53 protein-coding genes and 1 pseudogene (1 of these 54 running past the window's edge) are annotated in these 57671 nt (G+C 53.5%); 39 read left to right on the top strand and 15 right to left on the bottom strand.

Translation table 11 applies throughout. The annotated features are described in order from the left end of the window. From bamB to N7387_RS01155, 3 genes are all read left to right on the top strand, one after another. Nucleotides 1-654: the 3' portion of an outer membrane protein assembly factor BamB gene (gene bamB, locus N7387_RS01165; RefSeq protein ID WP_279796185.1), read on the top strand. Its footprint begins 519 nt before the window's first position; 654 of the gene's 1173 nt are visible here — the last part of the coding sequence; its start codon lies beyond the left edge, outside the window; the stop codon is at nt 652-654. A gap of 148 nt (nt 655-802) precedes the next feature. After that, nucleotides 803-2308, top strand: a complete 1506-nt coding sequence (gene der / locus N7387_RS01160) for a ribosome biogenesis GTPase Der (RefSeq protein ID WP_262861837.1) — start codon at nt 803-805, stop codon at nt 2306-2308. A gap of 120 nt (nt 2309-2428) precedes the next feature. Beyond that, the gene (locus N7387_RS01155) at nt 2429-3217 is read left to right on the top strand and encodes a hypothetical protein (RefSeq protein WP_279796184.1); all 789 of its coding nucleotides are present in this window, start codon (nt 2429-2431) and stop codon (nt 3215-3217) included. Between the two features lie 154 nt (nt 3218-3371). On the opposite strand, the gene N7387_RS01150 is transcribed toward N7387_RS01155, so the two are convergent. Both N7387_RS01150 and hemF read right to left on the bottom strand, forming a co-directional pair. Beyond that, nucleotides 3372-4472, bottom strand: a complete 1101-nt coding sequence (locus N7387_RS01150) for a M4 family metallopeptidase (protein ID WP_279796183.1) — start codon at nt 4470-4472, stop codon at nt 3372-3374. A gap of 101 nt (nt 4473-4573) precedes the next feature. Further along, entirely contained in the window at nt 4574-5479 is a 906-nt protein-coding gene (gene hemF, locus N7387_RS01145) for an oxygen-dependent coproporphyrinogen oxidase (protein ID WP_279796182.1), read from the bottom strand. 113 nt (nt 5480-5592) lie between these two features. Between hemF and N7387_RS01140 the strand changes: the two genes are divergently transcribed. Next, nucleotides 5593-6024 carry a GNAT family acetyltransferase gene (locus tag N7387_RS01140; protein ID WP_262858812.1) on the top strand — a complete coding sequence of 144 codons (432 nt, stop codon included), beginning with the start codon at nt 5593-5595 and terminating at the stop codon, nt 6022-6024. Here the strand turns inward: N7387_RS01140 and N7387_RS01135 are convergent. Continuing rightward, nucleotides 6021-6434 (bottom strand): NirD/YgiW/YdeI family stress tolerance protein, encoded by a 414-nt coding sequence (locus N7387_RS01135; protein WP_262864120.1) that lies wholly within the window; start codon nt 6432-6434, stop codon nt 6021-6023. The genes N7387_RS01140 and N7387_RS01135 overlap by 4 nt on opposite strands. A gap of 182 nt (nt 6435-6616) precedes the next feature. On the opposite strand from N7387_RS01135, the gene N7387_RS01130 reads away from it, so the two are divergent. From N7387_RS01130 to cysM, 7 genes are all read left to right on the top strand, one after another. Further along, nucleotides 6617-7210: an RpoE-regulated lipoprotein gene (locus N7387_RS01130; RefSeq protein WP_279796181.1), complete on the top strand. Its 594-nt coding sequence runs from the start codon at nt 6617-6619 to the stop codon at nt 7208-7210. Between the two features lie 102 nt (nt 7211-7312). Further along, nucleotides 7313-8209 carry a Dyp-type peroxidase gene (locus N7387_RS01125; protein WP_279796180.1) on the top strand — a complete coding sequence of 299 codons (897 nt, stop codon included), beginning with the start codon at nt 7313-7315 and terminating at the stop codon, nt 8207-8209. A gap of 384 nt (nt 8210-8593) precedes the next feature. Beyond that, nucleotides 8594-9625, top strand: coding sequence for a thiosulfate ABC transporter substrate-binding protein CysP (cysP, locus tag N7387_RS01120; protein WP_279796178.1), 1032 nt, complete (start codon nt 8594-8596; stop codon nt 9623-9625). A 1-nt stretch (nt 9626) separates the two neighbouring features. Then, nucleotides 9627-10454: a sulfate/thiosulfate ABC transporter permease CysT gene (cysT, locus tag N7387_RS01115; protein WP_279796177.1), complete on the top strand. Its 828-nt coding sequence runs from the start codon at nt 9627-9629 to the stop codon at nt 10452-10454. Beyond that, nucleotides 10447-11289: a sulfate/thiosulfate ABC transporter permease CysW gene (gene cysW / locus N7387_RS01110; RefSeq protein WP_279796175.1), complete on the top strand. Its 843-nt coding sequence runs from the start codon at nt 10447-10449 to the stop codon at nt 11287-11289. The genes cysT and cysW overlap by 8 nt, the downstream gene beginning before the upstream one ends. Next, nucleotides 11279-12361, top strand: a complete 1083-nt coding sequence (locus N7387_RS01105) for an ATP-binding cassette domain-containing protein (protein WP_279796174.1) — start codon at nt 11279-11281, stop codon at nt 12359-12361. The genes cysW and N7387_RS01105 overlap by 11 nt, the downstream gene beginning before the upstream one ends. Before the next feature lie 78 nt (nt 12362-12439). Beyond that, nucleotides 12440-13321, top strand: a complete 882-nt coding sequence (cysM, locus tag N7387_RS01100; RefSeq protein WP_262882069.1) for a cysteine synthase CysM — start codon at nt 12440-12442, stop codon at nt 13319-13321. Between the two features lie 4 nt (nt 13322-13325). Here the strand turns inward: cysM and N7387_RS01095 are convergent, their stop codons facing one another. The 4 genes from N7387_RS01095 to N7387_RS01080 all read right to left on the bottom strand — a co-directional run bounded on the left by N7387_RS01095 (nt 13326) and on the right by N7387_RS01080 (nt 15476). Further along, complete coding sequence (locus N7387_RS01095) at nt 13326-13778, bottom strand: acetyltransferase (protein ID WP_262882068.1); 453 nt, start codon at nt 13776-13778, stop codon at nt 13326-13328. A gap of 70 nt (nt 13779-13848) precedes the next feature. Then, nucleotides 13849-14424, bottom strand: a complete 576-nt coding sequence (locus N7387_RS01090) for an rRNA adenine N-6-methyltransferase family protein (RefSeq protein WP_262858803.1) — start codon at nt 14422-14424, stop codon at nt 13849-13851. A gap of 400 nt (nt 14425-14824) precedes the next feature. After that, entirely contained in the window at nt 14825-15007 is a 183-nt protein-coding gene (locus N7387_RS01085; RefSeq protein ID WP_262858802.1) for a YdcY family protein, read from the bottom strand. Between the two features lie 82 nt (nt 15008-15089). Beyond that, complete coding sequence (locus N7387_RS01080; protein ID WP_262882067.1) at nt 15090-15476, bottom strand: YkgJ family cysteine cluster protein; 387 nt, start codon at nt 15474-15476, stop codon at nt 15090-15092. Between the two features lie 387 nt (nt 15477-15863). Between N7387_RS01080 and N7387_RS01075 the strand changes: the two genes are divergently transcribed. The 20 genes from N7387_RS01075 (at nt 15864) to N7387_RS00980 (ending at nt 37942) form a co-directional block, all read left to right on the top strand. Continuing rightward, complete coding sequence (locus N7387_RS01075; protein WP_279796172.1) at nt 15864-17036, top strand: type VI secretion system ImpA family N-terminal domain-containing protein; 1173 nt, start codon at nt 15864-15866, stop codon at nt 17034-17036. Nucleotides 17037-17064: 28 nt separating this feature from the next. Then, nucleotides 17065-17583, top strand: coding sequence for a type VI secretion system tube protein Hcp (locus N7387_RS01070; RefSeq protein ID WP_025152132.1), 519 nt, complete (start codon nt 17065-17067; stop codon nt 17581-17583). 57 nt (nt 17584-17640) lie between these two features. Beyond that, on the top strand, nt 17641-18144 hold the full coding sequence (tssB, locus tag N7387_RS01065; protein ID WP_262858799.1) for a type VI secretion system contractile sheath small subunit: 504 nt from the start codon (nt 17641-17643) through the stop codon (nt 18142-18144). After that, nucleotides 18144-19625: a type VI secretion system contractile sheath large subunit gene (tssC, locus tag N7387_RS01060; protein ID WP_279796171.1), complete on the top strand. Its 1482-nt coding sequence runs from the start codon at nt 18144-18146 to the stop codon at nt 19623-19625. Before tssB ends, tssC begins: the two co-directional genes overlap by 1 nt. Before the next feature lie 15 nt (nt 19626-19640). Continuing rightward, nucleotides 19641-20978 (top strand): type VI secretion system contractile sheath large subunit, encoded by a 1338-nt coding sequence (locus N7387_RS01055; protein WP_279796170.1) that lies wholly within the window; start codon nt 19641-19643, stop codon nt 20976-20978. Beyond that, entirely contained in the window at nt 20975-21379 is a 405-nt protein-coding gene (locus N7387_RS01050; RefSeq protein ID WP_279796169.1) for a GPW/gp25 family protein, read from the top strand. Before N7387_RS01055 ends, N7387_RS01050 begins: the two co-directional genes overlap by 4 nt. After that, complete coding sequence (locus tag N7387_RS01045; protein ID WP_279796168.1) at nt 21372-23096, top strand: type VI secretion system baseplate subunit TssF; 1725 nt, start codon at nt 21372-21374, stop codon at nt 23094-23096. The genes N7387_RS01050 and N7387_RS01045 overlap by 8 nt, the downstream gene beginning before the upstream one ends. Continuing rightward, nucleotides 23083-23733: a type VI secretion system baseplate subunit TssG gene (locus N7387_RS01040; RefSeq protein WP_279796167.1), complete on the top strand. Its 651-nt coding sequence runs from the start codon at nt 23083-23085 to the stop codon at nt 23731-23733. Before N7387_RS01045 ends, N7387_RS01040 begins: the two co-directional genes overlap by 14 nt. 12 nt (nt 23734-23745) lie before the next feature. Then, nucleotides 23746-26001 carry an AAA family ATPase gene (locus tag N7387_RS01035; protein ID WP_279796166.1) on the top strand — a complete coding sequence of 752 codons (2256 nt, stop codon included), beginning with the start codon at nt 23746-23748 and terminating at the stop codon, nt 25999-26001. A gap of 16 nt (nt 26002-26017) precedes the next feature. Next, entirely contained in the window at nt 26018-26884 is an 867-nt protein-coding gene (locus N7387_RS01030; RefSeq protein WP_279796165.1) for an FHA domain-containing protein, read from the top strand. After that, nucleotides 26881-27363: a type VI secretion system lipoprotein TssJ gene (gene tssJ / locus N7387_RS01025; RefSeq protein ID WP_279796163.1), complete on the top strand. Its 483-nt coding sequence runs from the start codon at nt 26881-26883 to the stop codon at nt 27361-27363. Before N7387_RS01030 ends, tssJ begins: the two co-directional genes overlap by 4 nt. Then, the gene (tssK, locus tag N7387_RS01020; RefSeq protein ID WP_279796162.1) at nt 27353-28609 is read left to right on the top strand and encodes a type VI secretion system baseplate subunit TssK; all 1257 of its coding nucleotides are present in this window, start codon (nt 27353-27355) and stop codon (nt 28607-28609) included. The genes tssJ and tssK overlap by 11 nt, the downstream gene beginning before the upstream one ends. A gap of 6 nt (nt 28610-28615) precedes the next feature. Further along, entirely contained in the window at nt 28616-29281 is a 666-nt protein-coding gene (gene icmH / locus N7387_RS01015) for a type IVB secretion system protein IcmH/DotU (RefSeq protein WP_279796161.1), read from the top strand. 16 nt (nt 29282-29297) lie between these two features. Beyond that, nucleotides 29298-32489, top strand: coding sequence for an ImcF-related family protein (locus N7387_RS01010; RefSeq protein WP_279796160.1), 3192 nt, complete (start codon nt 29298-29300; stop codon nt 32487-32489). A 66-nt stretch (nt 32490-32555) separates the two neighbouring features. Next, the gene (tssI, locus tag N7387_RS01005; protein WP_279796159.1) at nt 32556-34442 is read left to right on the top strand and encodes a type VI secretion system tip protein TssI/VgrG; all 1887 of its coding nucleotides are present in this window, start codon (nt 32556-32558) and stop codon (nt 34440-34442) included. A 9-nt stretch (nt 34443-34451) separates the two neighbouring features. Further along, complete coding sequence (locus N7387_RS01000) at nt 34452-35006, top strand: hypothetical protein (protein ID WP_279796158.1); 555 nt, start codon at nt 34452-34454, stop codon at nt 35004-35006. Next, nucleotides 35003-35296, top strand: coding sequence for a PAAR domain-containing protein (locus N7387_RS00995; protein ID WP_279796157.1), 294 nt, complete (start codon nt 35003-35005; stop codon nt 35294-35296). The genes N7387_RS01000 and N7387_RS00995 overlap by 4 nt, the downstream gene beginning before the upstream one ends. A gap of 29 nt (nt 35297-35325) precedes the next feature. After that, nucleotides 35326-36252, top strand: coding sequence for a hypothetical protein (locus tag N7387_RS00990; RefSeq protein WP_262858784.1), 927 nt, complete (start codon nt 35326-35328; stop codon nt 36250-36252). Nucleotides 36253-36342: 90 nt separating this feature from the next. Then, a complete protein-coding gene (locus tag N7387_RS00985; RefSeq protein WP_279796155.1) occupies nt 36343-37230 on the top strand; it encodes an AraC family transcriptional regulator in 888 nt (295 codons plus the stop codon). A gap of 127 nt (nt 37231-37357) precedes the next feature. Beyond that, a complete protein-coding gene (locus N7387_RS00980; protein ID WP_279796154.1) occupies nt 37358-37942 on the top strand; it encodes an NAD(P)H-dependent oxidoreductase in 585 nt (194 codons plus the stop codon). A gap of 4 nt (nt 37943-37946) precedes the next feature. Here N7387_RS00980 and N7387_RS00975 read toward each other — a convergent pair whose 3' ends face one another. Next, a complete protein-coding gene (locus N7387_RS00975; protein WP_262882048.1) occupies nt 37947-38594 on the bottom strand; it encodes a LysE family translocator in 648 nt (215 codons plus the stop codon). A gap of 615 nt (nt 38595-39209) precedes the next feature. Here N7387_RS00975 and N7387_RS00970 point away from each other — a divergent pair. From N7387_RS00970 to N7387_RS00960, 3 genes are all read left to right on the top strand, one after another. Beyond that, nucleotides 39210-39947, top strand: coding sequence for a FecR domain-containing protein (locus N7387_RS00970; RefSeq protein WP_279796153.1), 738 nt, complete (start codon nt 39210-39212; stop codon nt 39945-39947). 116 nt (nt 39948-40063) lie between these two features. Further along, nucleotides 40064-40405, top strand: coding sequence for a tRNA-binding protein (locus N7387_RS00965; protein ID WP_262858779.1), 342 nt, complete (start codon nt 40064-40066; stop codon nt 40403-40405). A 41-nt stretch (nt 40406-40446) separates the two neighbouring features. Further along, a complete protein-coding gene (locus tag N7387_RS00960) occupies nt 40447-41157 on the top strand; it encodes an AraC family transcriptional regulator (RefSeq protein WP_279796151.1) in 711 nt (236 codons plus the stop codon). A gap of 39 nt (nt 41158-41196) precedes the next feature. Here N7387_RS00960 and N7387_RS00955 read toward each other — a convergent pair whose 3' ends face one another. The 5 genes from N7387_RS00955 to ttrS all read right to left on the bottom strand — a co-directional run bounded on the left by N7387_RS00955 (nt 41197) and on the right by ttrS (nt 47761). Continuing rightward, on the bottom strand, nt 41197-42720 hold the full coding sequence (locus N7387_RS00955) for a peptide MFS transporter (RefSeq protein WP_262858777.1): 1524 nt from the start codon (nt 42718-42720) through the stop codon (nt 41197-41199). Between the two features lie 394 nt (nt 42721-43114). Then, nucleotides 43115-44347 carry a multidrug efflux MFS transporter MdtG gene (gene mdtG, locus N7387_RS00950; protein ID WP_274369124.1) on the bottom strand — a complete coding sequence of 411 codons (1233 nt, stop codon included), beginning with the start codon at nt 44345-44347 and terminating at the stop codon, nt 43115-43117. Between the two features lie 24 nt (nt 44348-44371). Beyond that, complete coding sequence (locus N7387_RS00945; protein WP_279796150.1) at nt 44372-45313, bottom strand: LpxL/LpxP family Kdo(2)-lipid IV(A) lauroyl/palmitoleoyl acyltransferasee; 942 nt, start codon at nt 45311-45313, stop codon at nt 44372-44374. Between the two features lie 91 nt (nt 45314-45404). After that, nucleotides 45405-46016, bottom strand: a complete 612-nt coding sequence (ttrR, locus tag N7387_RS00940) for a tetrathionate respiration response regulator TtrR (protein WP_279796148.1) — start codon at nt 46014-46016, stop codon at nt 45405-45407. Further along, entirely contained in the window at nt 46007-47761 is a 1755-nt protein-coding gene (gene ttrS, locus N7387_RS00935; RefSeq protein WP_279796147.1) for a tetrathionate respiration histidine kinase TtrS, read from the bottom strand. The genes ttrR and ttrS overlap by 10 nt, the downstream gene beginning before the upstream one ends. 221 nt (nt 47762-47982) lie before the next feature. On the opposite strand from ttrS, the gene ttrB reads away from it, so the two are divergent. From ttrB to N7387_RS00910, 5 genes and pseudogenes are all read left to right on the top strand, one after another. Continuing rightward, on the top strand, nt 47983-48720 hold the full coding sequence (gene ttrB / locus N7387_RS00930) for a tetrathionate reductase subunit TtrB (protein ID WP_046892453.1): 738 nt from the start codon (nt 47983-47985) through the stop codon (nt 48718-48720). Beyond that, nucleotides 48720-49784 (top strand): tetrathionate reductase subunit TtrC, encoded by a 1065-nt coding sequence (ttrC, locus tag N7387_RS00925; RefSeq protein ID WP_279796146.1) that lies wholly within the window; start codon nt 48720-48722, stop codon nt 49782-49784. The genes ttrB and ttrC overlap by 1 nt, the downstream gene beginning before the upstream one ends. Continuing rightward, the gene (gene ttrA, locus N7387_RS00920; protein ID WP_279796145.1) at nt 49777-52857 is read left to right on the top strand and encodes a tetrathionate reductase subunit TtrA; all 3081 of its coding nucleotides are present in this window, start codon (nt 49777-49779) and stop codon (nt 52855-52857) included. The genes ttrC and ttrA overlap by 8 nt, the downstream gene beginning before the upstream one ends. 175 nt (nt 52858-53032) lie before the next feature. Continuing rightward, a pseudogene (locus N7387_RS00915) lies at nt 53033-53170 on the top strand (IS6 family transposase); the annotation flags it as partial. A 495-nt stretch (nt 53171-53665) separates the two neighbouring features. Then, nucleotides 53666-54016 (top strand): hypothetical protein, encoded by a 351-nt coding sequence (locus N7387_RS00910; protein ID WP_279796144.1) that lies wholly within the window; start codon nt 53666-53668, stop codon nt 54014-54016. 401 nt (nt 54017-54417) lie between these two features. On the opposite strand, the gene N7387_RS00905 is transcribed toward N7387_RS00910, so the two are convergent. Together N7387_RS00905 and N7387_RS00900 are read right to left on the bottom strand one after the other, a co-directional pair. Continuing rightward, a complete protein-coding gene (locus tag N7387_RS00905; protein ID WP_279796143.1) occupies nt 54418-54759 on the bottom strand; it encodes a hypothetical protein in 342 nt (113 codons plus the stop codon). Between the two features lie 251 nt (nt 54760-55010). Continuing rightward, a partial coding sequence (locus tag N7387_RS00900; protein ID WP_279796142.1) for a hypothetical protein occupies nt 55011-57671 on the bottom strand: 2661 nt, incomplete at its 5' end.

Raw genomic sequence — 57671 nt, 5'->3', positions numbered from 1 at the left:
ACCGCGTCCGGCGAACAGCGCTGGAGCCTGAACCTGGATACCCCGAGCCTGTCTGTCCGTGGTGAATCTGCCCCGGCAGTGGCTATGGGCGCGGCATTTGTCGGCGGTGATAATGGCCGTGTCAGTGCGGTTATGCTCGGCCAGGGTCAGATTATCTGGCAGCAGCGTATTTCGCAGACAACCGGTACCACCGAAATCAGCCGACTGAATGACGTGGATATGACCCCGGTTGTTGCTGATGGCCGTGTTTACGCTATCGCTTATACCGGCAATCTGGTGGCGATGGATATGCGCAGCGGACAAATCCTGTGGAAACGCGATTTCGGCTCAGTCAACGAACTGGTGCTGGATGGTGAATCCCTCTATGTTGTTGATCAGAATGATAACATCTATGGTCTGCGTGCTGCGGATGGCGTTACCATGTGGTCACAGGATAAATTGCTGCACCGCAATCTGTCCGCACCGGAACTCTTTAACGGTTATCTGGTGGTCGGTGACGGCGAAGGTTATCTCCACTGGCTGGATACGTCCAACGGGCAGTTTGTGGCACAGAATAAGCTCAACAGTTCCGGCATTCTCAGTCGTCCGTCAATTGCCGGTGATAAACTGATGGTGCAGGCCCGTGACGGACGCCTGTATCTGCTCCGCCGCTGACAGTAAACCGCTGTTTCCGGCATCACTCCGGCAGGGCAGCTGACTGCGGAGTGGTTTCATTGACGGCTCCTGAATGACAGGGGCCGTTTCGTCTTTAATCTCCTGTATGGTGCAGGGGATTTTTTCAGTGTTATGAGGCAGTAAAAGCATGATACCTGTCGTTGCTCTGGTCGGGCGTCCCAATGTCGGGAAGTCCACATTATTCAACCGCTTAACGCGTACGCGCGATGCGTTGGTTGCTGATTTCCCCGGCCTGACGCGGGATCGTAAGTACGGTCGTGCAGAGGTTGAGGGACAGGAATTTATTATTATCGATACCGGCGGTATTGACGGCACGGAAGAGGGTGTTGAAACCCACATGGCCGCACAATCACTGCTGGCGATTGAAGAAGCCGATATCGTGCTGTTTATGGTGGATGCCCGCGCCGGTCTGATGCCGGCGGACAGCGGTATCGCCAAACATCTGCGCAGCCGCGATAACAAAACCACCTTTGTGGTGGCGAACAAAATCGACGGTATTGATCAGGATCTGGCGCTGGGTGAATTCTACAGCCTGGGTCTGGGTGAAGTGGTGCCTATCGCTGCCTCGCACGGACGTGGCGTCAGTCAGCTGATCACCCGCGCTCTGGTGCCGTTCTATGGTGAGCCGGAAAGTGAGGATGATGATCGCGAGTTAACCGAAGAAGAGGCTAACGCCGCGTACTGGGCAGAGCAGGAAGCCCTGGCACAGGCAGCAGAAACGGAAGACAGCGAAGAGGAAGATGATTTCAATCCGATTGATCAGCCGATTAAAATGGCGATTGTCGGGCGTCCGAATGTCGGGAAATCCACACTGACCAACCGTATCCTCGGTGAAGAGCGTGTGGTGGTTTACGATATGCCGGGCACCACCCGTGACAGTATTTATATCCCGATGGAACGCGACGGGCGCGAATATATCATCATTGATACCGCCGGTGTGCGTAAACGCGGGAAAGTCACTGAAACGGTTGAAAAGTTCTCCGTTATCAAAACACTGCAGGCGATTGAAGATGCGAACGTGGTACTGCTGGTGATTGATGCCCGTGAAGGGATTTCAGACCAGGATCTGTCACTGCTGGGCTTTATCCTCAATGCCGGTCGTTCTCTGGTTATCGCCGTCAACAAATGGGACGGTATGACCGCAGAAGATCGCGATCATGTCAAAGATATGCTGGAACTGCGTCTCGGTTTCGTCGATTTCGCCCGTATCCACTTTATCTCTGCGCTGCATGGCAGCGGTGTCGGTAATCTGTTTGACTCGGTACAGGAAGCGTATGACTGCGCAACCCGTCGTGTCAGTACCGCACTGGTCACCCGCATTATGAAAATGGCAGCGGATGACCACCAGCCGCCGCTGGTTCGCGGTCGTCGCGTCAAACTGAAATATGCGCACGCAGGGGGTTATAACCCGCCGATTATTGTTATCCACGGTAACCAGGTGTCAGATTTACCGGATGGCTATAAACGCTACCTGATGAACTATTTCCGTCAGTCACTGAAAGTGATGGGAACCCCTATCCGCATCCAGTTTAAAGAGGGTGAAAACCCGTTTGCGGATAAGAAAAACGTACTGACAGCGACCCAGCTGCGCAAACGTAAACGTCTGATGTCCCATATTAAGAAAGGGCGTTAACAAAAAATAAAACCGGCATTGTGAAGTGACCCCGATAGTTGGACAACCGATTACCGGGGTTTTTTGTTTTGTCTGCCAGTTAAAAATAAATAGCTTTAACTTAAATAATTGGGTGTTAATATGAAAAAAACAAAGATAATTTTTATTATATTATTTTCTCTTAATATGGTATGCATGAGAAATGCTTTTTCATCAGAAAAACAGGAATTATTCACACTGGATGAAATATGCAAAGCTGGCTTATCTACTGTCTATGGTCGTAATATTGATATAATGGAATCACAATCAATATCAGATAAAGTAGTCAGAATAAAATATATAAGAAGTCAAGACGGAGCACATTTATCGTACCTCTGCAGAAAAGAATCAACGTCCCGTCTTAGTACTTTAGATGAGCGCTTAAATGGTGCTCGTTGGTATGGTTCTGATTTGGCGGATTCTCAGATATTTTTTTCAACTGTTAATGATGTTTTAACAATTAGAGATGTTAATAATGGAAAGGTATTAGCATCAAGTATATATACTAAGAAAGATTTTATTTCAACGGAGACATCTGAGGAAAATGACAGTACGATCGAATGGTTAGAACAATACGCTAATAAAAAAACAGGAAAATCAAAAGAATGGCGTGTTAAATATATTGATTCAATACATACATCCACCACGCCTGTAAATGTATATATGATTCGCTTTAGTACATCTGATAAAAATCTATTTACTTTACCTGATGCAGCAAACGACTCCGTTGCATACGATAAAAATATATCAAGAATTACAAAGTGGACAGACCATTTTTGTACTAAAGAATTATCCGATTTTATGAAGAGAAATGGAATTAATATGGTTCCATCAGAAATATCAAGCAATGGAAAAGTACAATTTATTGGCACCTGTTTTCCTAACCAATAAATACCATTAATGTATTGAAAAAGTTGTTTTTTATAAAATTATTAACAGAATATCCTGCTATATGTGTAATTAAAACGGCTCTCAGTCATGAAAGCCGTTGTTATTCCGGGAAGGATAGTCCGGGAATGAATACAGTAGCCTTCCTCCGGTGCGGTCACGGTTCCAGCCCGACGGCTTTCCAGGCGTTCAGCAGCACGGCTGCAACCTCCTCATCATAATTTTCATCCGCAACGAGCAGGGTTTCGCGGGCGAAGGTAAGGAAATCACATTCCGGCGGCAGGTTGCCTCTGCGCAGCGTGTCGAACCAGATTTGCCCCGCCACTTCCCAGCTGTATCCGCCGAGGGCGGAAGCGAAATGGTAAAATGCATGATTCGGGATACCGGAGTAGCAATGCACGCCGCCGTTATCATTCTCCGGATCATCCGGCAGCGCAATATAATCCCGCATATGTGCCACCTGTTTATCTTTGCCGATCACCGGATGGTTATAGGCATTTCCCGGTGATGAAAGGGAACGCAGTGCTTTAATTCCGCTTTGTTTATTAAACAGTGTTCTGCCGATATGCCAGTCCCCCTGATGGCTGGCGTGACGGCTGCGGTAATGACCCAGCATAACGGTAAACACATCACAGACAGATTCATTCAGGGCTCCGGACTGGTGGCTGTAAGTCAGCGGGGAAAGGTGATCAATCACCGCATGGGAAAACTCGTGCGTGGCGATATCGAGCTGAGCAAAGCTCATAAACAGCGGAGAAACACTCATCCCCGCATCCCCGGCACCAAACACCAGGTGTGCGCCGTTCCAGAACGCATTGCAGTAGCCGCGTCCGTAATGTGTCATGGCAGAGATAGTGGCATTGCTGTCATTAAAGGATTTGTAATCAAAGACATCATCAAAAAAGCCGTAAATGATATCAAGATATTCAAACATATTGTCGGTATCGGTATCCTGCCGGACAGCTATATGCAGCTGAGGGTTTTCCGCTTTCCGATCCTCACGGTAATACAGATCCGGAACAGTGGTCAGGTTTTTCAGATGCATCACCCGGCGGTGCGCCGGAGAATGGCATCCGGCATCCGGCAGGGCGGCATAACTGAGAGGCATTGTCTCTGTTTCCGGCAGACGGCGGTAACCCAGCAAGCGCTGCATATGCTGATAACATAACTGAGTCTCCTCGTGATCCCCCTCATGAAGCAGGCGTTTTTTCAGGATCCAGGGCGGTAAAAATGAATAGCGCGGGGCATGTGCTGACATAGACGGTTCTCCTGTTGTTGGAGCGACCATCTTTGCGGAGAAAAATACTCACCGCAGCAGACTATCAGCCTGCTTTTCAGTCAGCACACTGTGAATTGATATCAGACCCAGTCCCGCGGGATCAGGAAATCGTCCAGCGCGGCTTCCGGGGAACCGGCCTGCGGCTGGTAATCATATTCCCAGCGTACCAGCGGCGGCATTGACATCAGGATGGATTCAGTCCGCCCGCCGCTCTGTAAACCGAAAAGTGTGCCGCGATCCCACACCAGATTGAACTCCACGTAACGGCCGCGCCGGTAGAGCTGAAACTGCCGTTCGCGCTCACCATAGGGAATAGAACGGCGTTTTTCCGCGATCGGCAGATAAGCCGGGGTAAAACCGTTGCCGACAGCCTGTGTGAAGGCAAAGCATTCCTCAAAACCGGGTTTATTCAGATCATCAAAGAACAGGCCGCCGATGCCGCGCGCTTCGTTGCGGTGCTTCAGATAAAAATAGTCGTCACACCACTTTTTATAACGCGGCCAGGCATCTTCGCCCAGCGGGGTGCAGATGTCCCGGGCGACACTGTGCCAGTGTACGGCATCTTCAGTGAAAGGATAGAAAGGGGTCAGATCAAAACCGCCGCCGAACCACCAGACCGGATCACAGCCGGTTTTTTCGGCAATAAAAAAGCGCACATTAGCGTGTGCGGCCGGGACGTACGGATTATGCGGATGAAGCACCAGGGAAACCCCCATGGCCTGATAGTGACGCCCGGCCAGTTCCGGGCGATGTGCTGTGGCTGACGGCGGCAGGCTGTCCCCGCTGATATGTGAAAAATTAACACCGGCCTGTTCAAACAGTGCGCCGGATTTCAGTACCCGGCTGCGCCCGCCGCCGCCGGACTCCCGCTGCCACTTATCTTCGCTGAACTCAGCACCGCCGTCACAGGCGGCGAGTTGTCCGCACAGGGAATCCTGTAACCGGAGAAAAAAATCTTTAACACTGTCACTATCAGGGATATTCATTACATCACGACCATTGAGCTGCGGATAAACTTTAGTATATCATTTTGTTTTTATAAGATATCACACCCGTTCCGTCACGGACACGGGCAGACAACCGGCAGACAGGTAACGGTATGGACATTCGCACATTTCAGCAAGGCGATTTTGAAGAGGTTGTTGCACTCTGGGAGCGTTGTGATCTGGTCACCCCTCCGGATGACCCGGAAACCGTGATTGAGCGGAAAATGGCACACGACCCGGCACTGTTTCTGGTGGCGGAAGTCAACGGCGAGGTGGTGGGCACACTGCTGGGCGGTTATGACGGATACCGGGGCTATGCCTATTATCTGGCGGTACATCCGGAATTTCAGGGCCGGGGAATTGCCAATGCGATGGTGGCGAGACTCGAGAAAAAGCTGCTGGCGCGGGGATGTCCGCAGTTACTGCTGTCGATTCCGGATGAGAATACCGCCACACTGAGCATGTTTGACAAGCTGGCTTACGACGAGTGTCAGCAGGACAGCCTGACCTACAGCAAACGGTTGATCACCGACCCGGAATATTAACTGCCGGCGTTTACCACACTGAGCGAATCTGCGGTTACGACAATCTCATGGCGGTCTTTTTCCATTCCGCCTTCAATACGGATGGTATCATTAGGGGTGATAATCTTTTTCCCCCATAAATCCGCCGGAATTTTTATTTCGACGATACCGCTGTAATCCCCCAGCAGATAGTGCTCCGCTGAAATCTGAGACTGAATATTGCCTTCCAGAATCACCCGGCTGTTATCCTGCAGATAGGGCAGCTGCTTGATGACAAAACGCTGTGCTGTTTCACATTTTACTGTGCTTTGATGATACTCATAGGCAGAAAAGGACGGCAGGGCAGCAGCAGACTGAAACCAGAATGTACCTGCCAGCACAACCGCTGAAAACAGGTAAAAAGACGATGATGTGAATGTCATTTTAGCCATAGCTTATGTCGCCGGTAAATGAGAATGTCGGTGATATGCTGGGAGATATCTTATCGGAAATGTTACGTTACTGAATTCGTAAATATACGTATTTTGTTAACGTTATTTGATGTAATAATTCAGAATGAATGTTTTGTCAATTCCGGAGTCTGATATCTGAACCGAATGCAAAGGAGCAATGAATGAAGTGTTATCAGGCAATAAAGCTGGCTGCTGTGGCTGGTGCCGTACTGATGCTGAACGGGTGCAGTTCGTTTTCATGGTCATCATTATCGCCGGTAAGCTGGTTCAGCAGCAGTGCGCTGACGGTAACGGCACAGGGTGTCGGCGGTGTGAATAACCAGACAGCCATGACCGAAACGGCGATCAGTCAGGGACTGGACGATAAATACACACTGCGCGGTGGCATGCAGACCGAGCAGGGGCAGATCGTTAAAATTTTTGAAGGCCGGAAAGATAATAAAACGGTTATCCGTCTGTCCGGGCCGGAAAAGGGCACCGTGCAGCGCATTGTCGCCAATGATGCGGATATCCGCACAGAATGGGATACCAAAACCGGAACCCTCTTTTCTGATATCTATCCGCAGGCCGTTGCCGGTGCCTGCACCCTGACCACTGAATTTGATGACAGTGCTCAGGTTATCTGCCGCTCACCGCAAACCCCGCGTGTTTCCTATGTTTTCCGCGGAACCTGGAACGGCCCTGAAACTCTGATGCCGTCCGATGATATTCTGAAGAACTGGCGCGTCAGTTATATCGTCTGGGCCAATAAATAACCCGGAATAATAAATGAACTTGAGGAATAACAACGTAATTCCGCGTCAGTGATTTATGATAAGGCCATTTCCTGATCAGACTGACGATGCAAAGGGAGCAATATGTCACAAGCACAAAGCGGTATTCTGCCGGAACACTGCCGTTTCGGTATTTTTATTGAAGCAAACACCAAAGGTGATTTACCGGCGATCCGGCGTGGTTGTCAGGTTTTTCTGGCAGCACTGAAAACGTTACAGACTCAGTTTCCGGCTGATCAGCTGAGTGCTACGGTAGCATTCGGTCACGACCTGTGGCGTCAGCTGGGCAGTCGGAGCAGTGCGCCGGAACTGAAAAACTTCCGTGAACTGGGGCGCGGCCTGGCGCCGGCAACACAGTATGATTTACTGATCCATATCCATTCTCAGCGTCACGATATTAACTTTTCACTGGCACAGGCAGCGGTGGCGGCATTTGCGGGTGCAGTTGAGATTCAGGGCGAAATTCATGGCTTCCGCTGGACGGAAGAGCGCGACCTGAGCGGTTTTATCGACGGCACAGAAAACCCGGAAGGGGATGATCGTCCGGACGTGGCACTGATCGCGGATGGGGAAGATGCGGGCGGCAGTTATATCCTGACTCAGCGCTGGGCACACAGCCTGAATAAATGGACTCGTTTTTCCGAAGAGCAGCAGGAAAAGATGATTGGCCGCACCAAGGCAGACAGCACTGAGCTGGATGAAAATGTGCGCAATGTAACGTCTCATGTGTCGCGTGTGGTGATTGAGGAGGAGGGTGAAGAGCTTTCCATTCTGCGCCAGAGCCTGCCGTACGGTACTGCCGGTGGTGAGCACGGTCTGTTCTTTATCGCGTACTGCGCTCGTCTGCACAATATTGAGCAGCAATTGCTGAGTATGTTTGGCGAAACTGACGGTAAATTTGATGATCTGCTGCGGTTCAGCAAACCGAAAACCGGGGCTTATTATTATGCGCCGTCGCTGGTACAGCTGAGTGCGCTGTAGGAGGGGGTCACTTTAAGCCCGGAACCGGCTGATAACGGGCAAAAACGAAAAGTCGCTGTGAATACATCCCTGTAAGCTCAGGCGCGCCATCCGTGGCGCGCATGCTTTTCGTTTCTTTTACCCGTTATCACCGTCATACTTTTCCCGCAGTGATGCACATTTTTGTGTCTGTTTTTATCCTTATTCCACTGTACCTTCCCCTGAGAGTAACGTCTGTCCTGCGTGTATATATACACGACACAGGAAGAGACTAAACATATCGATGTATAATATTCTGAAGGAAATAATCACTATATATAATTCCATAATGATATAAGTAAATGGCTTGTATCACTTTACTGATATATGCACACTGACCGGAGTTACCTGAAACGCATCATCATAATGAGGTTCTCCGTCGTGAAACTATCTGTCAACGCTGTATTACCTGCCGGTCTGCTGCTGCTTTCAACTGTGTGGAGCAGCGCTGCCGGTGCTGCTCAGCTGCTGAACAGCTCCTATGATATTGCCCGTGAGCTGTTCACGGAAATCAACCCGCTGTTTGAAAAACAGTGGAACGCGGAACACCCGGACGATCCGCTGACTATCCGCCAGTCTCACGGCGGCTCCTCAAAACAGGCGCTGGCGATATTACAGGGACTGCGGGCGGATGTGGTCACTTATAACCAGGTGACCGATGTGCAGGTTCTGCATGACAAAGGCAATCTGCTGGCAGCGGACTGGCAGGCGCGTCTGCCGAATAACAGCTCGCCGTATTATTCCACCATGGCTTTCCTGGTACGCAAAGGCAATCCGAAACAGATCAAAGACTGGGATTCCCTGCTGCGTGATGATGTGAAAATTGTGTTCCCGAACCCGAAAACCTCCGGTAACGGCCGTTACACCTATCTGGCGGCAGAAGGTTTCTGGCAGCAGAAAAACGGTAAAAACAGTGCCAAAACACAGGAACAGATGAAAAAATTCCTCAGTAATGTTGCGGTATTTGATACCGGCGGCCGGGGCGCCACCACATCATTTATTGATCGCGGGCTGGGGGATGTGCTGATCAGTTTTGAATCAGAAGTGAATAATATCCGTAATGAATATGGCGCGGATGATTATGACGTTATCGTCCCGGCATCCAATATTCTGGCGGAATTCCCGGTGGCGCGGGTGGATAAAAACACGGAAAAGAACGGCACACAGGCTGTTGCCGATGCGTATCTGAATTTCCTTTACAGCCCGGCGGCACAGGCCAAAATGACACAGTTTAATTACCGCGTGACTGACCCGGATGTGATGGCGGCGACCAAAGGGCAATTTCCGTCTGTCACCCTGTTTAAGGTGGAAGATCAGTTCGGTTCATGGTCTGAAGTGATGGCAAGCCGGTTTAATTCAGGCGGTGAATTTGACACCCTGATGGCTCAGGGTCGCTGATATGGCAAGGCGGGTGTTGCCGGGATTCGGCCTGTCCCTCGGGTTTACGCTGCTCTACAGCGGGCTGATCCTGCTGCTGCCCCTCACGGCACTGGTATTACAGCTGGCGCAGATGAGCTGGGCGCAGTACTGGCAGATGATCACCGGGCCGCAGGTGGTTGCCGCCTATAAAGTCACACTGCTCGCCGCGCTGGCCGCCAGTCTGTTTAATGCGGTGTTTGGTGTGCTGATGGCCTGGATCCTGACCCGCTACCGCTTTCCCGGCCGCCGTATTCTCGACGGCCTGATGGATTTGCCCTTTGCACTGCCCACGGCAGTTGCAGGGCTGACACTCGCCACTCTCTTTGCCCCGAACGGCTGGTACGGCCGTTTTTTTGACTCATTTAATATCACCGTGGTGAATACCTGGATTGGTATTGCGGTCGCGATGATGTTTACCAGTATTCCGTTTGTGGTCCGTACGGTACAGCCGGTGCTGGAAACCCTGAAACCGGAATATGAGGAAGCGGCAGAAACGCTGGGGGCTTCACGCTTTCAGATATTCTGCCGTGTGATCTGGCCGGAAATCGCCCCGGCCGCGCTGGCGGGAACGGTTTTGTCCTTTACCCGCAGCCTCGGCGAGTTCGGCGCGGTGATTTTTATCGCCGGTAACCTCGCGTGGCAGACAGAAGTGGTGTCATTTCTGATTTTTGTCCGTCTGCAGGAATTTGAATACCCCGCGGCTGCAGCGATTGCCTCGGTGGTGCTGATGACCTCGCTGGTGTTATTGCTGGCGGTTAATATTATTCAGAGCCGCGCCGGATTGCGCACAGGCAGGTCACATGGCTGATTCTCTGCGCCGCCGGCGTTTTTCGTGGCAGAAGTGGCTGCTGATCACTGCCGGTCTGCTGCTGACATTTTTCATCCTGGTGATTCCGCTGGTGTGGATTTTTGTCACAGCGTTGTCTGATGGCATCGGTGGTGTGATCCGTGCGCTGGCGGAGGCGGATATGCTGCACGCTATCTGGCTGACAGTGATCGTGGCGCTGATCACTGTGCCGGTGAATCTGATTTTCGGCACACTGCTGGCGTGGCTGGTGACGCGGTTTCGTTTTCCCGGCCGCCAGTTATTGCTGACTCTGGCGGATCTGCCGTTTGCGGTATCGCCGGTGATCGCCGGGTTGCTGTATCTGCTCTTATACGGCTCAAACAGCTGGCTGGGGGGCTTTCTCGAAAGCTCGCTGGATACCCAAATCATGTTTGCGCTGCCGGGAATTGTGCTGGTGACGATTTTCGTGACCTGTCCTTATGTGGTGCGGGAGCTGGTGCCGGTGATGCTCAGTCAGGGGGCACAGGAAGAAGAGGCCGCAGTACTGCTGGGTGCCCGTGCGTGGCAGATTTGGTGGCGGGTGACACTGCCGAATATCCGCTGGCCGCTGTTTTACGGCGTGATCCTGACCAACGCCCGGGCTATCGGGGAGTTTGGGGCGGTGTCGGTGGTTTCCGGCGCAATTCGCGGGGAAACCTTCACCTTACCGTTGCAGGTGGAATTATTACATCAGGATTATCAGACTGTGGCGGCATTTACCGCATCCGGTCTGCTGGCGCTGATGGCTGTTGTGACCCTGTGCATCCGCCACGGCGTGATGGCATATCAGGGATCCCGGAGGAAATATGAGCATTGAGATCCGTCATCTGACACACCATTTTGGTGCGGAGCCGGTATTACAGGATATCTCGCTGTCGGTGGCGGACGGCGAAATGGTGGCGCTGCTGGGACCGTCCGGCTCCGGAAAAACCACACTGCTGCGGATTATTGCCGGGCTGACGCCGCATACCGCCGGAGAATTGTATATCAGCGGGAAAGAGGTCTCCGGGCTGGCGGCAGGGGAGCGCCGCGCCGGGTTTGTCTTTCAGCACTATGCGCTGTTCCGGCATATGACGGTGTTTGACAACATTGCATTCGGGCTGACGGTACTGCCGCGCAAAACACGTCCGTCAAAAAAAGAAATCCGCGTGAAAGTGATGTCATTGCTGGAAAAGATTCAGATGCCACACCTGGCGGATCGCTACCCGGCACAGCTTTCCGGCGGACAACAACAGCGGGTGGCCCTTGCCAGAGCGCTGGCGGCAGAGCCGCAGATCCTGTTGCTGGATGAACCGTTCGGTGCCCTGGATGCAGGGGTGAGAACCGAACTGCGCCGCTGGCTGCGTCAGCTGCATCAGTCACTGGGATTTACCGCTGTGTTCGTGACACACGATCAGGAAGAGGCACTGGAAGTGGCTGACCGCATCGTGGTGATGCGCGGCGGACATATCGAGCAGATCGCGGCACCCGAAAGCCTGGGGAATGATGACAGCAACCGCTTCGTGACCGAATTCCTCGGTCAGATCAATATTTTCCGCGGTGATATCGGTGCGGATGGCGGGGTGAGGATTGGCGGTGTGCGCCAGCCGGTTGCCGCACTGACTGCCGGTTCCGGGCCGGTGTCAGTATTTGTGCGCCCCTGGTCGCTGACATTGCAGCATACCTTTTCTGCCGATGCGGTTGTCGCCCGGGTTGTGACCCTCCGTTCACACGGGCATTACCGCACTGCGGTGGTGACCACGGAAGCGGCTGAAGATGAAGTGACGGTAATATTACCGCCGGACACCCGTGCCGCCGCCGGTGATTCTGTCTGGCTGACAATCAGGGAACTGCGGCTGTTTCGCGGCGAAGATGAACTGGCGCTGCTGCCGCAGGCACAGTGCGCATAAAGATGAAAATAATTCCGGTTGCATACTGCCTTGCGGCGGCGGTATGGTTTCCGTTTACGGCTCAGGAGGCAGAACAACGTGGCATCTATCAGTAATGGCATCGGCAATACCCCGCTTTTCCGGCTTGCACGGCTGGGTGAGGGCAGCGGCGCAGAAATTTGGGTCAAACCGGAAGGCAATAACCCCGGCGGTTCGGTAAAAGATCGTGCGGCGAAAAGTATGATTGAAGGTGCCGAACAGCGCGGGGAGATCCGTCCCGGGGATACGCTGATTGAAGCCACCAGCGGCAATACCGGCATTGCACTGGCGATGATCGCAGCGATTCGCGGTTATAAATTAAAACTGCTGATGCCGGAAAATATGAGTGCCGAACGCCAGGCTGCCATGAAAGCTTACGGCGCGGAGCTGGTGCTGGTCAGCCGGGCACAGGGTATGGAAGGGGCGCGGGACCTGGCGAAACAGATGGCGGCGGACGGGAAAGGTTATGTGCTTGACCAGTTTAATAATCCCGATAACCCGCTGGCCCATTACCGGACAACCGGCCCGGAAATCTGGCAGCAGACGGAAGGGCGTATCACGCACTTTGTCTCAGCCATGGGCACCACCGGCACCATTACCGGGGTGGCGCGTTATCTGAAAGAGGTGGCACCGCAGGTCAATATCACCGGTTTGCAACCGGCGGAAAACAGCCAGATTCCGGGGATCCGCCGCTGGTCACCGGGCTATCTGCCGGGGATTTTTCAGCCGCAGCTGGTGGATGATATTCTGGATATCACACAGCAGGAAGCGGAAGACACTATGCGTCAGCTGGCACAGCAGGAAGGTATTTTCTGCGGGGTCAGTTCCGGCGGCGCGGTGGCCGGTGCACTGAGAATTGCAAAAGCGAGCCCGGGAGCGGTGATTGTCGCCGTAATCTGCGATCGCGGCGACCGTTATCTCTCAACCGGCGTTTTCGGCTGAGACATTATCCCGCTGTTTTGCCGGTGTATTTCATGTGCAGCAGCGGGAACGGATTTCCCTCTCCATCCAGTTCAGAACGGCCTGTCTGTGTAAAACCCATATGGTGGTAAAAACCGACGCCCTGCGGGTTCTGTTCATTCACATCCAGCTCATCGGCCTGTAACTGTTCAACCGCATAATTCAGCAGGAATTTGCCGGTGCCTTTGCCGCGGATTTCCGCATCCACGAACAGCATTTCAATCCGGTTCGCGTCTGTGCCGAGAAAACCGTGGATCTCACCGTTTTCATCCTGTGCCACCACCACATTCAGGTTCGGCAGATAGGTATTGAGCAGCAGCGGACGCAGTTTTTCAATATCAGCCTCACATAAAAAATCGTGTGTGGCGCGGACGGATGATTCCCAGATGGCAACCAGGCGCGGGAAATGATCCGGTTTGGCGGGGACGATAATTAACATAGGGGGATCCGTAAATCAGGGGTATTGAGAATGGCCGGTGTCCCGGTATTCCGGGACACGCTGCGGGTGATCAGTTATTGGTATAACGTTTCTTCGGGGTACAGATATACACCCAGGCCGGCGGAACGTTGAACAATACACGCTCTTTGCGGAAATGGAAATAACGGCGCAGGTATTTCTCAAATTTGGTGGTGTACTGGAACAGAATAAACTGTCCGTCGCTGAGTTCAATATTATCACGCACCGCTTTCAGAATACGCAGCCCGGTACGGCGATCAATTGACAGGAACGGCAGCCCGGAAAAAATCACATTATACGGACGGCTCAGTTTCTCTGCCGAGTCAGAAAAAATCCCCAGCCGGCCATCCTGAAACTTATTCAGCAGGCTGACAAAATAGGGGTCAATTTCGTAGGCATCCAGTTTAGCCAGCGGATCCATCTGATCCAGAATCTGGCGGGTAATCACTCCGGTACCGGCACCCAGCTCAGCAAAATGCTGCTCGCCGCGCCAATCGACATGACGGACCATGGCACGGCACAGCCAGCGTGATGAAGGCGTGATGGTTCCCATTGTGGCCGGCGATACAATAAACTTTTTAATGTACGCGTAATAGCTCAGTAACGGTGAATAGTTTGATACTTCCATAATAAGCATTCCTTACAAACCCAGATACCACGCACGTGTAAATAGTCACGTCAGTGAAACGTATTCAATATCATATGCCGATTATTCTCTTTCCTCTACCGATAAATAAGGAATTTTTCAGCCGGTGAAAAAATTAAAAAATTCACAAAACTGTCATATAAAACAATGTAATAGAGTATTTTATTGACGATTGTTAACTCACAGGCAGATAAGATTGATTTGTTATAAATAATAATCTGATGAATGAATGAGATAGCTGACAGGAAAAGCATAGCGGATTAAAAGGCGGTTAGTACAGGAATGACGGTGACTTTTGCAAAAGCTGACATTAACGCAATAAACATGACACTCCGTACCGGTATATTATTCCGGAAATAAGCCGGTACGGAATAAGAATTAACTAGTGATGTATTTTTCCGTGATCCATTATCGCCTGACGGAGGCGCTGCTGTAACTCATAACGCTGTTCATACGGCAGCGGGTTACTGTCACCCAGGCTGACCATCAACTCATTCATTTCAGTGATACTGTTACTCTCAATGGCTTTTTCCACGTCAGCAACACGCTGTGCATAATCGCTCATAGGGCGGTCCTTATTCAGTCTGATAGTAATGCGGTTATCCTACCTGAACAGCCGTAAAAACGTTAGTGCAAAACGGCGGTGATCAGGCCGCGTGATCATTGTGGCGGGACGGCGGTTCCAGCGGCGGCAGGCCATGTGCGGCTCTTGCGCGGTCACAGGCAGCATTGTGTATACCGCTGACCCACGATTGTTCAAACTCGCGGCACGGGGACGGGCGTTGTGCATAAGCGCTGCACGCCACACACTGACCGACTTCCCCCTGAAGATTGATACAGCGCGGGGATGGCTGATCAGTACCTTTCATACAGGCCATAAAATCATTCACTTTCTCTGTCATCTCTGCCGGCACCACGCCGCCCGTGCTGTCCGTTTCCCCGTGATAAAACGAGACCCGGAAATAGGCACAGCATGCCCCGCATTGCATGCAGGGATTGGTGTCCGCATCAGTAAACGCAATTACATTGCTCATGATAGTTAACCATATTATGCAAACGCGGTGATCATTTCACCGCCACCAGGTTTTTGTCCTGAATAATCAGACAGGACGGATTATTATTTTTATTTTCCCGCTTAAATTCAATAAAAATACACAGCACGGGATCACAAAATAATGAATAAAATTAAAATAATAAGCCAGCTAATGAAAGATGCCCGACAGTATTTACTGTAAATGCGGATATATTTCTGTTTTTAAAAGATAAAGTAAACATTCCTCCGATTATCCCTCCCTGCACGATATGCTGCCGTGGTTCGGCGTAAAGCTAAAAAAATCAATGAGGCTGCTGACAGTGGCGCTACTTTCAATGTGGTTTACTTGCCGCATCGGAAAACAGCGGCGGAACGCAAAGGGAAAGGTATGCCATTGTCTCAGGATGAGCAGAAAACACTGTGGTTACCTGTCTGTGAAAGACAGCCGCAGGGGGAATATTTAAAGGCAGATGGTGCCCGTTACCAGCCGCTGCGTAATCTGTTCAATATTGCCCAGTCCTCGCTGCGCCGCCTGTTACAGCAGACGGATGAAGAAAGCAGAGCACAGCACCGGCAGCAGATGCTTGCCGATCAGACCGCCCTGGCAGATGCGCTGCTCCCTGTCCTGACAGATACAGCACGTGATATCAGCCTTTCCGGCTGGTATCTCTGGTGTCAGATATTACAGGATCCGTCACTGCGCGCCCTTGAGCAGTCGCTCGCCTGGTTCTCCGTTCAGATGACAAAACACTGGGAGCAATTGCCGCCGCAGCATGAGGCAGACCCGCAGGCGGAGCAGATAAAATTACAGGAACTGAGTCTGATTCTGGGCTCCGGTACCGAAAATTGTTTGTTTTACAGTGCGGTATTGCTGTTACCGGTGGCGGATGACATCCCGTATTACCACTATCTGCAATGTCAGCACCGGGGAGTGCTGCCGGACAGCCCGTCGCATTCTGCGCAATCACAGGCGGACGCCCGGCAGCGCATTGATGTGCTGACGCAGTGTCTGGCGCACTTACAGCCACTGTCGGCATTTTTTACTGAGAGAGGCGCGGGCAGCATAGTATCACCGGCCTTTTTTACGGAATTACTGGCCGGTTACCGCAATGCGGTGATGGCTGTCAGCGGGTTGGCACTCTCTGCGCCGCCGGTTACAGCGGTACAGCCGGAACATCCGCCGGAGAAAACGGCCTCCCCGGTTGCGGAACCCTCAGGACGGCCGGATTTCCCGGCACTCAGACAGCGTAATCACCATAACCGTGATACCGCATTGCGGCAGCTGCGTGAAATTTCACGCTATTTCAGGGACAGCGAACCGCACAGCCCGATCTCTTACCTGCTGGAAAAAGCCATCCGCTGGGGACAAATGTCGCTGGCCGGGTTGTGGCAGGAAATATTACTGGAAGACAACAGCACACTGCTGGACCGGATTTTTTCACTGACCGGTCTGAACGATATGCAGATGACCGAATTGCCGGTGCCGGAAAGCGGTCCGGCATGTGCAGATGAAAACCCGACCTTACCGGCAGAGCACAGCAATACCGCGCTGCGCTGGTAATTATTACACACACATAATAAGGATAGTTATGGCAAGTATTTATATGCGAATTGATGGCGTTGATATTAAAGGCGGTGCAACGGTTATCGGCCTGGACGGCGCGAACTGGTTTGCGGTGGATTCCTACAGCTGGGGCGGCTCCCGCAATGTGGCGATGGATATCGGTAACGGCAATAACGCCGACTCCGGTATGGTCGCGATTCAGCCGGTCAGCGTGGCAAAACAGATTGATGGTGCATCGGAAGATCTGCTTTCTTTCCTGTTTAATCCGGGCAAGGAAGGCAAAACCGTGGAAATCGCCTTCACCAAACCGGAAGCGGACGGCTCGGGCGCATCGGTGTATTTTCAGATCAAGCTCTCTCATGCCCGTCTGACCGGCTATAACGTCAGCGGTTATGACGGCGCACAGCCGCATGAAATGATCACCTTCTCCTATGTGGAAATTTCTCAGAAACATTCCTATGAACTGGAAGGCGGCGAGCTGAAAGAGGGCGGTATTGTCACCTACAACCTGCCGCAGGGCAAACTGCTGTCCGGCGCGAAATAATACCTGACGGGAAGCCTTCGGGCTTCCCGATTTTTTGATAACCGCAGGAAAATTGTTATGGCAATGAATGCACAGCACAAGCGGGTGAATAAAAACCGCGTCAGTATTACGTATGATGTTGAAGTCAATGGTGAATCAGAAAACCGGGAGCTGCCGTTTGTCGTCGGGGTGGTCGGGGATTTTTCCGGGCATAAACCGGCGGATAAAAAATGTGCGCCGGAAGACCGGGAATTTACCGGCATTGATAATGACAATTTTAATGATGTGATGGCGCAGATAAACCCGGAACTGACCTTTAACGTCACCAATACCCTCAGTGATGACGGCAGCGAGTTTCCGGTGGAACTCACTTTCACATCGATGGCGGATTTTCATCCGGAAAATCTGGTGAACCAGATAGCACCGCTCAAATCCCTGATCGAAACCCGTAATCAGCTGAAAACTTTGCTCAGTAAAGCCGACCGTTCCCGCGACCTTGAGCAGCTGCTCAAAGAAATCCTGCAGAATACCGAGGCACTTAGTTCCCTGAATGCTGAACTGGCTGTGCCGGAGGCGGGCTGATGAGTGACACTTCGCAGCAGCAGGCGGCGGTACTGCAGGGCACGACGGAACTCAGTTTTCTCGATCGCGCGGTACAGGCCACCGTGCAGACCCCGCCGGATACCACCCGTGATCTGATGACCGCACTGACCCGTCAGGCAATGGCGGGTACGGTGAGCTGGGATAAAAACCTGACGCTGACGTTGCGTAAGGCTATCACACTGATTGATAAACAGATTTCATCCCAATTATCTGAAGTGATGACCGCTCCGGACTTCCGGCGCCTGGAAGGCAGCTGGCTGGGGCTGCACAAGCTGGTCAGGGAGAGTGACCCGGGAGCGGATCTGAAAATCCGCATGGCGGATTACACCAAAACCGAGCTGCTGCAACAGTTTGAGAATGCCCCGGCGATAGACCGCAGCCCGTTTTTTAACTGTGTGTATCAGGCGGAGTTCGGCACTGCCGGCGGGCAGCCGTACGGCGTACTGCTCGGGGACTTTGAATTTGGTTACGGTGATGAAGACGTGGCGCTGCTGCGTTACATCGGCGAAGTGGCCAGTGCCTCCCATGCACCGTTTGTGGCGGCAGCCGGGCAATCAATGTTTGATTTTCAGTCGGTAACACAGTTTGCGGACGGCAAACCGGTCGCCGCCGGGTTTGATGCCCCGGCATATGCGTCGTGGAATGCGTTCCGTGCCGCCGATGAGTCGCGCTATGTGGCGCTGACACTGCCGAAAACCCTGGCACGTCAGCCTTACGGCACCGGCGGTAAAAGTATCAGCGGGTTTGAATTTGAGGAACTGCCGCAGCGGGCGGACGGCTCTGCACAGGTGTCGTCACAGGATCAGTTTGTCTGGAGTAATGCCGCGTATGCCTACGGGCTGCTGCTGACACAGGCATACCGCCGCTTCGGCTGGTGTACTGCAGTGCGCGGGGCGGAGAATGGCGGCAAAGTGGATAATCTGCCTAATTATATCTACCGCAATGATGCCCGTGATGCCGTCCAGCTCTGTCCGGCACAGGTCAATCTCACCGATGAGCGGGAGAAAGAACTCAGTGACCTCGGCTTTTTGCCGCTGGTGCATTACAAAAATGCCGCTCACGGCGTATTTATGGGCGCACAGACGGTACATAAACCGAAAATCTATACCGACCCGGCGGCGACCGCTAATGCGGCAATTTCCGCCAGACTGCCCTATGTGATGGCGAGCAGTCGTATTGCCCAGTATCTGAAGGTGATAGGGCGTGACCGTGTCGGATCCAACCTGTCGGCGGCAGACGTGGAAAAATCCCTCGACCGCTGGCTGCATCAGTATGTCAATCCCAATGCTATCGGTAATGAAGCCAAAGCAACTCACCCGCTGGCGGAAGCCAAAGTCACGGTGACGGATTTACCGGGCCGTCCCGGGATGTATGCGGCGGTGGCGTGGATCCGTCCGTGGCTACAGATGGAAGCCCTCACTGCTTCGCTGCGGATGGTGGCGGATATTCCGGGCGGGTAATGCGGAATGTCGCGGATGGCAGATGTTCAGACCGCGCTGCATCAGGCAGCGGTACGGCAGGATCACAGTCAGTTTTGTACGCTGATAAATCACTGTATTCACGGCATCGACCGGTTGTGCAGTACACAGCTGCAACAGGTGCTGCATCACCCGGACTTTTGTGCGCTGGAAGCCCGCTGGCGCAGTCTGCGTCATCTCACTGCCCGGGTTTCATCATCCCGGCGGGTGATTATCCGCCTGCTGGATCTCTCCTGGCCGTCACTGGCCCGTGAGCTGAATACCGCGTTTGATATCCGCCATACTCTGTTGTACCGCCTGCTGTATCAGCGTGAACTGAATACGGCGGGGGGACTGCCGTTCGGGCTGCTGCTGGTGGATCACCAGATGGTATTCACCGGCGGCGGTGAGTATGACGAACTCTACACCGCCACCCGGCTGGCGGAACTGGGTGAGGTATCGTTATGTCCGGTGATCACCGGGACTGACCCGCATTTTACCGGGGATGACCTGCACTGGTTTTCGGCAGATCACAACAGAATTGCCCGGATTTTGAACAGCCCGGATTACTGTTTGTGGCAAAAGTTACGTTGTCACGAACAGGCGCGCTTTTTATACCTCGCACTGCCGCGTTTTCTGCTGCGTTATCCGCATAAAACACCGCGCTGCGGTTTTGTTTATCAGCCGGACAATCACAGCGGCGGGGAGTTATGGGGTAATGCCGCCTGGCTGGTGGTGATAAATGTTATCCGCGAGTTTGAGCGGATCAGCTGGTTCGGCTTTCTGCGCAGTTATAACAGCAGCGGCACACAGGGGGCGATTGTGGCTGCACTGACAGGCGGGGACAGCCTTACGCCGCCGGAGATTATCACGGAAACCAATCTGGCCTGTGAGCAGGATAATTTCTGGGCAGAGCAGGGGCTGACGGCCTGCACCTCACTGTATCTCAGCGGGCAGTCCGGTTTTTTCAGCTATTACAGTGTCTGGCAGCCGCCGGAGCCGCGCTGGCGGCAGCTGACCATGCTGCCGGTGAATCTGATGGCGTGCCGGTTTGCTCATGCTATCCGGACACAAATCCGCGACAAAATCGGTAATTTTGATTCTCTGTCCGCCTGTCAGCGCAGCATTGAAAAGTGGCTGAAACGCTATGTGAGTGATGTGGATTACGGCGAGGATGCCATTATGGCGGACTATCCGCTGCGCCGCGCGGCGGTGGTGATGAGTGCGGACCCGGCAGACCCGACCCGCTATCAGTGCCGTATCTGCCTGCAGCCGCAGTATCAGTACGACATCAGTGAGGCAAATGTGGATCTCACACTCTGGTTTTCGCGGCCGCAGGGAGAGGTGTTGTCATGAGCCTGCTGGAAAGATTATGTCACGAGGCGGATGCACCGCCGTATCAGCCCTGTACAGAGCGTTCGGTGACAGCACATCTGTACCGGATCATCAACGCCCGCGCGCCGGTCTGGGCTGACGGCAGAAAAAGCAGTGGTATCGCCGGGTTCGGCCAGAGCCATCTGCTGCGGGCACAGGGGAAATTTCATCTCACGGCGATCACTCAGGAAATTGAAAGTCTGATCCGCTGTTATGAACCGCGGTTACAGCGGGTGAGTGTCACTATCGTGCCGCACTCATACCGGCAGCATCAGATTCACTTTGAAATAGCGGCGCTGTGCGGCGGTCACGAAGTGTGTCTGCCGGTCTGCCTGGATTTCAACGCCGGACAACTGATAAACCCGGAGGCCGCTGATGCATAACAACACTCTGCACTATTTTGAGCAACAGCGGCAGTTGTTGCTGGACGGGCTGGAAGCCTACCGCCGTCAGCATCCGCATCAGGCGCAGTTGCTGGGGATCAGCGGGCAGACGATAACCGATCCGCAGTTGCGGGCGCTGCTCGACGGCGTGGCCTATCTGACCGGGCTGACCGCTCAGCAACTGGCACTGACCGCGCCGCAGCTGACGGAAATCCTGGTCCGCACGGTATTTCCTGATTATCTGCGTCCGGTACCGGCGCTGCTGCCGGTGGTATTTACGCCGCAGGCGGCGGCACAAACGCAGATCCTGGCGGCAGAAACACCGTTCACCACACACACGGCTGCCGGGGAAAACATTCACTGGCGCACACAGTACCCGCTGACACTGATGCCGCTGGCGATCACAACACAGCAATTTATCCCGCAGGCGGCAGGCTATACGGAGCAGGGAGAGCCCCGCACCGCAGTCTGTTCCCTGCAACTGGCATTTTCGGTGACCGTGCCGGGCGTTTCCCTGTCAGAGCTGAATCTGACATCACTGACACTGCATTTTACCGGTGACGGGGATCTTCCCTGGCTGACAGATGATGCGGTACACCGGCAGTGTGCCGCCATCCGGTTGAACGCCGGGGAAACGGAGGTTTTTTTACCGCCGGACGCGTGTCAGCGGCTGCCGCTGACGTATCGTCCTGATGCGGAGGATGATGCACACAGGCTGCTGTATGACGCACTGTGGTATCCGGAACAGGCTGCCGGTGCAGTGATCTCACTGTCGGATCCGCTGAGGCATTGCAACGGACAGACCTTCACACTGACATTTTTCTTCCGCGACATGCCGCCGCAACCGGCACGTTTCGCCCGTCAGGACAGCATTGTTCTGTTCCGCACTGTGCTGACAAACTGTTTCGCCCATCAGAGTGAACCGCTGCGGGTATCGCCGGACAGCAATCCGCACCCGGTATGCGCGGATACCCAATCTGATGTGCTTCTGCATTCAGCGGAAGCGGTGACCGATATCACCGTATTGCCTGCGCAGCAGGTGCCGCAGCTGTATCACCCGCGGATCACACCGCATTCTGCCTGCTGCTGGCAGCCGGTGTGCGGTACAGAGGGCGGGGTGACACATCTTAACTGTCTGCTGTCCGGCGAAGCGGCGGAACCGGAATCTGTCCGGCTCTGGGTGATACACGGGCGCGGCACGCAGGGTGAACGGGCGGCGGCGGCGGCGGGCGAAACCGTGACACCGCAGCAGGCTGATCCGCTGATGTATCATGCGGTTGCCGCTCAGCAGGCAATGCGGCTGCCGCTGCCGGTACAGCCGGATCCGTGCGCGCTCTTTCTGCGGCTCCGGCAGGTCCGGTTATCTGATCTTACGGATTTTCCGGAAGCGCTGAAGGCACTGTTGTCGCTGTATGACAGGCAGAACTCACCGGTGATTTCCGGGCTGACTGCCGCGATTGAGGAGATCACATCCTCGCCCGGCGTGACTGTTCGTTTTTATCATCACCTGCCGCTGACCATTCCGGGGCAGCACATCACTGTCACACTGGCACAGCATACCCCGGCGGCAGGAACCGCGTTTTTTGCCGCGTTGCTGGAGGCGGTTTTCACGGCGCTGAGTGATGACCATGAATTTATTCAGCTCACACTGCGCCGCCGTAATGACAGCGGAGCGCGGTATCACGGTCCGCTGAGAATAGCTGATGAACCGTTCTGACCGGCCCGGGCTGCTCGGTACCGGCGGTGTGCTGCCGCGCTATATCACCGGAACGGTGGCGGAATATGCACAGGCTCATCAGCAGACTGCCCCGCAGGATTTTTTTCTGGTTTTTGATACTGTCTGCCGCCGGCTGGCTGACAGGCAGCACGCCGGACAATCCGCAGCTGCTGGTTTACCGCTGACAAAGCTGATGCAGACACTGCTGCCGGAACCGGCACTCTGTTATCCGGCGGCGGTATCGCTATGGAGCGGAAATACCCGGCTGCGGGTACTGAACAGGACGGCTTCCGCCTTTTTTGCCTGCCGTACGGAATTTCAGTATGCCCCGCCGGTCCGTATGCCATATCACCCGCCCGCCGGAACCGGCAACCGCCTCGGCGGCGGTGCCGTACTCGGTACACATTGTTATCTGCGGGCAGCGCATCTGCGTGTGCAGGTGTTTGCTGATCCGCTGCAACCCCGTGCCCCCTGGCAGCCCGGCGGGGAATACCATCATTATCTCGGGCAGTTTATCCGCACTTTTTTCCGCCGTCCGCTGACGTTTACTGTCATTTTCCGGACGGATGACACCCGCATGATGCCCGTGCAACTCGCCGCCATGACATCACGGCTGGGACGAAATACCCGCCTCTGACAAGGAAGGACTATGCTGACTATCGATTTGCATCAACTTATCCGCCGTTTAACGCCGCCGCTGATGACAGCACTGGAGGCGGCGGCACAGGAGTGTGTCCGCCGCCGTCACCGCGCGGTCACACCACTGCACTGGCTGCTGGTGATAGCAGGCTGTCGCGAACTCGCCTGGTGCGCGGCACCGGCGGACAACAATGCGCTGCAATACAGTCTGAATGATGCGCTGGCGCTGCTGCCGCAGGCGGCGGATGGCTCACCGGTGTTTGCGCCGGAGCTGACAGAACTGCTGAAACAGCTCTGGCTGCATGTCTCGCTGAATCAGGGCGGACAGCACATCAGTGAGATCCATATTTTACAGCTGCTGCGCCAGACGGCATGCAGCGGTGTTCCGCCTGCGGTGACGGCATGGGCGCAATCGCTGGATCCGCAATGGCTGGCACAGCAGATAACTGCACTGCCGCAGGCATCCGCACCGGCAGCGGGCAGTACCGGTGGTGAGACGCTGCTTTCCGCGTATGCCCGCGACCTGACTGCCCTGGCGCGGGCGGGAAAACTGGATCCGGTGATTGGCCGTGACAGTGAAATCCGTCAGATCCTCGATATCTTCTGCCGCCGCCGCCAGAACAGCCCGATTATGGTCGGCGAGGCCGGGGTGGGAAAAACCGCGATTGCCGAAGGGCTGGCTCAGGCGATTTGTGACGGCAATGTGCCGGAACGTCTGCGCGGCTGTGAGGTGTGGGAACTGGATCTGACCGCATTGCAGGCGGGGGCGGCTATGAAAGGGGAATTTGAACAGCGCCTGAAAAACCTGCTGGCGGAGATCCGCGCCGGCAGCGCTGAAAAAATCATCTTTATTGATGAGGCGCACACCCTGATCGGTGCAGGCGGCACGGCAGGACAGGGGGATGCCGCCAATATTCTCAAACCGGCGCTGGCAAGAGGGGAATTCAGAGCCCTGGCGGCCACCACCTGGTCTGAATACAAACAGTTTATCGAACCGGATCCGGCGCTGACCCGGCGTTTCCAGCAGGTCAAAATCGCACCGCCGGATGAGGCCGCCACTCTGACCATTCTCCGTGCCCTGAAACCGGTACTGGAGCAGCATCACGGCCTGCCGGTGACGGAGGCGGCCTGTGAGGCGGCGGTACGGCTCTCGGTCCGCTATCTGCCGGAACGGCAACTGCCCGATAAAGCCATCAGTCTGCTGGATACCGCCTGTGCCGGGTTATCGGTTTCGCAGTCGGTTACCCCGGACAGTGCGGCAGAGGCTGTGGATGACAACCAGATTGCGGCGGTGATTGCGTTGTGGACCGGTATTCCGGCCGGGCATCTGGCGGCGGATGATATTTCCCGCCTCAGCAGCCTGGAAGCGAAAGTCGCGGAGCGGGTGATCGGTCAGACCGCCCCGGTGGCGGCGGTAGCACAAGCTATCCGTATTGCCCGCAGCGGACTGAATAACCCGCAGCGGCCACAAGGTGTTTTCCTGATGTGCGGCCCGGGCGGCACCGGAAAAACCGAAACCACGCTGGCGCTGTGTGAAGCCCTCTGCGGTGACGATCGCCGGATGGTGACGCTCAATATGACCGAATTTAAAGAGCCGCATAAAGTGTCCATGCTGCTGGGTGCCCCGGCGGGTTACACCGGTTACGGCAAAGGCGGGGTACTGACTGAAGCGGTGCGCCGCAACCCGTACACTATTTTACTGCTCGATGAGATGGAAAAAGCTCATCCGGCCATTCATGACGTGTTTTATCAGATTTTCGACAAAGGCCGCATTACAGACAGCGAAGGGCGGGAGGTCGATTTTCGTCACACGATCATCATTATGACCAGCAATGCGGCGGAGGATGAGATTGTGGCGCACTGCGGTGATGAACGCCCCGGGGTGACAGAACTGGTGCCGCTGATTTTTCCGGCGCTGTTACGTCATTTCCGGCCATCGTTTCTCGGGCGCACCACCATTATTCCGTATTACCCGCTCAGTGATACGGAAAGGGCGGCAATTGCCCGGCTGGCGCTGGACAGAGTGGGTAAACGCATTCATGAAACCTATCAGTGTGAGTTCAGTTATTCAGATGAATTAATCACTTATCTGTTATCACTGCCTTATTCAGCAGAAACCGGCGCAAGAGCGGTTGAACAGGGGGTGACGGGTAAACTTCTGCCGCAGATTGCCGAAGCCTGTATTGAAAAACGCAGACAGCAGACTGCCATTACCCGGGTTTTATTATCAGTCACGGATAATAAGCCTGTTGTTTCTATTGATTAACACCAGGAACACCGCTATGTCATTGACGATTCGGATAGTCAGCGCACCGGAGCACAGCAGCACACTGCCGCAATACTGTTTTGACGGCAGAGACGGCACCATCGGGCGTGATGCTCAGGCCGATATAGTGCTGGATGACCCGCATTCCCGTATTGAGGATACGCACGCCACATTCCGCTGCACGACCGCCGGTTATATCCTGACGGACACCAGTCGTGACGGGGTTTTTATCAACAACCGGCAGGAGGCACTCGGGCACGGTACCGACTATCTGTTACAGGACGGCGATATGCTCGGCATCGGGGCGTTCCGGCTGCTGGTGTCCTGTTTTTCCCCGCTGAGCAGCGCGCCTCAGCCGCTGAGTACCGCTGATGAAGAAACGGCACTGCACAGCTTGTTCACCCCGGCGGATGATAACAGCTGTTTTGATGACGATCCGTTCCTCGGCACCGCACCGGTGAAAAAACCGGCACCGCATGATATCCGCTACCGTTTTTCAGCGGTGGCCCGGCCTTACGGCAGTCCGGTGCCCGCACCGGAACCTGTTGCGCAACCGGAGATTGTGCCGGTGATCACCGCACCGTCTCCGGTTATTTTACCGCCGCTGCCGCCGGTACCGGCCGGTGACAAACTGGTGCTGCTGCAATCACTGCTGCCGGAAATCAGTCAGGCACTGAGCGCGGCGGCGGAAAAAATCATCCGCGATATCTCTCCGCAGCACCTGGAAGCCCTGCACCGCGACCAGAAAATTGCCGGGAAAATTGACTACTGGCAGACCTATAAACGGTTTTTCAGTCAGCAGATTGCGGATGACAATCTGAAAAACAAGCTGACGGATTATTTCCGCAGTGAATTTTACACCCGGATTATTCAGTCATCATGAAACACCGTATTTCTTTGTTTATATTTATTTTTCTTTTTCTCGGCCCGGTGTCCTGTCAGTTCGGGACAGCGCCGGAAACCGGGATATTACGGGTGCTGATCCGGGCAGAAGAAAACAGCAACCCGAATGCCGACAACCAGCCCGCGCCGGTTGTGCTGCGGATCTACCAGCTCAGCAGTGACGAAATCTTTCAGCGTGAGCGTTTTATGCCGCTGTGGCAGCAGGATCAGGCGCTGCTAAAAGAACAACTTCTGGCCCGCAAGGTGACGGAGCCGGTCTATCCCGGCAGCCGCGAAACACTGCTGCTGCAATTACAGCCCGGTACAACACACATCGGCGTGCTGGCGGGTTTCTCTGCGGCGGCGCAGGCGAAAAATAAGCAGGTGATTGCGGTGTTACCGCTGCCGCTGATGCAAGTATCACTGTTCCTGGACGGACAGGTGTTGTCACTCACCGCGGGGGCAGACGATGAATCATGAAACCGCCGGTGTCTGGTGGCAGGAGGGGTTATTTCTCCGGCCGGCGCATTTTATTTGTGAGAGCCGCCTGCACAGCGATTGTCTGCGGGATGTGACACAGCAGCTGAGCGGCGGCATGGCCGGATTTTCCCGGCTGGTGACGGATGAATCGCTGACCGGTGCCGGAAAGCTGACGTTGTTACAGGCGCACGGCGTGATGCCGGACGGCACACCGTTTGTCACCGATGTCCCGCTGAGTCTCAGTCTGGACGGACTGTCCGGCGATATGACCTTTTTGCTGACACTGCCGCTGAGCAGTGCGCCGGATCGCTTTACCGCAAAACCGCTCAGCGTGAGTGAAAACCGTGCGGGGCAGACCCGTGAACCGGTGACGATCAGTGCCGCGTATCTGAATTTGCAGTTGAAATGCCAGTCACAGTGCCGTGACGATGAAACCGGGCTGGCGGTCGCCCGGTTGCATTGCCGTGACGGTGGCGGATACCCGCTGCCGGAGCCGGAATTTTGTGCGCCGTTCCTGTTTGTGCAGGACAATCCGTGGCTGACCCGCCGGGCGGAGGATGTGCGGCTGTTGCTGGCGCAACGGTTGCAGCGGCTGTACAGCACGCCGGACGGTGAAACGGCCTGTCTTCATTTACAGCCGCTGCTGACACAGCTGCAAAGCCTGACGGCAGGGGATCGCATTACCAGCCGGGATTTTTACCGCTTCTGTCTGCATCTGCAATCTGTACTGTGTGCGCTGACCGGTGCGCCGCCGCCGGAACCGCAGCCATGGCGTAATGAGGATCACGCCGGGTTGTTCTCCCCCTGTCTTCAGTCACTGAAACAGCGTCTTGCCCCGCAGACGCGGCAGCATGTACAGCCGCTGAGCTGGGATACCCGGCTGCTGACTTCCCGGCGTTTACTGCGGCTGGCCTTGCCGGAATCCGCTTTTGCGGAACAGAGCCGTCTGATCCTGGAATACCGTGACGACAGCGGCAGGCCGCCGGATGCGGCCCGTACAGCCCGTTTGCTGAAACTGGCCGGAAATAATCAGATAGCCGCCTGTGTCAATAACGGGCTGACCGGCATTCCGCTGCTGTCACTGAACAGCGCCCCGGACGGGATCACACCACATCCCGGGGCGATTTATTTTGAACCGGATACCCGCAGCCCGCTGTGGGCACAGGATGATCCGGTTCTGGCGTTACATATTGACGGCCAGTTGCCGCATGCCCGGCTGAGTGCTGTTCTGATCACACGGAGGTAATCAATCATGGAAACAGATTCCGGACACAATGTGCTGATCAGCGCCGGGCAGCCGTTACTTCAGGCGCTGATTATGCTGGCACAGGGGGGAACACCGCCGGATCTTACCTTGTTCCGTCAGCAGATGTTACAGGGCGTGAGCCGGTTTTACCGGATTTGTACAGCCCGTCAGCTCCACCCTTCTCTGACCGGAAAGAGTGCGTTTGTCTGGTGTGCGGCGCTGGATGAGGCGGTACTGAGCACATCGTGGGGGGCGGAATCAGTCTGGCAGGAACACACCCTGACCGGTGCGGTGTTTCAGAACCGGCGCGGCGGCGAGGCGTTTTTCCGCTATCTGCACCTCGCGCTGCATAACCCCGTCCCGCTGCGGGATTTCCTCGAATTACAGTTTTATCTGTTATCACTCGGCTTCCGCGGGGAGTACCGCACCCGTCCGGAGGCGCTGGCAGCCTGCTATACCCGGCTGCGTCATATTCTGATCAACAGCAGACCGGCAGTGCTGTCCGCACCACCGGGCCGCTGTACAGACCGGAATCGTCCGGCGAAACGGATCCCGCTGTCACTGATTTTTTCCGGTTCACTGTTGCTGTATGCAGCATGCCGGGTGGCGGCAGATCTCAGTTATCAGCAGCTATTACAGCAACTGTGTGACGCGCTGGCGGCCCTGTTCTGAACAACGGAGATTGGTGATGAAAATCAGAACCGCAATGCTGTACGCACTGGTGATCCTGCTGCTTGCCGGACTGACCGTAACCGCCTGGTATTACTGGCTGACTCAGGGCGGCAGTGTGCTGTTACCGGTGTTTGTTTCTCTGCTGAGCCTGAGTCTGGCGGTTTACGGGCTGCTCAAAACCGCGTGGCAGACAGAGCCGGATGTGCAGCAGTTACAGCGGCAGCAGCAGTGCCGTGAACTGCGCCATTATCTGAAACAGACCTGCCGCCGTCTGCGGCGCAGCGGTGGTGTGTCCCGGCGGGATCCGGGCCGGATCAGTACTTACTGGCTGTTGTGTGAGGATCTGCCGCAGGCACAGGCCTGTATGCGTCAGCACGGATTTACCCCGGTGGCGCAGGAGCAGGAGCCGTTCTGCTATCAGGCGGGTAAGACGGTGATCCGTATCAGCACACCGGCGTGGCTCACCGGTGACGGCGGGCCGGAGAGTGCCCGGCAACTGGTACGCCTGAATCCGTCTCAGCCGCTGAACGGATTTATTTTACTGTCTCCGGCTCCTGCCTTTGCCGCACTCAGTGATGAACAGGCAATACAGGCCGGTCAGCAGCATCATGCGGCCTGTATCGGGTTTTCTGTTCTGCTCGGGTGCCGTCCGCCGCTGCATCTGATGCTTCCGGGGCTCGGCAGTGTGCCTGCACTGCGCCGCTGGTTTGCGGATCCGCAGCGGGCACAGTTTTGTCACAGCACGGATTTCAGCCGTGAGCGGAAGGTCTTGCCGGATGCCCCGTTTACACAGTTTACCGCTGATTTAATGCTGTCATTACAGCAGCAACAATTCACCGCGCTGACAGCAGAACAGCCGGAGCATAATGCGGCAGTGCTGTCATTTCCCGCACAACTGGCGGCTCATCTTCACCAGCGGACGCACTATGTGGCGGCGTTACAGCACCAGCGCACAGCAGGCACACATCTGGTGCTGTCATCGGCATTATTGTGTGCGGCGGAATGTGCGCATCAGTATATTGCCACGCCGTTGTTTGAACGGGTCATTCATGGCCGTGATGACGTTATTTGTCAGGCACGGGAACGGCGCAGACTGGTCGGCTATTACCTGGCCGTGATGTTATGTCTGGCGGGTACCGCTGCTGCCGGGGTTTTACAATGGTGCAGTTTTCAGGAACAGAGAGATTCACTGAACGGGCAGAGGGATTATCTGTCGCGGGTTGCGTCAGCACCGGCCGGAGAGCGGGTTCACCGCCTGCATCTTTTACAGCCGGTAATTGCGGAAATCCGCCGTGAATACCACAGCCGCTGGTTTTCATCCTCTTTGCTGCCGCTGTACCGGGATTATCAACAGCAGATCCGCAAGGCACTCTTCCCGCTGCTGGCAAAACAGCGGGAACAACGCCTGCAGCGGGCGCTGGCAGAATCATCCCCGCAGCTGTTACAGGCGATTGATGATTACCGGCAGCTGTTTGCCGATAACCACCGGGGGGCAGAGATCAGCGATACGGACAGCGGTGATGATGTGCTTTCCCTGCTGGCAGATTACCCTGTTCAGCCGCTGACAGCGGAGGAGCGCCGTTTATACCATGCCGGGCTGGTGGCACAGGCGCGGCAAAAAGTGGCGGCGTCAGATCCTGCACTGCATCTCTATCCGGTGCTGCGGGAACAGTTTCTCCGTAAGCATGCCACAGTGCCGCTGGCAACGTTGTTTCCGGCGGATATTACCCCGCTGTTTCAGCCGGGCAACCGCTTTTTGTCGGTTCCGTACACCATGACCAAAGCAGGCTATACTGCCTGGCAGGCGCAGTGGGAGGATGCGGATTTTCAGACGCAGTTTGCTGCCCTTATGCAGCATTGGCCGGACAATGCACAAGCGTCACCGGAAAGTATCATTGTGCAAATTAACCGGCAGTATGACGAGGAATACATCCGCTACTGGCAGCAGTTTTTGTCATCGCTGACACCGCACCGCGCCGGTTCACCGGAAGCGCTGATCGCTGTACTGCAGCTGACAGAGCAGCCGTTCAGTGATCCGATGATGGCGCTGGTGCGGGGGATCAACAGCAATACCACCTTTGCGGCGGCGAAAGCGGAAAAGGGACCGGATCTGAAATCCGGGCAGCAGACCGCCTCTCTGCTCGGGCTGAGTAAAATCAGCAGCAAACTGAAAAAAGCCGGACGGCTGCAATCCGCCTTCAGCAAATATAAAAAAGCGGATGAACCGGCAGGAATACATATTAACCGTGCTTTTTCCGCCTGGCACGCCTTACTGACAGCGGAAGGGACACCATCACCGGCACTGATCGCATGGCAGCAGTCAGTGGTATCACTCCGGCAGCACTGGCAGCAGGGAATGGCATCCGCTGACCCGCAGGAATGGAGTTATCAGCAGTTCATGCACGGCGGAGAACCGCCGGAGACCGGGCCGGAAAATAGTCCGCCGCTTCCGGAGAGCCTGCTGCGGCAATGGCGGCAGACCGCAGCACAATTGCAGGCCGGTCTGGCGGCGCGTTATCTCGACAGACAATGGCAGGCAACGGTGTATCCGTTCTGGCGGGATCGTCTCGCCCCTTATTATCCGTTCAGCCACAATGCACAGGGCGTGAAACCGGATGATCTCCATGCTTTTCTGGCCCCCGGCGGTGTTATGGATGCCTTTATGCAGTCACTGCCGCCGGATCATCACAGCGACCCGTTGTATGCGGCACTGAGTCAGCCGGAAACACAGACAGAACAACTGAGACAGCTGTTTTATGCGGATGACCGTACGGCACTGAATATGCGGATTTCACTGCGTCCGGTGGCACTGACGCCGCAACTGTCGGGGATCCGGCTGGCACAGGGCAATGATACGCTGATTTATCAGCACGGCCCGGCGGTCTGGCAGGATTTTTACTGGCCGCCTGCCACAGATGCAGAGCCGCTGACGGCAGACTATTTCCGTCACGGCAAACCGGTTTACTCCGCCTCTTATCCGGGGGAGTGGGGATTGCTGCGCTGGCTGCTGACGGCGCAGTCTCAGGGACGCGCTGCCTCACCGGAAAGTGTTATAACGGAAAACGGTTATATGTTCCGCTTCCGCAGCCGGATCAACGGCAGACCGGTATCGTCACCGGCGGCGCTGTTTGCGGAGTACCGTCTGCCGCCGTCACTGTTCAGCCGGGGAAATCCCGCTGAAAATCCACAAAATCCCGCTGACCGGTGAAGGCAGAGAACGGTGGCGCTGTGGCACACTGTGTGCTCTGTCAGGCTGAATAATGAGTATGATGTTATGGAAAACTATGCCGATCAGCCCCGTCCGCTTACCGTGACACTGGATAACAGCGCACCGTATGTGGCGACCCGTCTGAATGCAAAGGAGTCGTTATCAGACGGCACATGGCTGGAAGTACACTTTATCAGCCCGTCACCGCCGGATCAGGCGCTGCCGGGCAAAATGGTGGTGGTGACCTGTCATGAGCGGACCTTTGCCGGGCTGGCACAACAGATTGAATGTGACGGTTTTCATCCGGATAAACAGCTCTATTTTTACCGCATCACAGCGGTGGATCCGCTGACGTTTCTCCGTCACGGGCGGCAGCGGCGCTTATTTCAGAATCAGAACAGCAGGGGGCAGATCAGCACACTGCTCAGTCTGCATCAGCTGGCGGCGTTTATCCGTTTTTCCCTCAGCGGCGACGGTGAAAACCGTCCCTGTGTGTGTCAGATGGATGAAAGCGACAGCGCCATGATCCGCCGGATAATGGCAGGACAGGGCTGGTTCTGCCTGCGCAATCCGGACAATGTCACCCAATGGACAATCACCGACGGGTTACAGCATACCCCGTCCGCCGGAGCGATCTCCGCCCGCCTTATCACACCGTTCCGTGCCTGCCGCCGGGTCAGCAGCGGGGTATTTTCCGCAGAAAACTGGTCACAGGAACAGCATCACAGCCGTACTGAGCAGCAAGCGCTCTCCGGCAGCGGTACCACACAACAGACGCACTATTATGACGGACAGCCTGCCACCGCGCGGTTTGCCTGTGAGGCTGAAGCGGCTGCCGCGCAATACTATGAGGCGGGGTCGGCGGTGATGGCGCTGTGTGCCGGTATGCGTTTCCGGCTGAATGATCATCCGGCAGCAGAATATAACGGCGAATATTATATCAGTGAGATTACACATGCCATTGACTGCGGTGAAAGCAGCGGCAGCCCCGGATACAGCAACACCTTCCGTTGTCATCAGACCCGCACACCCTTTCGTCTGCCACCGGTTTCTGCTCCCCGTTATGACGGCATTCAGGCGGCGACCATCGTTGCCGGTGACGGAGACGAAACCTGTTATGACGCACAGGGGCGGGTGAAAGTCCGTTTCCACTGGGAAGAGGATAATCAGGACAACGGGTTATCTCAGGCCTGGCTGCCGGTGCTTTCACACAGCGCGGGGGCCGGGGCGGGGATTCAGTTTCTGCCGCGTGCCGGGGATGCCGTAGTGGTGCAGTTTCTCAACGGTGACCCGGATAAACCGGTGGTGACCGGCGCACTCTGGCATCAGAATCACGCCCGGCCTTTCACCGACCCGCTGACCGGCGGTATATACAGCCGCTCATCCCCGGCGGGTGCAAAGGGGAACGGCAATCAGCTGCGCTTCGAGGACAAACGGGATGAGGAGTGTCTGGCGCTGGCGGCACAGAAGGATTTAACCCTCAGTGCCAACAATGACTGGACAACCCTGATTAAAGGCAACATCCGCTGTGAAACAGAAAAAAATCTGACCATCAGCAGCAAAGAAAACACGCAGCATCGGAGTGATAAACAGTGGCAGCTGACAGCAGCGGAAGGGATCGCCCAGAACAGCGGAAAGAACCTGATATTACAGGCGGACAGCGCACTCTCCGCAGATGCGAAAACGATCACCTTATCCGCATCACAGACACTGACACTGACGGCGGGCGGCAGCAAAATTGAGCTGTCTGCGTCCGGCATCACGTTACAGGCACCGCAAATCACCCTGAAAGGAAACGGCAAAATCGGCCTGGAAAGTGCGGTGCTGGCGATGTCCGCGCAGGCAAAAGCACAACTGAGCGGTGCGCTGGTGGAAATCAGCGGCTCGGCAATGACGGAAGTCAAAGCCGGTGCGATGGTGCAAATCAGCGGTGCGCTGACAAAAATTAACTGAGGAACGGCGATGCTGAACAAAATGCCTTACAGCAGCGCAATGCTGGTGATGAAAAATTATACCCCTTCCGGGGAAGCTGCGGCGCTGGCGGCACAATATCCGGCACCGGCGGATTTTCTGATCGCCGCGCAGCAGCAGGCGCATTACGGGGATGCCGTGATTTTCCTGGCGCACGGTCTGCCGCTGAAAGAGGCGCTCTGGTGGGGATATCACTGTGCACAACAACTGACAGAATGGCGTGATCAGGAGCAGCGTGTGCTGGAAAGCGTCAGGGACTGGATAACCCGATCCGGTGAATCAGAGCGCCGTGCCTGTGGTGATGCGGCAAAGCAGCAGGGATTATCCTCGGCAGCGGGCTGGCTGGCACAGGCGGTGTTCTGGAGCACCGGCAGTATGCTGGATGCCGGACAGCCCCCGTTACCGGCACCGCCGTTTTTATATGCGCAGGCACTGAGCGGCGCAATAAACCTGATGGCAGTAATGCCGGACGGTGCGCACATTGCGGAACATTACCGGACATTTCTGGCACACGGGCTGGCGGTGGCCCGGGGGGATAAACAATGAAACCGGCAGCCAGAAGCGGTGATATGCATCTGTGCCCGGCCCAGACACCACCTGTACCGGTGCCGCATGTCGGCGGCCCGGTACTGCCTGCCCCGGCGACAGTGCTGATTGGCGGCTTACCGGCAGCCACGCTGGGACAGCTGTGTCTGTGTATTGGTGTACCGGACAGCATCATCACCGGCAGTATGACGGTGCTTATCAACAACAAGCCCGCCGCCCGGCTGGGCGACAGCACGGCACACGGCGGCACGGTTATCACCGGCCTGCCGTCAGTGCTGATCGGCGGATAATTTGATTTCAACAATAAAAAGGGAATTTTATGGCAATATCAGCAGCAGATGTCAAAACCGGTCTCGGATACGTGAATACTATCGCCGGAAGCGGGGCGCTGAACGGCGGACTGACCATTCTGGATGAAAAGATCATGGCCGCAGAACGCACCAAAATTGCGCAGTCGGTAAAGAAAATGTATTCGACCTATATTTCTCAGGCGCTGAGCATCCGGACACATACTGCGGTGATGGTCGGTACGGACAGCACACAGCGCACACACCTCGACAGAGAGGTCATCGGCGGCAAAAATCTGCTGGCGGAAACGGCGGATTATTATGAAAAAGGCCGCGGTAATCTCTCTTACCGTTTTATGCGCAAAGCAGCGGATATCGGGCGTACGCAGCTGAAACGGAACCTGGCCTCCGGACTGACCGCACCGCTGGCTTTTATTCCGGACGGCGGGATCAGCAAAATGGTCGCATCCTGTGCACTGTCTGTGATGGAGCAGGGGAAAGCAGTACGCCGTATGCGCAAGATCAGGCATTATATTCATGATAAGAAAGACGTCGCTGCAGAAATCGGTGAGACTGAGGCGCAGCGCAAATCGGCCAAATGGAGCTGTAAAACCCTCAGTAAGCTCGGCGGTGATTTGCAGCGCAATCTGTATAAGCTGAAACAGTCGGTGGTGGTATTACAGAGCCGGGGACAAAGCACACAGCAGCGGATCGATATGGTGAATGCCCACAGCCACAATCATCTCGGCAGCCATGATTTATCCATGATCCGGGGAGAGCTGACGGATCTGGCAATGAGTTTTCATGAAAGCCTGCATTATGTCGAAAAGGTCACCAACATGTGTACGCTGCTGGATGCGGCGAGTTGTGAAATTAAAGCGCATATGGCGAATATGCTGGAATTGCTGGAAGCAACCGAATCCACTCTGATGTCGCAGGGGGATAATTTCTTCCGCTGAATCTGATAACCGGCACCGTTGTGTAAAACACAGACGGTGCCGGTATTTTCCGTTATGCTGCAGACCAGTCAATCGGTTGCTGAGAATATAATGGAAACGGAAAATCGCCTGCACTGCCTGAAACAGTTGTTACAGACCCACACCGCAGAGCGCAGCGGCGGGTGGGATACCGCCGTTCCCGGTCTCGCATTGTGCCGGTGGACAGCCCCGTCACAGGCACAAACCTGGACTTATGAGCCCGGTATCGCGCTTGCGGTTCAGGGCGCAAAACGGATCACACTCGGGGATAATACATACTGTTACCGTCCCGGGGATATCCTGCTGACATCCGTGGATATTCCCGCGATTGCGCAGGTCTGTGAGGCATCAGAACAGGCACCGTTTCTGGCACTGCTGGTCAGTCTTAACCTCGGCGACCTGCCGGCACTGATGCAGGAAAGCGGCTTTCAGCTGCTGGCATCAGAACCTGCCATGCCGCAGGCGGTATGCCCGGTCACAGAAGCGCTGCTCAGTGCGGTCTGCCGCCTGGTGGCGCTGCTGGACAAACCGGATGATATCCCGGTCATGGCACCGCTTATCCATAAAGAAATGCTTTATTACCTGCTGAAAAGCGGCCAGGGGGCCCGGCTTCAGCTGATGGCCGCACATAATAAACAGTGCCGCCAGATAAGCGGCGTACTGAACTACCTGAAAGCGCATTTTGATCAGCCGATATCGGTGGAGACCCTCTGCCGCCATGCTCAGATGAGCGAATCCTCATTTCACCGCCATTTCCGCCGTGTTACCCGTATGAGCCCGCTGCAATATCAGAAATGGCTGCGGCTGAATGAAGCCCGCCGTTTGTTGCTGGTGGAATCGGCGGATGCCTCGGAAGCGGCGTTCCGGGTCGGGTATGAAAGTGCCTCTCAGTTTAACCGTGAATACCGGCGGTTATTCGGCTTACCCCCCGGACAGGATAAAAAGCGGGTTCTTCTCTGACCGGTGTGTAATTTCCGGGCAAAATGACAGGATCAGGCAAACATCAGAGCGGACAGGCTAACGTATTTACGGGACAGGCCGGTTAGGATAACGGGATTGACGACATCATTCCTGAGTGAGTAACACAATGAAAAACATCTTTATTATTAACGGTTCAAAAGAATTCGGCGGCTCTGACGGTAAATTGAATGATCACATGACAGACATCGCCCGCCGTCATCTGACAGAAAAAGGCATGAATGTCCGCGTCACCCGTATTGATGATGGTTATGATGATGAACAGGAAGTACTGAATTACCTGTGGGCGGATGTCATTATTTACCAGATGCCGGCCTGGTGGATGGAAGGGCCGTGGATTGTGAAAAAATACATTGATGAGGTATTTACGCAGTCTGACGATCGTTTTCATATTAATGACGGGCGCAGCCGCCGTGACAGCAGTAAAAAATATGGCTCCGGCGGTGTGCTGACCGGTAAAAAATACATGTTATCCGTAACCTGGAACGCACCGCAGGACGCCTTTGAGGATGAAACGCAGTTCTTTGAGGGGCGGGGCATCGACAGTGTGTATTTCCCGCTCCACAAAACCAACCAGTTTACCGGGATGACATCACTGCCGACATTTGCCTGTTTCGATGTGGTGAAAGATCCGCATATTGATGCGGATATCCGCCGCTATCTGGCTCACCTGGATGTGAATATCGCAGGCTGAATTTTCAGCGGGCCACTGATGCCAGGCGCAGGCCGAGGGCGATAAAGGTGGTACCGACAAGGCGGTCAATCCAGTAATGCGCTTTCGGGCTGCCGGAGATCCGTGCAGCCAGTGTCCCGGCAATCAGTGCCAGTGTGGTATCAGTGCAGAACCCGAGCAGGGCATAGGTTGCGCCGAGCAGCAGGAACGATTCCGCGTAATAACTGCCGCCAGCCGCAATAAACTGCGGGAAAAAGGCAATAAAAAACAGCAGCACTTTCGGATTGGTCAGCGTGGTGATAAACCCCCGGATCAGAATCGATTTTGCGGCTGCCTTCGGAATCACCACTTCTTCGTTATCATCAGCTGTCTGCCCGCGCTTTCTGAGTGTGCCGAGGATCATTTTGGCACCGAGAAACGCGAGATAGAGAGCGCCGAGATATTTAATCACGGTAAACAGTGTCGGTGACGCGGCAATAATCGCTCCCAGCCCGACCGCCCCTGCAATGGCATGCACGCTGCTGCCGAGCATCACCCCCAGTGCGGACAAAATACCGGCTTTGCGGCCGTTGGCCAGGCTTTGTCCCAGTACATAGGCAATATCCGGCCCCGGCGTTACTGCAAAGATAAAAACAGACAGTAAAAACAGTGGGTAATGGATAATATCCAGCATGTGACAGCCCTCCGCAGTCAGAGAAAACGTTATATTATGGCGGATATAATGCCATTAAGTATGATCTGCTGGCAAATGACATTTTTACCGGTTATTTATACGCGCATATTGATTTACTGAATTATATAAACTTGTTCAATATTTATAATGAATTATTCACGTCATTACGTGGCCGGCTGAAAAAAACAGAGGCAAAAGAGCACACCTGAAAAGAGTGTTTCCGGATGACAGATAGTGTAACAAAACGTAAAAGCACGGCTTTACATCCGGGAAAGTGTATTATACTCAGCTGCACCAATATTACTGTGTCATCGATTAATTAACTGAATTAAAAGATGATATTTTACTTTTGGCCTTATTTTTGTTGTGGATATCGCCGGATATCTGCGAACTTATTTTTCATTGTAAATGATAATTATCTGATACTTATCACTGTGTGTGTGGTTTCTGCGGATAACTAATCACAACAGCCTGACACCGGTAATTTGCGACAATAACCGCAGTGATTAATCGGGATTTCTTATCAACCGGTGACCGGAGCCGTCCGGTTGCCGGACGATATATGTGACGCCGGAAATACCGATTACGGCGTTCACTATCCGCAGGAGAATGCAGTTGAAACACCTATTTTTCAGACAACGGCGCCGCCGTTTACTCACCGCGTTATGTGTCTTCCTTGTTATCCTCGCAGGCTACGGGGTATACAACGCAATCCGGATGAAGGCAAAAGGCGTTGAGGAACACTACACACACCGCGGGGAGATTAAACAATATTCTTTGCGTGACGGCAGCCTGCTGAAGCTGGATACGGAGTCACGTGCCGTAGTGGCCTATGATAACGGCAGCCGGGCGGTAAAATTACTGTCCGGCCGGGCGCGTTTTGCCGTCAGTGATAACCGTGAGGAGTTGCGTCCGTTCCGGGTCACCGCTAATGGTGTGCGGGTGGAATCCGGTAACGGTAACTTTGTGGTCGATATTGAGGATAATAAAGTCTCGGTCTGTCCGCTGGATCAAACGGTGACCACCTTTTTTGACGGCAAAACCGAAACGGTGGGACCGGGACAGCGTCTGGAAATTCTGCCGGAAGGCCGGGCGAAAGTATTTCAGCGCACATATACCGATATCGACTGGTTATCGGGCTCACTGATGCTGAATAATATTCCGCTGTCAGAAGCGATTGAGATGATCAACAGCTACCGCGCGGTACCGGTGGTTTTGCTGAATAATGATAAAAAAGACATAATTGTGGATCGTGTACTGCATCTCAGCCGTCTGGATGAAGAGGTTGAGGATATGATGCGCTCCCTCGGGCTGACCCGCGAATCACTGCCGGGCTCAGAGGCCTACCGCTGATTTGCCTGTCCGGCGATAAACGCTGACTGTCCGGCAACAGCAGCGGTGGCTGATCACCGGTATAATGATACGGAATATTACCCTGATTAACCGTTGTACAGCAGACAGAGAGACCGATGACATCAGCAGAAATTGAATGGGCGGATTTTGAAAAAGTGGAACTGCGGGTCGGTGTGGTACTGACCGCAGAGCTGAATCCGAAAGCCCGTAAACCCGCTTATATCTTTACGGTGGATTTTGGTGAGTTTGGCGTGAAAACATCCAGCGCACAGGTTACCGTGTTATATAAACCGGAAGAATTAATCGGGCGTCAGGTATTATGTGTGTGTAATTTTGCCCCGAAACGGGTGGCCGGTGTGAAATCAGAAGTGCTTATCACCGGTGCCGCCAACGCAGACGGGGATATCGTTCTCGCGGAGTTTTCCCTGCCGGTCCCGGCCGGTCACCGCCTGATGTAACACCCTGCGCCTGTCGTTTTCCGTACTCACAGGGGCATGCCATGAAACGACCTGTTATCTCATTACGCAGCTATCAGCAGGAGACCCTGGAACACCGTCATGATGACAGGTGGCAGCTGGTGCTGGGCGGCAGTGGTGCAATGGAACTGACGGTCGGCAGTGACAGCGGTTCAGTGGAGCAGGGGCGGATGGCGGCGATCCCGCCGGGATATCATCACCGTTTCTGCGGCACCGGGTATAACCGCCAGGTGGTTCTGGAACTGCCTGCTGACAGCTTTTTCCTCACATCCCCTGATTCCCTGTGGTCAGTCCTGCCTGATGCCACCCGTGCTTATGCGGACTGGCTTATCCGTTATCCGCAGATGATTGATCAGCACCCTGAAAGCACACACATGCTGCTGGCTGAGCAGCTTGCGGCGCAGTTACAACCGGACAGACGCTGGCTGCATACACTGACACAACAGCTGACCGCACGTCCTGATTACCCGTGGACGGTCAGTGAGATGGCATCGTGCTGTGCATTATCGGCCAGCACCCTTCAGCGCCGCCTGCTGGCGGCCACCGGTAAAACCCCGGCGGTTTTTCTGACAGAAATCCGCCTGCGCCGGGCACACCATCTTATCTGCCATACGTCGCTGACTCTGCCGGACATTGCGCTGCGTTGCGGCTACAGTACCCAATCCTCCCTGACCAGTGCGTTCCGCCGTTTTTACGGTGACACGCCGGGCAGCCTGCGCATAAAAAAAGGGTGAGCCGAAGCTCACCCTTTCTGTCTTTATATACTATCGCTGTCAGGCAGATTTGTTGTCTGCGCTTTGCAGCATTTTCCGCACCGGCACAATCAGCACACACAGGACCGCGGCACAGATAAGCAGGGCAACAGAAACGTGTGAGAAGAAGCCCGGCAGGTTCATCAGCTGATCCGGACGGACATTACCGCCCATGATACCGGCTGCGAGGTTACCCAGCGCACTGGCACAGAACCACAGACCCATCACCTGACCGCGCATTTTCATCGGCGCCAGCAGTGTCATGGTTGCCAGACCAATCGGGCTTAAGCACAGCTCACCCAGGGTCAGCAGCAGGATACTGAACGTCAGCCACATCGGGGAGACACCGGCACTGGTTTCAATCACGCGTTCGGACGCCATCATCATCACCGCAAAACCACCCGCTGCGAACAGGACACCGAACATAAACTTGGTGATACTGCTCAGGTTCATATTACGGCGCGCCAGGGCAGGCCATAACCAGCTGAACACCGGGGCCAGTATAATGATAAACAGGGCGTTGATGGACTGGAACCAGACGGTCGGGATTTCAAAACCGAACAGGTTACGGTCAGTGTAATCCTTCGCAAACAGGTTGAATGATGTTGGTTTCTGTTCAAACGCAGACCAGAACAGGGCGGCGGTGACTAACAGAATAAAACAGACAAACAAGCGGATGCGTTCACTGCTTTGCAGACCGGCAAACACAAACAGGTAGATGAAGTAGAGAATAACCATCCCGGAGATGAGGTAAACCATGTTGGTGGCAACCAGCATCGGGTTGAACGGGATAACATCGCCGGCGATCAGGGCAGTGACAACCGCGATAACCGCTGCCGCCAGACCTACCCACATGCCGACATTTTTGCGCGCGACCGTCGGGCGATCCCAGCTGGAATCCATACCGACTTCACCGTCATACTGACGCATCAGCGGTACCGCGTAGAAGCGGAACACCAGCAGGGCCACTAACATCCCCAGACCACCGATACCGAAGCCCCAGTGCCAGCCGAAGTTAGGCACTAACCAGCCGGTCGCCAGCGGCGCGATAAAGGAGCCCATGTTAATCCCCATGTAGAACAGGGAAAATCCGCCGTCACGGCGTGTATCGTCCTCTTTGTACAGTGTACCGACCATCACCGTCACACAGGTTTTAAATAACCCGGTACCGATAACGATAAACAGCAGACCGACAAAGAACAGCTTTGGTGACCAGATTGCCGACAGGGCAATCGAGAGGTGACCCAGTGCAATGAGAATGGAGCCGTACCAGACCGCGAGACGCTGTCCGAGCCAGTTATCCGCCAGCCAGCCGCCCGGCAGGGAAGTCAGGTAAATCGCACCGGCAAAAATACCGACGATAGCGGATGCCTGTTCACGCGGAATATCCATCCCGCCTTCATAGACGGTGGCTGCCATAAACAGGATCAGTAACGGACGGATACCGTAGAAGGAGAAACGCTCCCACATCTCGGTAAAGAACAGTGAGCTCAGCGGGTAAGGGTGCCCGAAGAAAGTACGTTTTTTGTTTGTTGTTGATTGCATCTGTAATTTCCCAAAGGTTTATTCCGGAGAATAAGCCTGAAAATGGTAAGGATAAACAGTTCCTGTTAACAAAATGATACTTTTGCGTATCAATAAACATCCTGTCTTATTAAAGTATTATTAACACACTTATCGTGAATCGTATTCACTTAAAGCACGTTTTCTATTTTATAAACCATTTTTTAGATGAAATGTCGACAAAAATCTCATTTCACAAGACTTATTTATACAAAATGTGAGGGTGTCTATTGACAGAAGATGTGGATTATGAAGCTTACATATGTGTACAAAATTATTTTAAATCAACCAGTTAAAGTTTATTGATAACGTAAAGATGAAATTTCAGTAACAAATGGCTGACAGTGAAAAGTAACCGGATGAAAACCGGCGATATCTACCCGATATCGGCGGATTTAATTTTCTGAACGCTCTGCGATTTTATGCACCACCACGAATAAAACAGATTAAACAGTACAACCGCAGCGGTGAAATAAAAGACAGAAGCGAAGCCGAAATGCGCAGCCACCCAGGCACCCATTAACGGTCCCGCAACATTACCGGTATCACGCAGTGCCTGGTTATAGCTGAAAATCCGCCCGGCAATTTCATGGGAGATATGATAAATAATCAGGGTTTGTACGGCAGGCAGCAGAGCGGCATTGACGGCACCGAGCAGAAAACGCAGGGCACCGAGCTGCCAGTAATGGGTGACCCAGGCCATCGGCAGGATGACAAACACAGAGACCGCCAGCATGGTAATCAGCACTTTATCCGGCCCTATCCGGTCACTCAGTTTTCCGAGTCGCGGCGCGCTGATCAGTGCCGCCAGTCCCGGTACAGAAGCAATTAACCCGCTGATAAACGCCAGGTTTTCAGTATGTCCGCCGAGTTCGCGGATATACAGGGTGATAACCGGGCTGACTGAGCCCGCCGCAATCTGAATACACATTGTGGTAAAGAACAGACAAATCACCAGGCGCGGATTTTTTATCGCTGCAAAGACCTGTTTTGTGTTGAGGGCATCTTTGCGTGATACCGGTGTGAAGTTTTCACGGACAAAAAACAGCGTCACGAAAAAGCAGATAAACAGTACGGTGGCGGTAATATAGAAGACGGGGCGCAATCCGGTCTGATCCGCCAGAAAACCGCCGATAAGCGGGCCGATAAGTGCGCCGCTGACGGCACCGGTGGAAAGCGTGCCCAGCGCCCAGCCGGTGCGCTTGACCGGTACCTGAGTGGCAATCAGGGCATTGGCATTCGGCACGAAACCGCCCAGCAGCCCGAGCAGGGCGCGCAGAAACAGCAATTGCCAGACATTCTGCGCAAAGCCCATCAGCAGCATGACAATCGCCATACCGAGCGCGGAGCGCAGCAGCATCAGCTTACGGCCTTTGCGGTCAGAGAGTTTGCCCCAGAAAGGCGCGGCAATGGCAGAAAACAGGAAGGTAATACTGAATGCCGCCCCCGTCCACAGATTGAGTTCCTCATGGTCTGTCACCCCGAGCTCTTCCACATAGAGCGGCAAAAAGGGCATGATCAGGCTGAAGGCGGCACCGGTCAGAAAACAGCCGAACCACACAACATAAAGATTTCGTTTCCAGTTACGGTTGGGAGCTTTGTTCTGCATCAGGGTAGTAATTTAATTCCTTTTTTAATGGACTTTATCCCGGTCATGATAGAGGGACGGTTCGCCTTCCGGCCGTGTTTTGAAGCGCCGGTGCAGCCACATATATTGTTCCGGGGCGCGTAAAATTTCTTTTTCCACAACATGGTTCATAAAGGTTGCGGCAGCCACATCATCATCTTCCGGAAAACCGTCCGCAGGGGGCTGGATCAGCAGTTCATAGCCTTTTCCGTCCGGCAGACGGCGCGGTGTGAACGGGATCAGAACTGCACGGCCGGCTTTGACCAGAATAGACGTACCGGTGGTGGTGGCGGCTTTCTCCACGGCAAACAGCGGGGCGAACACACTTTTGCGCGGGCCGTAATCGTGATCCGGTGCATACCACAAAATCTGTCCGTCACGCAGGGCGCGGATCATCCCTTTGACATCCTTGCGGTCGAGCATGGATTTGTTGGATCGCAAACGACCGGTGGTCTGCATCCAGTCCATCACCGGGTTATCGTTCGGACGGTAAACCCCGATGCCGGGATTGAGCATACCGAAAATCCGTGCGCCCAGTTCCAGGGTCAGGAAATGGATGCCTATCACGATAATACCTTGTCCGGATGCCTGTACTTTCTGAATATGTTCGCGGCCTTCCACCTTAAACCAGCGTTTTACCCGCCAGTCCGGCCAGAACCAGGCCATTCCGGTTTCAAACAGCCCCATGCCGACGGATTCAAAATTCGCCACCACCATCGCCTTGCGCTTTTCTTCCGGCATATCCGGAAAGCACAATTGCAGATTGCGGTCAGCAATCTCCGCGCGGCGTTTGAGAAAACGCATGGACAGACGACCCAGACGGGTGCCCAGCCAGTAAATCACCGGATACGGCAGCAACACCAGTACATACAGTACACCCAGGCCAAACCAGGTCAGCCAGTAGCGGGGATGCAGAAACGAGCGTTGAAATTCAGGAGCTGTAATCATAGTCAGACATCGTTATTGTTTAAAGCATCAGCAGATGCGGGTTCATGTAAATGATATAACATTAAATTATACGTGGTATCAGTCGCAGGTGTTAGTGTTCTGCGCTGCTGTTTTCAGCGTCCGTAATGCTGTTGAGCTGTGTGACCAGCTCCGCGAGGCTGCCCGCCGCCATTTTTTCCATCACTTTGGCGCGGTGTACTTCGACCGTTCTTACCGCGACATGGGCGATATCCGCGATTTCCCGGTTCATCAGTCCTTGTGCCACAAAACCGGCGATCTGGCGCTCTTTTGGTGTCAGGGTCTGAAAACGGTCACGAATTTGGGCACAAGCCACCGCTTTACCGGTCACAGCGGCGGCGCGGGTCAGTGCTGCCTGTAACGGCTGTGTGGCCACCGGTTTCTGCAGAAAATCCACCGCGCCGAGTTTCATTTGTTCAACCGCCATCGGCAGGTCGCCGTGGCCGGTCAGGAATATGACCGCCAGGGTACTGTGCTGCTCCAGAAGCCGCTGATGTACCCGGCAGCCGTCAGGGGGCGGCATGCGCATATCCAGTAATACAATACCGCAGGTATGCAGCGGTGCCTGTTCAATAAATGTCCGGCTGTCATTCCAGACACGCACTTCATAACCGAGGCTCTCCAGCAAAAACTGACACGCCTGTGTTACAGCAACATCATCATCAACCAGGTGGATCACGGGCATGGGGGTTCCTTTGTCGGTTCACTGAAGATAAGAGTAACACATAAGCCGGGCTGTTCGTCCGGACCGGTGCAATTTTCCATGTGAATATCACCGCCCTGGCTGCGCATCAGGCGCTGGCAGATCACCAGCCCGAGCCCGAGTCCTTCGGCCCGGGTGGAACGGAACGGGGCAAAAGGTTGCGCCAGCTGTGCTTCATCCATCCCGCCGCCGTTATCCTGCACCACCAGAATCTGCCCGCCCGGTGTATAATGGTGTGTCACCCGGATGCAATCCGCCCCGGCCTGCAAACTGTTACTGAACAGATTGGAAAGCACCTGATCCGCCAGTGCCGGGGGCAAGTGTAATACGGCATCATGAGCAACGGTGTTATATAAAACCGCAGAAGGATATCGTTCCGTAACCCGCAGCAGTTTCCAGACCAGATCCGGTACCGCCGATACATTCTGCGGTACAGGTGCGCCTTCCGGGGAGGACGGGCTGTTCCCCGCCCACAGCCGCAGATTACGGATAATGCTGGCACCGCGTTCGGCCTGGCTGTCAATCTGTGTCATGGCCGGCAGCAGCGGATGGGCGGGATCTTCCCGCTCCAGCCGGATTTGCGAGCCCTGAGCATAATGACGGATAGCAGACAGCGGCTGATTCAGCTCATGCGCAAAACCGGAGGCCATCTCCCCGAGTACACTCAGCTGCTGGGCTTTTTCCAGATCCTGCTGCTGGCGCTGTAACTGTGAATGGGCGGCTTCCAGCTGGCGGGTGCGGCGGCGCACCCGGAAAGCAATCCACACATGGTTGATACCGAGCAGCAGAAAAACGATAACAACCGAGCCTAACAGCCAGCTGTTTTTCCGGCTCCAGCTGATAATCTCCTGCCAGAACTGGCGCTGCTGCGGGTGCTGATTAACCTCCCTCAGCAAATTTTCCACCTGGCGGGTGGATGACGGCGCACCCCAGCGCATGGTTTTTTCGCCGTGGCTGTTCAGCAGCACCCGGGTGACTTCATCCGCCAGTTCGTCCGGCACATCACTGCCCGCGGCAAATGACCAGTTCGGGTATAATTCGCTGCTGGTCCAGCAGGGAATGGTACTGTCGTGCCGGATCAGCGGTCGGAAATCATCCTGGTGAATGAGTCCTTCTTTATCCATGGATTCGATCAGACATGCCGGGACAATCGCACCGGAAATCGCCTTATCGCGCAGCAGATAAAGCAGGGCATCAGCCGGAAATCCCGAGAACTGAAGGTGGTAATCACGCGGCGGATCGATACCCGCATCACGCAATGCTTTATAGCCTAATAAATAGCCGCCGAAGGCATCCGGCGCGACAGCCCCGACTTTTTTACCGGTCAGATCCGCCGGCGTCTGATAAGGGCTCTCTTTACGCACCAGCAGCACACTGCCGATCACATTACGGGTGGCGTTATCCGGCTCATAAGCCGAACGCAGGGAGACCAGCCAGCGCAGGGGAAAGTTGCTGTCCAGCTGGATAAACTGTGCCGGATTAGTGAGGACAAACTGAATTTCGTTATTGTGCAGCGTTTCCCGCATCTGATCCAGCGTCAGCGGCAGCAGGGTGAACTGTTCGCCGGGCAGGGCGCGGTTGAGCTGCTCTGTCAGCGGCTCCCAATAATGACGTGTCGGCGCATCCCCCCGCAGTGCCAGCACTCCGATAGTCCACTGTGCGGCAAATGAAATAGAGGTGAAAAATAACAGTGCGGTCAGCAAACCTGTGCGTGCGGCTATCTGCATGTGTCCCCGGGGCAGTGCGTCCTGTGTCCGTTTTCTGAGAAAAATCTGTTGTTTTAGATCAACGTATTCCCCGTTATGTGGTTAACCACAATAGGGGAAGTCTCCGGCAATTTTTACAATCCCCATAATGACATATCCCTTTACTCAACAACATGTTTATTCCTTTTTGGTTGAGTTTGAATACGACGAGCAATGAAGTTCCAAATACACCGGAGAGCAGTATGGATCTTGGCAAACGAAAATTTCTGCAAAACCTGGGCGTCCTGACAGCAGGTACGGCCCTGGTTCCGATGGCGGAGGCAGGTCTGCATTTTTCGCCGACCCGCCGCGAAGGTGACCCGTCAAAGCGCTACGGTATGCTGATTGATTTACGCCGCTGTGTCGGCTGTCAGTCCTGTACCGTCAGCTGTTCAGTTGAAAACCAGAGCCCGCAGGGGCAATTCCGCACCAGTGTCAGCCAGTATCAGATTCAGATCCGCAATGAAGAGGCGACCACCAACGTGCTGCTGCCGCGTCTGTGCAACCATTGTGATAACCCGCCGTGTGTGCCGGTATGTCCGGTGCAGGCCACTTTCCAGCGCGAAGACGGCATTGTGGTGGTGGATAACACCCGCTGTGTCGGCTGCGCCTATTGTGTGCAGGCCTGTCCGTACGATGCCCGCTTTATTAACCACAGCACACAAACCGCAGATAAATGCACCTTCTGCGCCCACCGTCTGGAAGCGGGGCTGTTACCGGCCTGTGTGGAATCCTGTGTCGGCGGCGCACGTATTATCGGTGACCTGAAAGATCCGTCCAGCACCATCAGCAAAATGCTCAGAGAGCATGAAGCCGCGATTAAAGTGCTGAAACCGGAAAACGGCACACTGCCGCAGGTGTTCTATCTGGGACTGGATGAGGCTTTTGTCCATCCGCTGGAAAACCGCGGACAACCCGCATTATGGCAGGAGATCCACTGATGACTGAACAAACGATGTTAATTCAGGAAGTGCTGGCCCGGCCGCAGGAAATCACCTGGCTGCCGTGGGCGGTGCAATACTTCTTTATGATCGGGATCGCCGCCTGTGCCGCCCTGTATGCCTGCTGGCAGCGCTGGCGCGGTGACAAACGGGATGCCCGCCTCGAGATGCTGGCGGTCTTTATCAGCATCACCCTCGGGATCGCCGCACCGATGGCGCTGACAGCGGATCTGCATCAGACCGCCCGTGTCTGGCATTTCTATGCTTATCCGACACCGTGGTCGTGGATGCCGTGGGGCGCTCTGTTCCTGCCGGCATTTACCGGCTGTATCGGTCTCTATTTCCTGGCGCTGGTGGCGGATAAAATCTGGAATAAGCAGTTTAAACTGACCCGCTGGGTGGCACTCGGCAGTGCCGCATTTGCTATCGGCCTGCTGCTGTATACCGGCCGTGAGGTGTCTGTGGTGCGCGCGCATCCGATCTGGTTCAGTTACTGGATCCCGGTGCTGCTCTTTTTCAGTGCATTACAGGCACTGCCTGCGCTGATGATGCTGGGAGCCCGCCGGGAGCCGCAGTACCAGGCGCAATTGGCGCGTTTACAGGTGGTTTCATTACTGCTGCTGGCGGTATGTATGGGCTTCTGGATCGCCGGTGACACCATTTCCGGTGCCGCTATCCGCGCTCAGCTAAGTTTCGGCACAACCGGGTGGACACTGGCGATGGGGGAAATCGTTCTGTGGATTGTCCTGATGGTGCTGGCGGTTCGTCTGCTGACGCATCGTGGTTCAGTGGCGTATGTCACCGTTCATACCCTGCTGACGCTGTTCCTGACCTGGTCGCTGCGCTGGTTGTTGCTGATGCAGGTACAGACGCTGCCGAAATACAATGTTATGCACAATCCGTACAGCCTGCCGATGGGCACGGATGGTATTCAGGCCATTATCGGCACGATCGGTTTATGGATAGCTCTGGTGATTATATTCCGTGAAGGTATCCGCTGGGTTAATAACAAAGTACAGAATCAACAGAAAGTCGCGCAGGACGGGGGTGTACAACATGGCTAAGTCAACAAGACGTCAGTGGTTAAAAGCAGGTTTGGCGATCGGCGGACTGGCAGCGTTCGGTTACAGTTACCGCGATGTGGCGAAACGCGCCGTCGACGGACTGATGAACGGTACTTCCGGTAAAGTGACGCTGCACCGCATTAACGGCAACTCGCTGATCCCGGAAGGGAATGCCCTGAAAGGCTGGCAGGCGGAAAACGCACAGGCGGTCTCAATGACCCAGTGCTTCGGTTGCTGGACGCAGTGCGGGATCCGTGCCCGCGTTGACCGCGAAACCAATCAGGTGATCCGCATTGCCGGTAACCCGTATCATCCGCTTTCTCACGACCACCATATCGCCTATAACACGCCGCTGGCGGATGCCCTGAAAAATATGGGCGGCGAAAGCGGCCTGGAAGGGCGTTCCACCGCCTGTGCCCGTGGTGCAACTCTGATGGAAGGGCTGCACAGCCCGCTGCGTATCCTGGAGCCGATGAAGCGCGCCGGTAAACGCGGTGAAGGCAAATGGCATCGTATCAGCTTTGAACAGCTGATTAAAGAAGTGACGGAAGGCGGTGATCTGTTCGGTGAAGGCCATATTGACGGGCTGCGTGCCATCCGTGACCTCGATACGCTGATTGATCCGGCACAACCTGCTCTCGGCCCGGTGGCAAACCAGTTACTGGTGACCAATGCCGGGGATGACGGGCGCGATACCTTTATCCGCCGTTTTGCCCAGAATGCCTTTGGCAGCAAAAACTTCGGTGCGCACGGATCGTACTGCGGACTGGCTTACCGCGCCGGTTCCGGCGCACTGATGAACGACCTGGATAAAAACGCCCACGTCAAACCGGACTGGGATTATGTGAAATTTGCACTGTTCCTCGGCACTTCTCCGGCACAGTCCGGTAACCCGTTCAAACGGCAGGGGCGTCAGCTGGCGAATGCGCGGATCCGCGACAGCTTTAACTATGCGGTGGTTTCACCGGCACTGCCGCTGACCACCACACTTGCCAATGATCACGGACACTGGATCCCAATCACACCGGGCACGGATTCCGCGCTGGTGATGGGTATGATCCGCTGGATGATTGAGAATAACCGCTATAACGCGGCGTATCTCGCCGTTCCGGGGGAAGCCTCCATGAAGCGTGTTGGTGAGAGCAGCTGGACAAACGCGACTCACCTTGTCATTACCGATGATGCGCATCCGCTGGCCGGTCAGCATCTGACTGCCGAAGCCCTGAACGGGCAAACATCCGAAGAACCGGTGTATATGGTGCAGACAGAGCAGGGTGAGCTGGTTCCGGCGGACAATTGCGACCGCGCGGTATTGGAAGCCAGTCAGACGGTCACGCTGGCAGACGGCACCACCGTAAATCTTAAGAGCAGCTTCCTGCTGCTGAAAGAATCCGCACAGCGTTTTACCCCGGCAGAATACAGCGCCCGCTGCGGCGTGCCGGAAGAAACAATTGCCGCACTGGCGAAAACACTGACCTCGTACGGCCGTCAGGCGGCAGTCATTTCACACGGCGGGATGATGTCCGGTAACGGATTCTATAACGCCTGGGCGGTGATCATGCTCAATGCACTGATCGGTAACATGAACCTGAAAGGCGGTGTGTCTGTCGGCGGCGGTAAGTTCAACGGCGCCAATGACGGGCCGTGCTACAAAATGGACAGCTTCCCGGGCAAAGTGAAGCCGAAAGGCATGAACCTGGCGCGCAGTAAGTCGGTCTATGAAAAATCTGATGAATACAAAAACAAAGTCTCTGCCGGTCAGAACCCGTATCCGGCCAAAGCACCGTGGTATCCGCTGGCAGCCGGTCAGCTGACCGAACAGCTCGGCTCTGCACTGGAAGGGTATCCGCACAAGCTGAAAGCTTGGATCACCAATATGACCAACCCGCTGTACGGCATTGCAGGGATCCGTCAGGTGATGGAAGATAAGCTGAAAGACCCGGCGCATCTGCCGCTGATTATCGGTATCGATGCCTTTATGAATGAAACCACCGCGCTGGCGGATTACATTGTGCCGGATACCCACAACTTTGAAAGCTGGGGATTCAGTGCGCCGTGGTCCGGTGTGCAGACCAAAGCCACCACCGCCCGCTGGCCGGTTGTTGCGCCGCGTGTGGCAAAAACGGCGGATGGTCAGCCGGTCGCCATGGAATCCTTCTGTATTGCGGTGGCGAAAGCTCTGAACCTGCCGGGATTCGGTGATAATGCTATTGCGGACAATGACGGCAACACCTGGCCGCTGAACACGGCAGAGGATTACTATCTGCGTGTGGCGGCCAATACCGCCTTTATGGGCGAAAAACCGGGGCCGGAAGCCAAAGAGGCGGATATCCGTTTGTCCGGGGTGGATCGCATCATGCCTGTCATGCAGCAGGTGCTGAAAGCAGAGGAAATCAGCCGTGTGGCTTATCTCTTCAGCCGCGGCGGCCGTTTTGCACCGTATGAAAAAGGCTGGGACGGGGAGAAAACCGGGCCGCAGTGGAAACAGCCGCTGCAAATCTGGAACGCGGAAGTGGCGCAGAACCGCCATGCCATCACCGGTGAGCGTTTCAGCGGTTGTCCGGCCTATTATCCGCCGCGCCTGTCTGACGGCAGCGATATTGACCGTGTCTATCCGGCGGAAAGCTGGCCGCTGAAACTGATGTCTTTTAAATCCCATGTGATGAGCAGTTCAACCACCATGATTGAGCGCCTGCACCATGTGAAACCGTCAAACCTGGTGGCGATCAACCCGGCGGACGGCGAAAAATTTGGCGTGCAGCACGGGGACCTTGTTCGCATCACCACGCCGGGCGGCAGTGTTGAAGCGCAAATCAGCCTGCTGACCGGTGTGATGCCGGGCGTGGTGGCGATTGAACACGGTTACGGACATCACGAAATGGGCGCACGTCAGCACTATCTTGACGGCGAAGCGCTGGCGATGGATAAACGCATCGCGTCCGGCATTAATATCAACGACCTGGGTTTTGCTGACCCGACCCGTCAGGTGGCGAACACCTGGCTGGACTGGGTCACCGGCGCCTCTGTCCGGCAGGGACTGCCGGCGAAAGTGGAACGGATTTCCGCAGCCTGATAACACGGTCTGCCTCACCCCGTCATTACCTCTGACCACTCCGTAAAGTAAACCCCGAAAGTCGGATATCCAACGATTAGGGGTTTTTCTTTTCAGTGGGCAGAAAAAAGGTTTGCGGCAAAAATTGAGTTGATGATGAACACGGAAGCCTGAGTCTTTTTCAGCGGGAAGTTCAATGATATCTGCCTATTTTAAATGGACGCATTTTTCGCCGGTTATTATCCTGTGGTGTCTCCGATAGTATGGCCCGATTCCGCTGAGTTATGTTTACATCAGCAATATGTTAGCTGAAAGAGATGTTTTCGTTCATCGCTATTCATCGGTAATAAAAGTTCGCACAGCCAACAATAAGAAAACAGGTAATTATTAATAAAAAAAACCTAATACTCATATTCAGATTTCCATTCTTATAAAATAGGGCGTTTAAATTAAAATAATGGTACGATAATTTAAAACAATGTCAATGCTGTCAGTTTGTTTTTTATTTATATTCAGATGTTGATTTTCAATATGTTTTTTTTACGCTTGAAATAAGTCAATTTACACTATAGAAATGAAACCCATAAATTGTATTCAGACCATAAACGGACTTTGTTTTAGATCGCATGCTGGTTACTTGTGGGATGTTCATTTGTTATTTTATATTGACATTATTTTATCTTGGCATTATTTTAAATTTTCGTCTCCTTTAGTTTAATCACCCTATTTTATAAGAATGGAAATCTGAATATGAGTATTAGATTTTTTTTGTTGATAGTTACCTGTGTTTTTATTGCCAGCTGTAATAATCTTTATTACCGATAAGCATATGAACAAATTCATAGCGAAAACGTTAGTTGCGATCAGTATCTTTTCTTCTTTAACTGGCTGTGTAACAGGTGGTATTTCAGTTTATGGTCCGGTTAAAACAGGAAATCAGGACACAATGAGTGGAGGAGGAATATCGGGTCAGAGTGATGCACAAGATGCACAAGGAACGATATTAACAACATTGATAGGAAACCGTAAGCCTGATGAGATTATCGCTATGGTTAAATCTTATTACCAAAAAAAAGGGTTAATACCATCTGTTCAAAATCAGCAAGTTGGTATTGTGGCTGCAATTGGTAGTAATTTAGATATAGCAGGCATTTATTTAGAATGTTCTGACCTGACCTGACCTGACCTGACCTGACCTGACCTGACCTGACCTGACCTGACCCAGACACAGAATATTCAAGAGCATTACCGAATTGTAACTCAAGTATGGAGTTCTGAAGAAGGAAGTAATATTTCAGTTCAGGTTAATGGATATGCTGATTTAGTTGCTTCTGATGGTAACGAAAAAATAAAGCCAACTGACTGTACATCTACAAATGAATTCGAAAATGGCTTATTGGAAAGCTTAAAAAAATAATCCTTCCCGGAGGGACCGGCTTTGAAAACAGGAGTGACCATAGATTCCGTTTTTCATGGGTACTATTTTTGTGTTTTCTGAATACGCTGGTTTTTATTCAGGGAGGGAGGTACATAAAAAGCCTCGTTATAATGAGGCTTTTTTACAAAAAATATTAAAATAACTTAGTCATCATTGATTTGGACAAAAAATTGTCCTTTTTTATTTTCGTCAAGAAATACGGAGTAGTTAACTATCTCGGAGTTCATTCTGCCATTTGCCTGAGTGACTACAACTCTGGCCTCACACGTATATTCTTTAGCTTTTTCATGTTTTTCTAACATCTCATGACCGGTGATGGATGAGGTTACATTTCTGATACCCATCTGATTGAAGTAATTAACAACAACCTGATTTAATAAATTTTTCGTTTCCTTACTATCGCATTTTGGGGGCATATCTTCGCTGCATCCGGAGAGTAACAATGAAATACCAAAAAGAGGGAGCATCAATAATTTTTTGTACATTATATATACCATTCTGATTAATCGTACGTATTGAATAATTATTTTATAGTAAATGTACTTAATATAAAGAAAAAATCAGAAGGATATTGTGACAAAATATTTTTACAGGAAATGATTTTCATTTATAAGCGTGTTACAAATAATAAATGAGCGCGTTTTTTGCTCAACGCTTAACCATTGAACTTCCCTGGTGTTCATCATCAACTCAATCTGAAAAAGACTCAGGCTTGTTTTGCAACAAGCCCTCCCTGTCAATCATACAGAGTCGATACAACAAACCCTTTTTGTAATGCAATTATTTTTCCTCCGACTGAAATACTGTTAGGTATTGATGCATATGTAAAACCTTTTCCGGCCGGCAGCCTGAGTTTGTTACCTTTTTGCAGAATAATGGCCTCACCATTGGTACTTACCGGATTCCGCAGAATGATATGTCCTCCCCCTGAGCAAATAAATACCGGAATAGTATCAGACAAGCCATTAGGGTTAACAATAATCTCATGACCACGTCCTGTTAATAGGTAACTTCCGAAGTTTTTTAACACGGTATCACCGACTGACGCATGACCATCACCAAAAACATTAAGAACTATTTTCCTCTTTAATCCATCTATAATTGCCGTATTACTACCATCGCCACCATCAATGATGTCTTCCGAACCTGATACGAATACAATATCATGTCCATCACCAGCATTAATCCTTGCTCCGGTACTTCTGGAATAAATAGTATCATCGCCATTCAGAAAATCATCATAACCCTGAATACTGTCCTTACCCTGATTATTATGAGCGATATAAGATGTATCTTTTATAGCGGCATCTGATGTGTAAATAATATGAGATATCCGTTTACCCTTAATTTCTTCATGTGTTTTAAAACCGATAAAACCCATATTTTCACTTTCCGGAGATGTGTTATAGGTAACATTATCAAAACTACCGGTTTTCTCCGGTGTTATATACTGATGTCCGCTCAGTGATTCATAAAATAAATATTCATCAGCCGCATTCTTTTGCTTTTCACCTGGAGCATTATTATCGGTTAGTATAAATTCATTATAACTGCCTTCATGTTCACCTTTCTGATTCGTTTTTGATATCCATGCATAATTATACAGTTGATTTCTGGTCACATTGAGTATGGTATCTTTAAAAAATGCTTCTCTTTGTCTGCCTCTTTTTTTTGTATCTGATATAGCATCCAGAATTAATACGCCTCCCATTAAAAACAAGGCAAACCCAAACCCGGTAAACCCTGACAGAACAACACCAGAGATAGCACCTAATATACCCAGTGAGGCTGACGCAATTTTTGCCAGATCGGTCTCCTCCACACCTTCGATGAAGTTCAATGCACTGAATATCACTCCAACGGAGGCCCCTGCTGTTTTCAGTATCCCTTTTACTCCGGCGGCATAAGGCCCGGAAACAAGTTTAAAAGGATCCATATGTTCAATCAGTCCGGTACTGAAAGAAAAAACATCAGCTGATGTAATTTTCACATAATCAAGGATAGTATTTTCTTTTGTTTCTCTGTCTACCTTCGGATCAGATAAGACTCTGGTTAAATGGATAAAGCTTACAGCATTAAGGGCCGTTGTCAGCGAGACATCAGTACTTACTGACCGTTTAACCCTGCCTTTGTATATTGATTCAAATAATATTTCACGTTCAGATATTATTTTTAAGTGCTCTTTACTGCCATAAAATGTCATACATTCTTCAGTAAATGGATTTATACGCCGGTCTATTTTTATCCCGTTTTTTTCCGCAACGGATATGAAACCTGACCAGTCAGTTAATAAAATATGAGGTTTAACGTGTTCTGTTGTCAGATCTTTAATATGGACTTCTCTGTAAAACTTACTTGTTTTTTCGCAGTTAATACCTGCAAAAAACGCACTTAACGTATTGTCAGTCATATCCTTATAAATGTTTTCATTGTTAATGTTTACATCAACAAAAGACATCAGTCCCTGATTAACGGTTATATCAAATTTACTGATTTGAGTAAGGTCCATAAAGAAATTCTTTCTTATCGATTCGCTACCATTGTCCCATACAATGAGATCCTTTCCGTGCTTTAATAATTTAAAAACCTCTTCGATGTTATATTTTCTTAAGCTAAAGATAATACATTTCGAGTGTCCGGTATCCGATCTAAAATCAAAGGTAATATGATTTATGCCTTTTTTTATTTTTTTAACAACGCCAATCTGATGAACATCCGGAATCGTGTGTTGTGAGGGAAGAGAGAATGTCAGATAGTCTTTTGTTTTATACATCTCTGAACCCAGCCTGATCAGATCTAAATTCATTGCTTTTCGGGGTTGTATTCTTTTTGATTGACCGGACTCATCACTAATGAGTCTGTATGTTCTGAATACTTTTTTAGGTGTTCCGGACAGACTCAGTTTTTGGGTATCCATGTCAGTTGCTTTCAGTAAATCTGATTTTATGTCGTCGTTTCTTATCGATTCCGGTGAACTGAAACGGTCCCGCAGTGCTTTTGCTCCTGCGGTTAACCCTAATACCCCCATGGCTGTGCTGGCTGCAATGACTGTTTTACTCTTCAGAGCCTGCACATAATACGTTGCCACGGGAGTCACAGCTGCTCCTGCCACCACCAGAGGCAGTAAAGTATCCCCGCCACGCCGGCTTGTTGCTGACGGGGATGATGATGTTCCCGGTTCGCCGGTGTGTGCAGGTATATTATTAACTGTGTTCTTCAGTGGTTCAGGATAAACGGTGGCATCACATTTCGTATTGAAATACGAGTTGGTCACAATCTTTTCATTTGTTTGCCGGCGGGTCTCCGTTTTCCGGGTTGCACAGTATAACAGCTCAGAAAGACCGCTTTCCTGCCGGAGTTTGTCCACAGCCAGATAATGCACTTGTTCGGGGGGAGG

Source organism: Morganella sp. GD04133 (assembly GCF_029835375.1).
Taxonomy (GTDB): Bacteria; Pseudomonadota; Gammaproteobacteria; order Enterobacterales; family Enterobacteriaceae; genus Morganella; species Morganella morganii_B.
Note: the sequence above shows the minus strand (reverse complement) of the source record. Positions and strands in the feature narration are given on the sequence as shown.

What these genes read in the sequence shown, in the direction of transcription:
- der (WP_262861837.1), top strand. Translation starts at nt 803, where the DNA reads ATGATACCTGTCGTTGCTCTGGTCGGGCGTCCCAATGTCGGGAAGTCC.
- N7387_RS01155 (WP_279796184.1), top strand. Translation starts at nt 2,429, where the DNA reads ATGAAAAAAACAAAGATAATTTTTATTATATTATTTTCTCTTAATATG.
- N7387_RS01150 (WP_279796183.1), bottom strand. Translation starts at nt 4,472, where the DNA reads ATGTCAGCACATGCCCCGCGCTATTCATTTTTACCGCCCTGGATCCTG.
- hemF (WP_279796182.1), bottom strand. Translation starts at nt 5,479, where the DNA reads ATGAATATCCCTGATAGTGACAGTGTTAAAGATTTTTTTCTCCGGTTA.
- N7387_RS01140 (WP_262858812.1), top strand. Translation starts at nt 5,593, where the DNA reads ATGGACATTCGCACATTTCAGCAAGGCGATTTTGAAGAGGTTGTTGCA.
- N7387_RS01135 (WP_262864120.1), bottom strand. Translation starts at nt 6,434, where the DNA reads ATGGCTAAAATGACATTCACATCATCGTCTTTTTACCTGTTTTCAGCG.
- N7387_RS01130 (WP_279796181.1), top strand. Translation starts at nt 6,617, where the DNA reads ATGAAGTGTTATCAGGCAATAAAGCTGGCTGCTGTGGCTGGTGCCGTA.
- N7387_RS01125 (WP_279796180.1), top strand. Translation starts at nt 7,313, where the DNA reads ATGTCACAAGCACAAAGCGGTATTCTGCCGGAACACTGCCGTTTCGGT.
- cysP (WP_279796178.1), top strand. Translation starts at nt 8,594, where the DNA reads ATGAGGTTCTCCGTCGTGAAACTATCTGTCAACGCTGTATTACCTGCC.
- cysT (WP_279796177.1), top strand. Translation starts at nt 9,627, where the DNA reads ATGGCAAGGCGGGTGTTGCCGGGATTCGGCCTGTCCCTCGGGTTTACG.
- cysW (WP_279796175.1), top strand. Translation starts at nt 10,447, where the DNA reads ATGGCTGATTCTCTGCGCCGCCGGCGTTTTTCGTGGCAGAAGTGGCTG.
- N7387_RS01105 (WP_279796174.1), top strand. Translation starts at nt 11,279, where the DNA reads ATGAGCATTGAGATCCGTCATCTGACACACCATTTTGGTGCGGAGCCG.
- N7387_RS01095 (WP_262882068.1), bottom strand. Translation starts at nt 13,778, where the DNA reads ATGTTAATTATCGTCCCCGCCAAACCGGATCATTTCCCGCGCCTGGTT.
- N7387_RS01090 (WP_262858803.1), bottom strand. Translation starts at nt 14,424, where the DNA reads ATGGAAGTATCAAACTATTCACCGTTACTGAGCTATTACGCGTACATT.
- N7387_RS01085 (WP_262858802.1), bottom strand. Translation starts at nt 15,007, where the DNA reads ATGAGCGATTATGCACAGCGTGTTGCTGACGTGGAAAAAGCCATTGAG.
- N7387_RS01080 (WP_262882067.1), bottom strand. Translation starts at nt 15,476, where the DNA reads ATGAGCAATGTAATTGCGTTTACTGATGCGGACACCAATCCCTGCATG.
- N7387_RS01075 (WP_279796172.1), top strand. Translation starts at nt 15,864, where the DNA reads ATGCCATTGTCTCAGGATGAGCAGAAAACACTGTGGTTACCTGTCTGT.
- N7387_RS01070 (WP_025152132.1), top strand. Translation starts at nt 17,065, where the DNA reads ATGGCAAGTATTTATATGCGAATTGATGGCGTTGATATTAAAGGCGGT.
- tssB (WP_262858799.1), top strand. Translation starts at nt 17,641, where the DNA reads ATGGCAATGAATGCACAGCACAAGCGGGTGAATAAAAACCGCGTCAGT.
- tssC (WP_279796171.1), top strand. Translation starts at nt 18,144, where the DNA reads ATGAGTGACACTTCGCAGCAGCAGGCGGCGGTACTGCAGGGCACGACG.
- N7387_RS01055 (WP_279796170.1), top strand. Translation starts at nt 19,641, where the DNA reads ATGGCAGATGTTCAGACCGCGCTGCATCAGGCAGCGGTACGGCAGGAT.
- N7387_RS01050 (WP_279796169.1), top strand. Translation starts at nt 20,975, where the DNA reads ATGAGCCTGCTGGAAAGATTATGTCACGAGGCGGATGCACCGCCGTAT.
- N7387_RS01045 (WP_279796168.1), top strand. Translation starts at nt 21,372, where the DNA reads ATGCATAACAACACTCTGCACTATTTTGAGCAACAGCGGCAGTTGTTG.
- N7387_RS01040 (WP_279796167.1), top strand. Translation starts at nt 23,083, where the DNA reads ATGAACCGTTCTGACCGGCCCGGGCTGCTCGGTACCGGCGGTGTGCTG.
- N7387_RS01035 (WP_279796166.1), top strand. Translation starts at nt 23,746, where the DNA reads ATGCTGACTATCGATTTGCATCAACTTATCCGCCGTTTAACGCCGCCG.
- N7387_RS01030 (WP_279796165.1), top strand. Translation starts at nt 26,018, where the DNA reads ATGTCATTGACGATTCGGATAGTCAGCGCACCGGAGCACAGCAGCACA.
- tssJ (WP_279796163.1), top strand. Translation starts at nt 26,881, where the DNA reads ATGAAACACCGTATTTCTTTGTTTATATTTATTTTTCTTTTTCTCGGC.
- tssK (WP_279796162.1), top strand. Translation starts at nt 27,353, where the DNA reads ATGAATCATGAAACCGCCGGTGTCTGGTGGCAGGAGGGGTTATTTCTC.
- icmH (WP_279796161.1), top strand. Translation starts at nt 28,616, where the DNA reads ATGGAAACAGATTCCGGACACAATGTGCTGATCAGCGCCGGGCAGCCG.
- N7387_RS01010 (WP_279796160.1), top strand. Translation starts at nt 29,298, where the DNA reads ATGAAAATCAGAACCGCAATGCTGTACGCACTGGTGATCCTGCTGCTT.
- tssI (WP_279796159.1), top strand. Translation starts at nt 32,556, where the DNA reads ATGGAAAACTATGCCGATCAGCCCCGTCCGCTTACCGTGACACTGGAT.
- N7387_RS01000 (WP_279796158.1), top strand. Translation starts at nt 34,452, where the DNA reads ATGCTGAACAAAATGCCTTACAGCAGCGCAATGCTGGTGATGAAAAAT.
- N7387_RS00995 (WP_279796157.1), top strand. Translation starts at nt 35,003, where the DNA reads ATGAAACCGGCAGCCAGAAGCGGTGATATGCATCTGTGCCCGGCCCAG.
- N7387_RS00990 (WP_262858784.1), top strand. Translation starts at nt 35,326, where the DNA reads ATGGCAATATCAGCAGCAGATGTCAAAACCGGTCTCGGATACGTGAAT.
- N7387_RS00985 (WP_279796155.1), top strand. Translation starts at nt 36,343, where the DNA reads ATGGAAACGGAAAATCGCCTGCACTGCCTGAAACAGTTGTTACAGACC.
- N7387_RS00980 (WP_279796154.1), top strand. Translation starts at nt 37,358, where the DNA reads ATGAAAAACATCTTTATTATTAACGGTTCAAAAGAATTCGGCGGCTCT.
- N7387_RS00975 (WP_262882048.1), bottom strand. Translation starts at nt 38,594, where the DNA reads ATGCTGGATATTATCCATTACCCACTGTTTTTACTGTCTGTTTTTATC.
- N7387_RS00965 (WP_262858779.1), top strand. Translation starts at nt 40,064, where the DNA reads ATGACATCAGCAGAAATTGAATGGGCGGATTTTGAAAAAGTGGAACTG.
- N7387_RS00960 (WP_279796151.1), top strand. Translation starts at nt 40,447, where the DNA reads ATGAAACGACCTGTTATCTCATTACGCAGCTATCAGCAGGAGACCCTG.
- N7387_RS00955 (WP_262858777.1), bottom strand. Translation starts at nt 42,720, where the DNA reads ATGCAATCAACAACAAACAAAAAACGTACTTTCTTCGGGCACCCTTAC.
- mdtG (WP_274369124.1), bottom strand. Translation starts at nt 44,347, where the DNA reads ATGCAGAACAAAGCTCCCAACCGTAACTGGAAACGAAATCTTTATGTT.
- N7387_RS00945 (WP_279796150.1), bottom strand. Translation starts at nt 45,313, where the DNA reads ATGATTACAGCTCCTGAATTTCAACGCTCGTTTCTGCATCCCCGCTAC.
- ttrR (WP_279796148.1), bottom strand. Translation starts at nt 46,016, where the DNA reads ATGCCCGTGATCCACCTGGTTGATGATGATGTTGCTGTAACACAGGCG.
- ttrS (WP_279796147.1), bottom strand. Translation starts at nt 47,761, where the DNA reads ATGCAGATAGCCGCACGCACAGGTTTGCTGACCGCACTGTTATTTTTC.
- ttrB (WP_046892453.1), top strand. Translation starts at nt 47,983, where the DNA reads ATGGATCTTGGCAAACGAAAATTTCTGCAAAACCTGGGCGTCCTGACA.
- ttrC (WP_279796146.1), top strand. Translation starts at nt 48,720, where the DNA reads ATGACTGAACAAACGATGTTAATTCAGGAAGTGCTGGCCCGGCCGCAG.
- ttrA (WP_279796145.1), top strand. Translation starts at nt 49,777, where the DNA reads ATGGCTAAGTCAACAAGACGTCAGTGGTTAAAAGCAGGTTTGGCGATC.
- N7387_RS00910 (WP_279796144.1), top strand. Translation starts at nt 53,666, where the DNA reads ATGAACAAATTCATAGCGAAAACGTTAGTTGCGATCAGTATCTTTTCT.
- N7387_RS00905 (WP_279796143.1), bottom strand. Translation starts at nt 54,759, where the DNA reads ATGTACAAAAAATTATTGATGCTCCCTCTTTTTGGTATTTCATTGTTA.